Origin of the sequence: Ochrobactrum sp. XJ1 (assembly GCF_024701725.1) — a bacterium.
GTDB classification, from domain to species: Bacteria; Pseudomonadota; Alphaproteobacteria; order Rhizobiales; family Rhizobiaceae; genus Brucella; species Brucella anthropi.
On sequence record NZ_VDGD01000008.1, the window covers coordinates 172,565 to 229,987 of the forward strand.

The following is a 57,423-nucleotide window of genomic DNA, read 5'->3' on the forward strand; positions in this document are numbered from 1 at the left end:
CAGAGAAGGGCTGCACGGTTTGGATGTTTGCGACCGGCCTTCCATGTCATCACGAAGGTGAAGATGACCATGGTGAAGAACGGAGCGACTTCCAGTGTCGAGAACAGCGAACCGATCCACTGCCAGTAGCCCGGTGCACCGATCCAGTAATAGTGGTGACCTGTTCCGAGAATGCCGGAGAACAGCGCCAGACCGACGATGACATAGAGCCATTTTTCGACGACTTCGCGGTCGATGCCGTTCAGCTTGATCATCAGGAAGGCGAGGATCGACGCCATGATGAGTTCCCACACGCCTTCAACCCACAAATGGATCACATACCACCAGTAGAGCTTGTCGAGCGCGAGATTGATCGGATTGTAGAAGGCGAACAGGAAGAACAGGGCAAGGCCCCACAGACCGAACAGAAGGATGTTGGTCACGGTCGTCTTGCGGCCCTTGAGCGCCGTCAACGTGATATTGAACAGGAAGATCAGGCAGACGACGACGATGCCGACCTTGATGATGAATGGCTGTTCGAGAAATTCACGCCCCTCGTGAATATGGAACAGATAGCCGACAACGGCGACACCGGCCGCCACGAAGAACAGCCAGAACTGGATGACGGCGAGTTTGGTGCTGTAAAGCTCGGTTTCCGTTTCTTCCGGCAGAAGATAATAGGTCGAACCCATGAAGCCCATCAGCAGCCAGACGACCAGTGCATTGGTGTGGATCATGCGAACGATGTTGAAGGGCAACAGCTCTGACAGCGTATTGGGCAGAACATAGATCGTACCGGCGAGAACACCGAATGCGACCTGCGCGATGAACAGCACGAGCGCTCCATAAAAATAGAGCATCGCGACCTTTTGGCTTTCATATTTCATATCATAAAACTCCGTTCATCCCGCGCTCAGCCTGCCTCGTTGGGCGGCCAGTTCTGCGTCTTGATGCGACTGGTCCATTCGAGGAAATCAGCCAGATCGTTGAGTTCCTGTTCGCTCAGGTTGAACTGGGGCATCTGGCGACGCCCTTCTATCCCCGTGGGCTGCGCCTGCATCCAGGCTTTCATCGTCTCGCGTGCGCCTTCCGGGTCTTCTTCGCCACCCCAGCGCTTCCAGACATTGCCAAGCTCGGGTGCAAAATATGCGCCTTCGCCAAGCAGTGTGTGGCAATTGATGCAGGAGTTTTTCTCCCAGATGTGCTTGCCGCGCGCGACCGCATCGGTCAGCGTCGATTCATCCGTGGAGGTGGTTTTCATGTAGTAATGGCTGTGCGCCGTCAGCCCCACGAAGATCGCGAAAAAGAAAATAGACCCGCCGTAGAAGACGTTTCGTGCGCCGGTCTTGGTTAGGCGTTCTGCCATCCCCTTCGTCCTTTCATTGGCCGAAGGCGGAGCCTCGGCATCAAATCCCCCGTCGATAGTGCGGCTGGTCAATCCCCTCGCCAGCATCACGGGACAGGACTGTTCTATCGGTCGGAGGAAAGCCTTCTTTGCGATTTGGCAAAGACTGGAGCATTTCCGAGCCAAAAGTGCGAAGCGGCTTTGCGTCGGATAATACGTAAAAACAAAGAGATAGCGTGCTGCTCAGAGGAGGAAGCGCACTGCGACAGAACGCACCAGTGCCAGTGTGAGCAGAACGGCGGGCCAAGCCAGCAAGGCAGGCTTCAGTATGCCGTCGGTTCCGCGCATTTCCATGAAATCGAGGATGACGAACCAGCCTTTGGCAAAAGCGAGGATCAGTACAATGACGATGGCTGCGAGCACCCCGGCGCTGGTGCCTGCGATAAATGCACCGCTCAAAGCGAGAATGATCAGAACGACGAATGTACGGGTCAGGGATGAATAGTCACGATCGGACACTGCGGGCCTCAGGCAAGATAAAGGACAGGAAACATCACCAGCCAGACGAGATCAATCGCGTGCCAGAGCGTCGTGATCAGCAGAACATTGGAAGCAGATGGTCGCCATGCGACCAGCGCCAGAATGATCGATCCGAACAGCACATGCATGAGGTGAAAACCGGTCAGGAGAAAATAAAGCTCGAAGAACGAACCAGTTGCTTCATCACCAGCAAACTGGATTTCATGCGAATATTCGACGAGCTTGATTGCTACAAAAACGAGGCCGAAAAGGGCGGCATATAAAAGCGGACGGCGAGCCTGACTAGCATTGTGACGTCTGCGCACGGCAATTGCCGCCTGCCAGCCGCTCATCAGCAGCACAACGGTGTTGGCTGCAGCGAGGCCGGGGCTGAGATGCGCGCGCAACTGCGCAACGCCTTCCACATTGATGGCCGACATCACCATGAACGCAATCAGCAGGATTGCGAAGGCAACGAGTTCGCTCCACACGAGGATCCAGAGCAGAAGATCATCTTCCGCGCGATCCTCCGCGTTGATTGCAGTTATGGCCAAATCTTCGGTTCCAGACATGGAACATGCCTAGCGCCCGCAGTTCAGGCCTTCTTTGCGTTTTGGCAAAGAAGAAATGCACTGACGACGACATTGTATCCTCGCCATAGAAAAGGAAATTTCAATGACGGATGCACAGATCGGGCTCATGGTCGCAACACCGGCGATCATCGGCTTTTCACTGGTTCTTTATCGTATGGGAGCTTTACAGGGCGCGGGCACGCTCTCCGCCGTTGCGGCTTCCATCGTGATTGCAGCCGTTCTTTTCCTTGGTCAGTAGGTAGAGGGAAGAATTATGGACGCGCCGTCAGTCTTGCACGCGACCGATATCAGCCGCCTCGAGGCCCACCATCATGATCTGCTGGAACTGTGTCTGCGGTTGGAGGAAATCGCTGAGGATCTCGAGACCGGCACCTCTGTGCAGGAGTACCGGCGGATATCAACGCTCATTCCGCGTCTTGTTGGTGAAACCCATGCGCTTGAAGAAGAAGTTCTGTTTCCAGATTTCAGTCGGCAGGCTCATTCCCATTTCGCCAACGCCGTCATTGAACGCCTGAAGGCGGAACATCGTTGTGACCGGCTGGCCGCCGAAGAATTGTCACAGACATTGATGGCAGTTGCAGACGGTCGTTGCCGTCTCGCTTCCGACACCATTTCATACATGGTGCGTGGCTTTATGGAGAGCGTGCGCCGCCACATCCTGTCAGAAAAGCTGATGATAGAGGCGCTGCTGGCAGCGAAATCCGAGGAGCGGGAAGTTTTTGGATGAGGCGAAGGCGATATGCCGGGCGTCTTTCGTTCGGCATACCGTGTTTCCGGCTGTTCTACCGTTCGCCGTCGGCAAGCCGTCTCACACCTGACATATTGAGTACGGTCAGTTTCTGGCGGCCGCCCCGAACAAATCCTTGCGCTTCCCAGCCCGTGAGAATGCGTGACACTGTATGCAGTGTCGTTCCGGTCATCTCGGCGATATCCTGTTTGGTGATTGGAAAATCGATCCGGATGCCGTCATCTTCTTTCCGGCCAGCCTGACGGGCGAGGCGCAGAACGGTGTGCGCGACACGCCGTTCCACTTCTTCCGTCGACATCTCACGGATACGCGTGTGGGCTTCTTCCAGCCTTTTGCCGATTGTCTGGATCGCATTCATTGCCAGACCGGGATTCTGCTCGACAAAATAATCCCAAAGCTCGGTTGGCCAGGCCAGTACGATGCTTTCCGCCACGGCAATCGCTGTGCCGGGATAATCGCTTCTCTGCAAGGCTCGGGCAAAGCCGAAAAGGTCCCCCGGATGCACCATGCGGACGATGATCTGCTGTCCGTCCGGGGTGATCTGATTGACCTTCAACCGCCCGTGCAGGAGGAGGTAGAAAAGAACGGCATCGTCGCCTTGCTCGAAAATCGCCTCTCCCGGAGGAACGCGCTTTGTAGTTGCATACGAAACAAGCTTATCGAGTTCGCCATCACTCATTTTGGCGAACAAGGACAGTTTCCTGACTAGTCCGCGATCTATCAAGGACATTGCGTTTCTCACACTCCAAGACCCTGTATCTACCTTAGCACAGCAAGGCGGGCTTGGAATTGTTTTCGGAGCCGGGGATCGGGCATTCACAATTAATCCCTCATGCGCCGATGTTCTGGATGCGCTTCCATACCACAGCATACCAGCGGTTGTCTCGGACCAGCCGGAAACCGAGATTGTCGGGTGGAACGCCGACACTGCATCCTCCGGTTTTCGGGTTGCGAATGAACGAACTCATTGCAGCGCGGTGCTTGCCATTGACGACATAAACGCCGCACGATGGCACTTCCGCGACCTGCTTGCCGTAGGCATCGATATTGACGCGGCGGTGGCAGGTCTGCGTCCATTCCCACACATTGCCTGCGATATCGGCTACGCCCAGCTCGTTGATACCGAAAGCGCCGGCGGGGCGTCTGGTCGGGCTCCTGTCCAGCTTGCGAGCGCTTTGCTTTTCATAGTCTCTCAGCCAGCGGATTGCCGGATTGGCCGCAGCATCGTCCTCGATGCCAAGGGCGTCGTCGGGAAAGCGCGAGCCGGCAGCGAATGCCCATTGCTCGTCTGTCGGCAGATGCCAGATTTCGCCGGTTTTGCGTGAAAGCCAGTCGGCATAATTTTGCGCATCATCATAGCTGACGCCAACGATCGGACCCTCTGCATCGGATGCATCGTGATTGTGCGGCAGGGCCTCGGCGGACTGGCAGTCGCCGTCGGCGACGCAGCGCTCATAGTCAGATGTGCTGACCTGATACTTCATGATCTCGAATGCCCGCTGCAGCTTGCGGGTCGTCAATGGGGCGTCAACGGGGTAATTGTTCTTCTGAAAGTCGCCATCGGCCCGATACGTCATGGTACGAGGAGCGATAACGATCATTTCCGGACCAACGGCCGACGCGCGCGGCATTGCGCGGTCTGGACGTCCAACGACATCAACGACGATCAATCCCGCGATGACCGCCAGCAGAACCGCCGGAACGGCCACGGCAAGCTCGCGCAGGCACTTTTTTCCTTTGCCTTCGTTCATCGGATATCAGGGGACCGCATCCGTCCGGGAGGCAGATGGATGCAGCCCCGAGCCTTTCATCCTAAAGCATGGTCAGAGCATTTCCAGCGAATGTGCGAAGCGGTTTCGCGTGGATAATGCGTGCAGAGGGAGAGAGCGGTTCCGATTCCGTTTTGACTGGAGCCGCTCCAGGTTTGCCAAAGGCGCTCTGGGAGGCGAAGCGCCTTCATACATTCGCTTTACGTGCCAGATGGTGCGAGAACCGACGTCATCAGATCGTCGTTCCATTCACCCGTGACCTTGAAGTGGGCGGCAGCGCCGAGTTCAAAAGCCTCGATCAGATTGTGGTTCACATAGGCGTAGATGCCGGGCTGCTGGAACGTGTAGAAGGCTGCTCCGGCGGCACCACCCGGAATGAACCAGGTTTCCTGATCGACGTCGGGCGGCGTATTGAACTTGCCGGTCGCCCAGACATAATCCCCATGCCCCCCGATCAGATGTGGTCTCGTATCGCGGTTGGCCTGCGAGTGGACGATCAGGACTTTCTCGCCAACCGCCGCCGTCATGGCCTTGTCGCCAGTCAGTGCGCCCACAGCGCCGTTGAACACCACATGGGTCGGAGTGAGAGTGCGCATGACCTTGACGGTGTCTTCATAAGCGTCGCCGGGCGCCTCGTATTTCTTGTATTTGCCGTTCTCGTCGCGCGGTACATAGAAATCCTGTTCGCCGACATAATAAATCTTGTCGTAGGTCAGTGCTTTGCCTTTGCCGTCATGCAGACCCTCGCGCGGCAGCACCATGATCGCACCATTCATGCCCGATACGACATGCCAGGGAACCATTCCGGGAGGTGCGCAGTGGTAGACGAAGACGCCGGGCTTGGTCGCCTTGAAGCGCAGGATGGTCTTTTCTCCCGGATTGATTTCGGTCAGCCCGCCGCCGCCCAATGCACCGGTTGCCGCATGGAAATCGATATTGTGCATCAGCGTGTTGGTTTCAGGGTTGATGAGTGTCAGTTCGAGATAATCGTCCTGATGCACGACCATCAGCGGTCCTGGTACGGTGCCGTTGAATGCCATGGCGTGAACTTCGGTTCCCGCATCATCGATGACGATCTTCTTTTCCTCGATCACCATGGTGAATTCGACCACCTTGGGTCCGCCTTCTGCAACCTGACTATGGGCATGCACGAAGGGAGGGTCCACAAGCTCCACCTTCTGGCGTGGAAGTGCTGCTATTTCTGCCGCAGTTGCCTTCCGCACCGCGCCTTGTCCCCAGGCGGATGTGGTTGCCAGAACCGGCGCAAGCGCCCCAGCCAGGGCGGCTCCTGCCAATATGGTGCGGCGACTGATTTGCATCTGTTCGGCCATCGATACTCTCCTTTACGATAGGACCGAGCATTTCCTGCTCTGTCATGCCGACTATAGGAAGAGGCACTTCGATGTTCCTTGACTGCGATCAAGGTGACACAAAAAATTGGGTAATATTAGGCGTTTAATATCAATAACTTAAGCTAGCTTATTGATGTCTGTCCCGCTTTATTTGCGCTGGAACAAAGGCTCAGCCGAAGGGGTTTGGCCAAAAGTGAAACCAGCGAACAGATTGGCTCTGTTCGCTGGTTTCGATGATGCGGATATGCGTCGGGAGATTAATCTCCAAATCGCGCTTGTACTTCAGGCATCGCCATCTCCGGAATCCACTCCGGCTCGTAGGTCAGTTCGACATTGACTGCATGAACCCCTTCGACAGATTCGGCGCTCGCACGAACGGCATCAGTCAGATAACCCGCAGCCGGGCAACCGGGCGTTGTCGTCGTCATACTGATATCGACAGTTCCGCCATCACCAATGTCGATACTGTAGATCATGCCAAGGTCAACGAGGTTGAACCCAAGTTCGGGATCGAGCACCAGACGCAGATGTTCGATGATCTGCCTCTCCAGCTGGTCATGTACCGTGTGTTGCATGACGACTACCTCGCATCTCCAACACGGATCATTATACGATAGGCGGTGCCGGTCTCATCGAAATTGCCGACCCATTCGTGACCACGGTTTTCGAGTTCGGGAAAGAGGAATAAAGGTTCGCGGTGCAGCAGGGCGAACAGAACCGCGCCTGCAGGCATCTCTTCCACTTCCGCAAGAATGCGCACCATTGGTTCCGGCGGCTGCATGTCCGAACAATCGAGATAGCGTGATGGTTCAGGCCAGACATCCGGTGAACCGACATTGTCCGAGAACCGCAGTTCAGGCGCGGCGTCCATCGCCGGACTGAACAGGACTTGCCAGTCGCCATCCTCCAGCGGCTCCGCTTTTGCGGAAAAGCCTTTTCGCTCCATGACACTGAAAAGCGGTGCCGGTTTGAACGGGGCGATCAGCAGGAGGCTTTGTCCCGGCAAAAGACCGTCAACTGCTTCCATGATGGCATTGAACGGTTCCACGCCGCCCTTGATCAGAGGGCGCACGTCCAGCACATGATGCGTGATGTCCTGAACTGAGAGTGTCATTTCGATCTCCTGAGAATTGGTTCACCGGCATAGATGAGATGTGGCAGGGTTGCCCCTTTTGGCAGGCGTAGGCCGTGCGGTACATCGAGAAGCCGCCGGGCGCGGAAGAAGTGCACGATCAATGCAAGGATCGCCATGAGATTCAACGTAATGGCCAAACGAAACACGGTTGGATATTCGGCAATCAAAGCCAGCGTCGCGACGGCAACGCCAGTATAATAAAGAGAGAACCACTGACGTGTGCGGCGCTCGCTGACCATATCCTGCACACGCGGCGTCGGTGCCCTGCCCATGACAGGACCATAACATTCGAGCCAGGTCAGGAACGGCACGATCTTGTATAGCTGGGCAAGGCTGAGGCCGGTCAGCCAACCGAAGGCGAACAGATAGACGAGGGCTGCAATCATCGCATCGGTAGTGCCTGTCCAGAACAGGGCAATTGCCAGAAGAAGCGAGAGCCCTAGCGCGATGAAGGCTGGAATACTGGCGGCACTGTTCAATTCTATCGTCTTGCGCTTGCGCTGCCGGTAGATCGTCTGAATATCGACGATATAGAGCGCAATGCAGGCGATTCCGGGAATGAGAGCCGCCGTGACGGCAATTTCGACCGATCCCCTTTCCAAGGCGACAACGACAATTCCGACAGCGAGGATGGTCAGGGCAGCAGCGCCTTCCCACCAGATAATTCTGGTTGTTTGCCGCGCAGCATCAGGGGACAACATGAACATTGTCAGTAGTCTGTAACTTACACCCATAGCTGTGAAAGTCATCCAGCCACCGAGACCAAGCGCTGCGTGAACCGGCAATGCCGCTCCCGCAATATCGAGCAGAACGGCTTGCTCCGTAAAGCCGGAGAGCGCGAAGGTGAAAACACTGCCAAGCAGAGCTGTTGTCATAAGGCAGCAGATGCCTGCCGCAACAAACCGCGCGGGCAAGGCGATTGGGCGAGCGAGCCAGAGCGTCATGCCCAGTATGGCGAAAATGGTGGAAAATCCGCAGGTCAACAGGATGCCAGAGACCGGAAGCAACCATGCCGGGCTCTCCGTCAGCCCAGCCATGCCCGCAAAACCAATGAGCAGGCCGGACAAGCCTGTCACGAGCAGAAGCAAAGCCGGGAGGCTTGCCCGGCTTCCCCACAGGGATTTGTTCACGAGAACCGGCACAAATTGCAGGAGTGCGCCGCTCATGAGCAGTGCAAGCCATCCAATAGCGATGGCGTGCACAACTATCAGTGTTTCCGCAGCGCGAATTCCATGACCCGGAAAGCCGAAACCGCCTGCCATCAAGGCAAGTCCAAAGACAAGGAAAGCCAGCGAAGCGGTAAAGTAGGATAGGGTCCAACGGGAAAGCGTCGCGCCGATCATCTCAGTTCGTCCTGGACGTTGTGCCTACAAGACTTCAGTGATTGCCGCAGGTGCACTCATGGTCAGCACCATGATGGCCTTTTCGGCGACCGATTTCGACCCGCCACAATGGACCGGTTTCCTTGTAGACCCACGAGAATGCACCCGGATTGCGGGTTTCAAGCTGGTGGCGCAGTGGCACCGGATCGTGATCATTGATGATTTCCAGCGCTTCGCCGGGTTCAAGCGAATCGATCATCGAGAAGATCGTCGCATGTCGCGAAATGGGCGGTATGGTGCGAACATCAATTACGGGGGATAGTGAGACAGGTTCTGCCGACATCTGATTGTTCCGTGGCTGTCAGGCTTCGAAGCATGATGATGACAGCCGCATCATCATTCGAGCCATTCTAGAGTGACAGTCACAAACCGGATTTGTTGTATCTCAAATAAGGCGGGAATTTTCCTTGCGATCGAAAAGCGTGTGAGCCACCCGGCACGGTGGCTCAGTTGCAAAAGTTCAAGATGGGGCCGATCACCGGTTGCTTGAGAGTGCCTGCACCAGATCGGTTTCCAGATCTTCCGGATCTTCCAGGCCGATCGAGATGCGAATGAGCTGAGCGCCAATTCCCAGGTGGTTTTTCTGGTCTTCAGGCACAACCGCGTGGGTCAGGGAATATGGATGCTGAATGAGACTTTCCACGCTTCCGAGGCTGACTGCAAAGTGGAAATAACGGGTCGAAGTCAGAATACGTTCGACGCGTGTCAGGTCGCCTGCAACCTCGATAGAAATGACGCAGCCGAAGTTGACCATTTGTTCAGCGGCCAGTTTATGCTGCGGATGGCTGGCAAGGCCAGGATATACAACCTTGGTCAGTCCCAGTTCTTCAGCTCTTTGTTCGAGACTGGTCGCCAGCTTCAGTGCCGTTTCCGATTGCCTTATGCTGCGGATTTCCAGGGTTTTCAGCGAACGGTGCAGAAGAGCGCAATCTGTCGGTGACATGACCGAGCCCAGGGCGTTCTGCAGATAACCAACCCGTTCGGCAAGCTTGGCGGGTGCGTTTGCAGATACCGCGACCACGCCCCCCAAAAGATCCGAATGCCCGTTCAGCATCTTCGTTGCCGAATGTACAACCACATGAATTCCATGATCGATAGGACGCTGGCCTGCCGGCGATGAGAAGGTGCTGTCACAAACCGTAATTGCACCAGCCTGTTTGCCAAGTTCAGCAACAAGTGACAGATCGACAATGCGAAGCGTTGGATTGGACGGGGTCTCAAACCAAAGCAGAGCTGGCATATGGTCGAGGACAGCCTGGCGCAGTGCAGCTTCGTCGGAAAAATCCACGAAATTCACATTGTGCGCCGCCGTGACTGGTCTGACATCGGCCAGCAGTCGGTAGACACCACCGTAGAGATCGTTATGGGCCAATATCGACGAACCGGCCGGAAGCGCCTCCAGCAATGTTGCGGCCGCGGCAAGCCCGCTCGGGAAAACGAAAGCTGCTGCCGCGCCCTCGAGATCGGCAAGACAGCGTTCAAGACCGTTTCTGGTCGGATTGCCGCTGCGGGTATAGTCGTACCCCTTGCTCGCTCCTATGCCATCCTGCACGTAGGTCGTCGCATGATAGATCGGAGGGATCACGGCTCCGGTCAAAGGGTCAGGTTCCTGACCGACATGGATCGCACGTGTTGCAAAACCGGCCTGATTGCGAGGAGGGTTTCTGGACAATTTTTTGTCTTTCTGAAGTTGGTCTGTCGGACCCGGATTGCTTACCAGCTACTCACCGGTTTCATAATATGATTTTCCAGCTCTATCGGGCACATTTCCTTACGCTAGCCAAATTCACGGCTTCTAGCGGCTTTCGGGGTAAGTGCAGTCTCACTCGCCCGCAGGATCAGGTTTGCCCCAACCAGTATCTTTACCGGCGGTTGCGGTTCCGCTGTATTGATCAGGTCGTCGAGAACGGTAACTGCGAGATTTCCGATTTTCCGTTTGGATACGTCAACCGTTGTGAGACCCGGCTCCATGGTTGCACTTTGCGGCAGATTATCGAAGCCAATCACCGAAACATCGTCAGGAATACGAAGACCCTTGCCCCTCAGTGCGCGGATGAAGCCATAGGCGATGATATCGTTCGTGCAGAAATAGCACTCGGCCAGATCGAGTCCTGAATGCAGCATCGCACAAGTATCGCGATGGGCGCCTTCATAGGTCGATTCAACCGAAAGGATATCGCGCTCCTGAACCTTCAGGTCCAGACGCTGCATATTCTTGAAAAACGCATCGCGACGAAGACGGAAGTTTGTCGTTTCCGTATGACTGGCGACAAAACCGATCCGCGAAAAACCAAGCTGCTTGAAGCGCGACAGAACCTTGAAGACGGCGTCCTCATTGTTCATGTCGACGAAATTGGCTTCAATGACCTCATAAAAGGTATCGATGAAGACTGTGGGCAGGCCGAGCCCCTGTATCATGTGGATGTCTGCCGCCGAAAGCTCGGTCCCAAGCGCGATCACACCGCGCACTGGCGCACCGGCAAGCGATTCCGCTACTGCACTTATCGGCTGCCCGTCGAAACTTACCACTTCCAGCGTATAGTTTCGGCGCGTCGCTTCCGAGGACATGCCGTCAATATAATCCGAGACAAAAACACTGTGATCGCGGTTGACCGTCTCGCCATGCTTGGCAATCTTGAGAAAGCGGATCGTCTCCCCGGTGCTTGGCGCAGTTTTTGACGCGCGTGGAACATAGTTCAGTCTGGAAACGGCTTCGAGGACACGTGCACGCGTTTCGCCCGAAATTTCGCCCTTACCGTTGAGCACAAGCGAAACCGTAGCCGGAGAAACGCCGGCAGTCTCTGCGATGTCTCTGATCGTAAAAGACTTTTTCTTTTTCATATGCTCCGCACGATTATAGGAATTCGGTTAAGGACATAGGCTCCGGGAACGAGAATATCTGCCATTTGTATGGCATCTGCTCTCGGGAACTTCAAATCCGCAATTGGCACCAGATTCAATATGTTGCCGGTTTTGGTCTCAGATCAAGAATTAACAGGCCCCATCTTTTCAACGGCAAACGTTCGATTTTGCATCCTGATATGAATCATATGTTTAGTAAACAATATGAGCGATAATTAAACCGATTAGGGTAAAATCGATCCACAGGCAACGGAAATTTGCCGATATTGCGCTTGACAGCTGTATGCCATCTCGTCATTTATTTAGTGAATAACAGTTTTGTTTACTAAACGTGGTAGGAGGAGACCATGCAGAAGACAAGCAATCAGCTTGCTATGCTTGTTGTCATCAATCTCGGATTGCTCGCGCTTGGCGCGTATATTTCGGGAGGATCTTTCCTATCCCTGTTCAATCTGCAGTCCATGGCAGGTCAGGTGCCTGAAATCGGGCTTCTGGCAATCGGCGTCATGTTGGCCATGTGCGCTGGCAATGGCGGGATCGATCTCTCGGGCATTGCGCTAGCCAACCTTTCCGGTGTGCTCTCCGCTGTTATCGTTTCGATGTTTATCTCAAGCGCCGAAAACCAGCTTGGCTTCAGCCTCGCCTTTATCGGACTGGCACTGGTGATCGGTCTTGCGGGCGGCATCGTCAACGGAATCCTGATTGCGCGCTTCAACATCACCCCGATCCTCTGCACGCTTGGCACGCAGATGGCTTTTACGGGTCTTGCGGTTGTTGTGTCTGGTGGTCGCGCTGTCATGGTCGGCAGCCCCGATCTTCTGTCGCGCATCGGCAATGACATGTTTTTGGCTGTTCCGATCAGCTTCCTGATCTTCATAGCGGTAGCCTTGCTGATCGCAGCGGTCGTGCGCTTCACACCTTATGGCTACTGGCTGATGCTGATGGGCACCAATCCGAAAGCCGCTGTCTTTGCTGGTTTCCCGCGTAATGGCGTGTTGATTGCGACCTATGCCACGAGTGGATTTCTCGCAGCGATTGCAGGCATCATTATTGCAGCGCGCAACGTCAACGTGAAGTTCGACTATGGCAGCTCGTATCTGCTGGTCGCCATTCTCATCGCCGTCATGGCGGGCGTGAAGCCTGAAGGTGGCTATGGCCGTGTTATCTGCGTGGTGCTGAGCGCTATTGCTTTGCAGCTCATGTCTAGCCTGCTCAACTTCGGCGGCCTTTCCAACTTCGTCCGCGACTTCGCCTGGGGCCTGCTGCTGCTCGCCTTCCTTGCCGTCGGAAAATACGACATCGCGGGATTCTTTACCCTCGGCAATCGCCAAAAGGGAAACATCGGTGCTCAACCCTCAGGCACCCGAACATAGACTTTGGGGGATGGTAAGTGTGGAGGAAATGATGAAAGCAACAACGAAAAAACTGCTCACCGGAACCATCATTGGTGCAGCGATCGTCGCGGGCAGCGCGGGCACGCTCGTCGCACAGGAAAAGCCGGTCATCGCAACGGTCGTCAAGATCAGCGGTATTCCTTGGTTCGACCGCATGAACACAGGCGTTGAAGCCTATCAGAAGGCCAACCCGGATGTGGTTGCAACACAGAGCGGGCCGGCAACGGCAGACGCAGCACAGCAGCTTCAGATCGTTCAGGACCTCGTTGCCAAGGGCGTCAATGCGCTTGCAGTCGTTCCTATGGACCCAGCTGTTCTTGAAGGCACCTTCAAGCGCGCCATGGAACGCGGCATCGTTGTTGTGACCCACGAAGCCGACAACCAGGTCAACACCATGGCCGATGTCGAAGCCTTCGATAATGCCGATTACGGCACAGCGCTCAATGAGCGTCTGGCAGAATGCATGGGCAAGAGCGGCAAGTGGACCACCTTTGTTGGCTCGCTCGGCAGTCGCACGCACATGCAGTGGGTTGGTTCGGGCGAAGAAAACGCCAAGAAGTATCCTGACATGCAGCTCGTCGATCCGAACAACGAATCCTTCGACGATGCCAACGGCACCTATGAAAAGGCCAAGGAAATCCTGCGCAAGCATCCTGACCTGAAGGGCTTCCAGACCTCTGCCGGTAACGACGTTCTCGGCGTTGGCCGCGCTATCGATGAAGCTGGCCTGAGCGGCAAGGTATGCCTGGTCGGCACCGGTCTGCCAAACCCTTCAGCTGATCTGCTGGAATCCGGTGCGATCACAGCAATCGGCTTCTGGGATCCGCAGAAGGCTGGCATGGCTATGAATGCGGTTGCCAAGCTTCTGCTCGAAAAGAAGGAAGTCAAGGAAGGCACCGACCTCGGCGTTGAAGGCTATAACAAGGTCAGCGTCAAAAAGGGTGCCGGTGAAGGCCTTCTCGTGATCGGCAACGGCATGGTTATTGCTGACAAGGCGACCTACAAGGAACACCTGTTCTAAGAGCGCTGCTACAGGCTGACTGACCATCGTGTGCGGACATCGTTCAGCCGCACGCGGTGGTGTCAAAAGCCCGGATGCTTCACTGCATCCGGGCGCCTGAACCAAACGAACTATCTAAAATCAAGACATTAGCGCGTGGCGAACGAAAGCCAACGGTCCTACAGCCAGCCCAATCGCTTTGGCGAGCGGTGCGGCGACAAAGGAATTTAACGTGTCAACTACGACGAAGAATGGGACGAGCAGCGACCGGTCGCCGGATCGTTTTCTCGAACTGCGCAACATCCATAAGCGGTTTGGCGGCGTTCACGCGCTGCGCGGCATCGATCTGACAATCGATCTTGGCCAGGCCTATCACCTGTTGGGTGAAAATGGCTGCGGCAAGAGTACGGTCATCAAGATCATGTCCGGCGCACATGCACCCAGCGAAGGCGAGATCATTCTCGATGGCAAAACCTATACTTCGCTGAACCCGATCCAGTCGCTGGCAGCCGGTATCGAGACCGTCTATCAGGATCTGTCACTTATCCCCAATCTGACCGTCGCTGAAAACGTAGCGCTGAATGAGCAGCTTGTTGAAGGCAATGGCCGACTGTTCCGCAGTGTCAAGCTTTCGCAGCTTCGCGAGACTGCGGAACGGGCATTGAGCACGGTTGGCTTGCCAACCGACAAAGCCTTCCTGAACACAATCGTTTCCGAGCTGCCGCTTGCCATGCGCCAGCTGGTTGCCATCTCACGCGCAATCGCAACCCGCGCCAAGCTCGTCATCATGGATGAACCGACCACATCGCTGACCCGTCGCGAAGTGGATAATCTGATTGAAGTCGTTGAACGCCTGCGCGCAGAACGCGTCGCCGTGCTGTTCGTCACCCACAAGCTTGATGAATGCTATCGCATCGGCGGCAATGCAGTCGTCTTCCGCGATGGCCAGTGCGTGGCACAAGGCCCGATCGAAAACTATACCAAGCAGCAGCTGTCCGAGCTGATGATCGGCAGGGAAATCGACGCTGAGCGTTATCGCACGGCACAGCCTGGCGACACCGAACTGCTCAAACTCGACGGCCTTACCGCATCGGGCTTCAAGGACATTGGCTTTACCCTTCGTAAGGGTGAAATCCTCGGCATTACCGGCCTTGCAGATTCCGGACGCAACGAGCTGGCCATGGCAATCACCGGCGTTGTACCTGCTGATAGAGGTTCAATCCGCCTCGAAGGTCAAAAGACCGAAGTTAAAAGCCCGGCGGAAGCCATCGAGCGTGGCATTGGCTATGTGCCGGAAGACCGCCTTGCAGAAGGCCTTTTCCTCGATAAATCGATCTTTCAAAACGAGATCGCTCTGATCTTCAGAAAGCTCTGCAACAGCCTTGGCATCGTTGATCAGAAACAGGGCCGCAACATCGCCGCCTCGCTCATGAAAGAGATGCGGCTGAATACAACCAATCTCGACCTGCCGGTTGGCGCGCTTTCGGGCGGCAATCAGCAGCGCGTTTTGATTGGTCGCTGGCTGAGCATTGGCCCCAAGCTTCTGGTGCTGCACGGCCCGACCGTCGGCGTCGATGTGGGATCGAAAGACACAATTTACCGCGCAATTCAGGCGCTGGCCGAAGCTGGCATGGGCCTCATCATCGTCAGCGATGATCTACCGGAGCTTCTGCAGAATGCAGACCGCATTCTCGTCATGAACTCAGGCAGCATCGTTGCCGAACTGGATGCTGCACAGGCCACCGAAGATCAGCTCTATCAAGCCATGATGTCGTCGCAGAAGGAAGTTGCCTAATGAGTGCGTCGCAGTATCAACAGGATGTGGGGCGGGCTCACTCCTTCAAACTGGGTGACTTCATTCGCAGGCGCCCGGAATCGATCACTTTCTTTCTGCTCGTGGCAATCTGCACGATTGTCTCGATCATCAACCCTGCATTCCTGCAAGCCTCGACACTGATCGATATTGGCCGTGCCAGTGTGGTGATGGGCCTGTTTGCGCTTGGCGTCTTCATCATTCTCGCCGCTGGCGGCATTGATGTTTCCTTTACGGCGATTGCTGCCACGACAGTCTATTCGCTGACGCTTCTGGTGCAGGCCTATATGCCGGAACTGCCGATCGTCTTCATCATTCTGATGGCGATTGCTGGCGGTATTTTCCTCGGCGTCCTCAATGGTCTTCTGGTGCATTACCTCAATGTACCGTCACTGATCGTCACCATCGGCACACAATATCTCTTCCGTGGCTTCCTGCTGGCCTTTGTCGGCACGGTCTGGATCATGTCCCTGCCCCCGACAATGGGCGCCTTCGGTCGCCTGCCGCTGTTCCAGTTTGAATCGGCAACCGGTGCCACCATCACCATGCCATTCTACTTTCTGGTGCTGCCTGCGGCCGCAATCCTGACCTGGTGGATATTGAACCGCACTTTGATGGGCCGCGCGATTTTTGCGATGGGTGGTAACAGCCAGATCGCAAGCCGCCTCGGCTATAATCTGCGCACCATCCATATCTTCCTGTTCGGCTATGCAGGTGGTCTGGCCGGACTTGCAGGCATCATCCATGTCTGCGCCAATCGCCAGTCGAGCCCGTTCGACTTCGTCGGAACCGAAATCGCCGTTATCGCCGCTGTGGTTCTGGGTGGTGCACGCATCACCGGCGGCACCGGCACAGTCTTCGGCACCCTTCTCGGTGTGCTGCTCATCACCGTCATCAACAGTGTTCTGGTGCTCGTCGGCATCCCCAGCACATGGCAGCGTCTTGTCGTCGGCTGCTTCATTCTGCTGGCTGCCGCCTTCTTCGTCACCCGCCAACGCAAGAAATAACCCGATACTCTCAAGAGGAAATCATGAAGAAATTCCTGAACGATCCCGTCAATTTCGTGGATGAGATGCTTGAAGGCATCTATCGGGCGCATCCCGAGCTTACCTTTGTCGACAACGACAAGCGTTGCATGGTTACAGCCAATACCAAATCCGGCAAGGTCGGCATTGCAACTGGCGGTGGCTCCGGCCACCTGCCGCTGTTCTTGGGCTATATCGGCGAAGGCATGATCGATGGCGCAGCTGTCGGCGGCGTCTTCCAGTCGCCAAGCTCGGAACAGATGTATCAGGTCACCAAGGCTATCGATCAGGGCGCCGGCGTTCTTTACATCTATGGCAATTACAGTGGCGACATTATCAATTTCGATATGGCCGCAGAACTTGCCGATCTCGATGGCATCGCCGTCAAGCAGGTTGTCGGCAATGATGATGTGGCTTCCTCGGTTGTCGGTGAAGAACACAAGCGTCGCGGCGTTGCCGGTATCTTCTTTGTCTATAAGGCAGCTGGTGCCGCCGCCGCCAACGGGCTGTCGCTTGATGAAGTGACGCGTCTTGCCGATAAGGCACGTCTGCGCACCCGCACCATGGGCGTTGCACTTTCCAGCTGCGTTGTGCCGGAAATCGGTCACGCCACCTTCTCCATCGGCGAAGATGAAATGGAAATCGGCATGGGCATCCATGGCGAACCGGGCATCAGCCGCAAGAAGCTGGCCAGTGCCGACGCCGTTATCGACGAGCTGATGGAACGTATTTTTGCCGAACAGACCTATGCCAAGGGCGATGAAGTAGCCGTGCTGGTCAATGGTCTTGGCGGCACGCCGCTTGAAGAGCTTTACATCATGTTCCGCAGAGTTTCCCAGCTGTTTGATGAGCGTGGCGTCAAGGTCAAGCATGTCTGGATCGGCGAGTTTGCCACTTCCATGGAAATGGCTGGCGCGTCAGTTTCCGTGCTGCATCTCGATGACGAATTGGAACCGCTGGTTGCCGCTTCCGCCAACACCCCATTCTTCAAGCATTTTGCGGGTTGAGGTGCAGTCATGAACGTCATTACAGCATCTGATCTGATCAATCTCTTCGACAGCTGGAAGCAGCTTTTTGCAGAACAGCGCGAATTCCTTATCGCGCTGGACGGTAAGGTTGGCGATAGCGATCTCGGCATCACCATGAGCAAAGCCTTTGCAGCGGCTGCGGAAGCTGTCCATGCGGAAGGCGAAGCCGCTGGTATTTCCAAGCTGTTGCGCACGGCTGGAACCACCATGGCGCGCGTTGCGCCATCGACCATGGGTACGCTGACCGCAACGGGCTTCCTGCGTGCAAGCAAGGCCTGCGATGGTATCGACGAGTTGGGCACTGCAGAGATTGCCGCCTTCTGGCGTGCCTATCGCGATGGCATTGCCGAACGCGGCAAGGCAAAGGTTGGCGACAAGACACTTCTCGATGTGCTTGATCCAATCGCCGTAACGCTTGAAGCACAAGCTGCAGCTGGTGCATCACTTACTGATGCGCTTGCAGCTGCGGCCAAGGCCGCCGAAGATGCGCTTGAAGCGACTAAAACGATGGTTGCCCAGCACGGCAAGGCCGCAGCTTTTCAGGAAAAGACCATCGGTCTTCAGGATGCAGGCGCAACTGTCGGTATGCTGTTGATCACCAGCATGTCGGCTTTTGTTTCGGCAAACACATAAGAAGATCAGCGAATGGCTGATAAAGTTCTGCCCATGACGAAGACTCTGGTCCTCCGGCTCTTTATCAGCTGATCGGCCCTTCACAATCTGAAGGAAATGTTGGCAGAACCTGGCATCGCGCTAAACCACTTGGTTACGCATCGTCGGGTTCTGTTTTTCAGATCAAATCTGCCGGGGCGCTTATTGTGATCAACAGCTCGACAATGTTGGCCTGAAACAGTTGGGCTGGCGACGCATGGGATGGAATACTATTGATTAAGTCGGCGTCTGTTTTGCGCCTTCATTTCGAGCTCGATGGCTTTGACATTCACCCGAAAGCCGAGATCGGATAGGGAGGAACGGAGGGTTTGGGGGCGAGGCGACGTGCTTCTTGCCGAAAAGCCGACTGACACCAAGCTGGTTATGGTTCCAGCTGCCGCCGTTTCTCGACGAGGAAATCGACGAAGGCGCGTAATTTGGCCGGCATTTGCTCGCGCGATGACACATAGAGATTGAAGCCCTCGAAAGGCAGGCACCACTCCTCCATCACCCGCACCAATGCGCCTGAGGCCAGATGCTGACGGACAGCAAAGTCCAGGTGCATAACCAAACCGACACCTTGGAGTGCGGCGCTCAACATGACGTCGTCGCTATTGGTGGCAAATGTTCCGAAAGGCTGAAACAGCCGCTCTTCGCCCGAGCGGGGATCCGTCAGTTCCCAGCGGAAAACGGTCCCGCTGCTGGTTTGGCGAAAGCCGAGGCAATTATGGTCTGCCAAATCCTCGAACCGTTTCGGGGGTGGATTGGCTGCGAAATAAGCTGGCGAGCCGACGATAGCCAGCGAAACAGGAAGCGTGATCGGTACGGCAACCATCGTGTCTGTCACGCTTTCGCGCAGACGAATGCCCGCATCGCAGCCTTCCCGCACAATGTCTCCCAATCCATCGTCAACGAACAGTTCAACACGCACTTCAGGATATCTGCGCGCGAACTCACCCAGATGTGGTTCGATGAAATGATGCGCGACGACGCGCGGTGCATTCAGCCGGATCTCACCACTCGGCTTATCGCGCGCTTCGCCAACCGCGACCACCGCATGCGAGATCATTGCCAGCCCTGGCTCGACCTGAGACAGCAGCTTCCTGCCGTCATCCGTCAGTGACACCGAACGTGTCGACCGGTTGAGCAGACGCACGCCAAGCTGTTGTTCCAGGGTTCTGATTGCTTGCGACAGACCCGACGGAGAAATGCCAATCCGGCCGGCGGCGCGCGTGTAGCTTCCTTCGCGGGCGACTTCCGCGAAAGCGGCGAGGGCAGGAAGGAGATTGCGGTCCATGTGCGCTCATTATGAACTACTGCTTCAAACTCATTGAAGAGTACCCCTATTTTTCCTTGCCGTATACCGGCTTATATTTAATTCCATGCAATAAACTGTAGGGAGGATAATGTGGTCAAAATCCTGATCCTTGGTGCGAGCGGGCAGATTGCCCGGCATGTCGTCGACATGCTTGTCAGTCGCGACGATGCCGAACTGACCCTGTTCCAACGCGACGCGGGGAAGTTGAGCCGCGACGTAACCGTTAATGCCCGCATCATTGAAGGCGACGTTCACAACGCTGCCAAACTGAAGGAAGCGATGCTCGGCCAGAATGTGGTCTATGCCAACCTTGCCGGTGATGTCGACGCACAGGCTGATGCCATCATCAATGCTATGCAGGGCACCGGTGTTTGCAAGCTGATCTTCTGCACCACTCTCGGCATCTATGATGAAGTGCCGGGCAAATTTGGCGAATGGAACAAGCGGGAAATCGGTGAATACCTGCCGCCTTACCGCAAGGCTGCCGATGCCATTGAAGCTTCGGGGCTGGACTATGCCATCCTGCGGCCTGCCTGGCTGACTGATGTCGACGAGGTCGACTACGAAATTACCGAGCGAAACGAGCCGTTCAAGGGTACCGAAGTCGCCCGGAAGAGTGTGGCAGCCCTCGTCGTTGAATTGCTTCAAGCGCCGGGCGCACTCGGCGATCGTAACATCGGCGTGAATAAGCCCAACACCGATGGCGACAAGCCGGCCTTCATGTGAAAGCGCCAGCCCATCAGCAGATGAAATGCCTCATAATACCGAAATCAAGGAGAACCCATCATGGAAACCGTGAAAATCCGTAATCACGATATGTATTGGGATATTGCCGCCGATATCCATTTCCCGCCAAACTTTGACAAGTCGAAAAAATATCCGGCTATCATCAGCGCACACCCTATCGGAAGCTGCAAGGATCAAACCTCAGGCAACGTCTATGGTGTTGCTCTTGCCAAGGAGGGCTTCGTTGTCATCGCTTTCGATGCGAGCTTCCAGGGTGCCAGCGGCGGTGAGCCGCGTTTCATCGAAGACCCAACATTGCGCGTGGAGGACTTTCGCCATGTGGCCGATTATCTGGTGACGCTTCCCTATGTCGACGAGGATCGCATCGGTGTCCTCGGCATCTGCGGTGGTGGTGGTTACTCGATCAACGCTGCTATGACCGAGCGCCGCATCAAGGCAGTGGGCACTGTTACCGGCGCGAACTATGGTCGCCTGATGCGGGGCAACTTCACCGGCCTCAACCCAATAGGTGCTCTGGAGGCAATGGCCAAGCAACGGACCGCTGAGGCTCGCGGCGGATCTCTCCACGTCGACAATTTGCTGGCCAGTTCTGTCGAGGAAGCCCGTGCTGCCGGTGTTACCGACCGTGACCCGCTGGAAGCGACCGAATATTACCGCACGCCGCGTGGCCAGAAGCCGAACGGTCTGAACCGCTCGCTCCTGTCGCATCAGGCGGCGGCAGTTGGCTGGGACGCATTCCACCTCGCTGAAGTTTTGTTGACACAACCTCTCTGCATAGTGGTCGGTGATCAGGTAGGCGCTTTCGGTGCGTACCGTGATGGCTGCGAAATAATCGAACGGGCGGCCTCGAAGAAGAAGGAACTGGTCGTCGTCGAGGGTTGGTCGCACTACGATCTTTATGACAAGCCGGAACCGGTCGGAAAGGCATTGGCGAAGCTGATTCCATTCTACAAGGAAAACCTCTGAGCATGACCAAACGGCCGCCACGCATAGTGGCGGCGGCCTTGCAATTGCGAACGAGCAGCGGTTCGGGATGCATATCTGCGTCAGCAGATCGTAAACGACTGCCGCTGGACAAGCGTGAATCCGCTACCTCCTCCATCTGGGATAACTGTCTGAACCTAACTGATGGTCGAAACCTCTTTGACAAGCCAGTCGCGGAAGAGCTGCAACGCCGGGTTGGAGGCAATGTTTTCGTGGCTGCATATAAACTTGTAGGATTCCTTGGGCTCGAAATATCGCTCGGACACGATGCGGAGGCTTCCGCGCTGCACGTCGTTTTCGACCAGAGGCCGATGAGAAAAACCAATGCCCTGTCCGGAACGAGCAGCCGCCAACAATGTGTGTTGATCGTCAAAAAAGAGGTTTGAATTGGCGGTTAAATCATCAAATCCGTGGTGGGATATCCATCTTTTCCAGTCGTTTACGTCCCGATAATGCAAGCGAGGAATGTCAGGATTCACGAGAAGGTCTTCTGGATTTGTCACATTGGCCAGAAGTGAGGGGCTGCAGACAGGTACCAGTTTTTCTTTTAGAAGTTCGATGTTGTACATGCCTGCAGGAGGATGCAGACAATACTTTATCTGTGCGTCTTCTCTATCCTGAGCGATGGAATCTATATCGAGATTATTCAAGTGAAGCTGGATGCCTGGATTTTGCTTCAAGAAGCCAGCTATCCTGCTTGCGATCACTTCCATTGCGAAAAAAGGACCGGCGCGAACCCGGAGAATTTGGGTCTTGTTGTCCTGTCCGATCAGCGTCGTAACTGCGCCGATTTCATCAAATGCCCGAGCACAAACCTCCAGCAGCAGCGCACCTTCTGCGGTAACGGATACACCGCGCGAGCCGCGAATAAGCAACTGACAACCCAAAGCCTGTTCCAGAAGCTTGATTTGATGGCTCACAGCGCCCTGACTGACTGCAAGCTCTTCTGCGGCGGCAGTGAAGCTTTGGCAATGCGAAACGGCCTCAAAAGCCCTTAAGGCTCTCAAGCTTGGGAGTTTTCGCCGCTTCGCCCTTGACGTCATAACATTATGAATTTTTCTAATACCATTGAATAGATCTTTTGCATTGATCGACCCACGGCACAAGCATAATCGTCAATCAATAAAAACTGCCCCTGGGTGTTTGAGCTCTGCGGTTCCTGATCATGGATGACAGCGCGCAGGCGACGAAGCCGGTAAGGGCATATAACAGGAGAACGAAACGTGCTTAAGCAAGCTAAAATGGGAATTGTTGCCGCCTTTATCGCCGTATGTGGTGCCCTTCCAGCCCATGCCGAAGAAATCCGCATGGGAGCCGAAGGTGCCTATGCCCCTTTCAATTATCTGGATCCGAGCGGGCAGCTCAAAGGTTTTGATATCGATGTCGGCAATGCGATCTGTGAAAAACTGAAAGCTGATTGCGTATGGAGCGCCAACGAGTGGAGCGGGATTATTCCGGCGCTTCAGTCAAAGAAGTTCGACATCATGGCTTCTTCGATGGCTATTACTGAATCGCGTATGCAGCAGGTCAGCTTCTCCGATCCGTATTACTACAACACCATGCGGTTTGTCGCTTTGAAGGAGCTTGGCCTGAAGGATGTGACGCCTGAAAGTGCCAAGGGCAAGGTCATAGGCACCCAGACTGGCTCCATCGCCGTCGATGCTTTGCAGCGCTTTTTCCCGGATAATGAGGTGAAGCTATATCCGACACTGGAAGAAGCCTTCCTGGATATCGAGAACGGCCGCATTGACCTCTTGCTGGAATCCAAATTCGCGCTCAGCGACTGGATTAAGAAGGGTGCGGATTGCTGCGAATTTGTCGGCAATGAGTTCCTTCTAGATGGAACCCTGGGTGCCGGAATGGCCTTCCGCAAGGATGACGAAGAACTGCGCACGCGCGTCAACAAGGCGCTTGCGGAGATCATCCAGGACGGTAGCTACGACAAGATCAGTGCCAAGTACTTTGATTTCGACATCAGGGAAAAGCCGAAATTCGCGAGCGAAATCTTCGCGAAGTAGTTCGCTCCACCCTCACATACAGAGTGCCTGATTTGAGACACCACATCAGATCAGGTGCTCACTGCGTGTGGCATAGTCAGGCCTCAGCCATTTCGTTTCGACCAACACAGAGTGGTCTTCGCCGACAAAAGAAAGGTCGATCCGTGTCCTATCGTGTTGCGATCATCGAACTCATCAATGAAAGTAATACCTTCACGCAAAATCGCACGAGCATCAGCGATTTTCGGGCGTCGCATTATTTCAAGGGCGATGAGATTCCAGCCAATTTCCGAGGTACCGGCTCTGAGGTCGGTGGCGCGATAAAGGTCGCGGATGAAAAGGGCTGGACGCCTGTTTATATCACCGCAGCCCATGCGGAGCCGAACGGACCGGTGCTTGAAACTGCGCGTCAGGAAATCACCGGCGAGTGCTTGCGACGGCTGAAGGAAGCCGGACCTTTTGACGGTATATTTGTTGCCCTGCATGGTGCCATGGTGACGGAGACCGATCAGGATGGCGACAGCCAGTTCCTGCGGGAGATCCGGTCCGTGGTCGGATACGATGTTCCGGTCGCCATCACCCTAGACCTTCACGCGAATATTTTTGATGAACTGGCTGATCTGGCGCAGATCGCCGTTTCATTCCGGACTTATCCTCATATCGATATGAGTGAGGTCGGAGTTGAGGCCTGTTCGTTGCTGGATCAAGCGATGAAAGGGGAAATCGAACCTGCGTTGGCCATTGGGCGCCCACCAATGCTTCTCGGTTGTGATGATGGTCGCACGACAGATAACGGTCCGATGTGCCGCCTGCTCGAAAGTGCAGGCCGTGAGATGCAACAACCGGGAATCCTGAATGTGGCGGTCAATGCCGGGTTTACCGATGCTGATGTCTGGGCGGCTGGGCCGAGTGTGATCGTGACCTTCGATCGTAAATGCGTTAGCCGACAAACCGCTAGCGATGTCGCGGACAAGATGTGCGACGAAATCTGGGCCTATAAGGATCAGTGGTCGCAGCCGATGCCTCTCGACGAATGTATCCGGCAATTGAAGGAGGCCCGGGGTGCTGAAGGCACGATTGTCGTCGCTGATTTCTCCGACAATCCCGGCTCGGGGGCCTATAGCGATTGCACTGCGCTCATTGCGGCGATGCTTCAGGCGGGTGTGACCAATGCCGCCGCAGGCGCGCTTCTCGACCCTGAAGCGGTGGCAGAGATTGCAGCCAAGGCGATAGGCGAGACTGTTACGGTGACGATTGGCGGCAAATCCGATCCATCTGTTGGTGGCGGTCCTTTGACTGTGACAGGCCGTGTCATGTCGGTCAGCGACGGTACCTTCGTCTTTGAAGGGCCGATGTTTACAGGTTTGCCTGGAACGACCGGAAAAGCCGTGTGCCTGCGTGTGGAGGGGATCGATATTATGATCGTGTCGGAACGCATGCAGATGCTTGATCAGAACATTTTCCGTATCGTCGGCGTCGAGCCGAAGGAAAAATCCGTTCTGGCGGTCAAATCAATGCAGCATTTCAAAGGGGCGTTCGGCCCGATTGCAACACAGATCATTGTTACCGATGCTGGTGGTCTGAGCTCACCGGACCTGTCGAGACGGATCTACGCTCGCCTGCGGCGTCCGGTTTTCCCCCTGGACACACTGTCGGATCAGCATCAGTAAGAGTGCTGACGAAACTATTGGACTTTTGACAGCGAACAGGGAATTTAATTCGGTCGAGGGGAACAATTAGGATGACGTTTCGTCACCGTGGAACTCCTGGACCAGATTGATCATTTGTACTCACGGATGGAGTGTCCGATGCACGTAGCGCCAATCTTCGCCGGGTTAAAAATCGAGGCGGCTGAAATACGGGTCATACGTTTGCCGCTGCTCGTGCCTTTCGTGATTTCCACCGGAACAATGACCGAAAAGATCATACCGATCCTCACCTTGCGGGCTGAAGGCCTGGAAGGTTATGCCGAAGGCGTGATGGATCCGTTGCCGGATTATCTGGAGGAGACCATCTCCGGTTCGCTCTCTTTCCTGCGCGATGTGCTGTTGCCCCAGATTGTTGGCAAACGCTTTAACGGCCCCGCCGATCTTGCAGCCATTCTCGATCCATGGCGCGGACACAGAATGAGCAAGGCCATGGTTGAGATGGCGATATGGGACCTGTGGGCAAAAGCACTGAACCTACCATTGAGCGTTGCGCTTGGTGGCGTTCGCGATGCTATCGACGTGGGTGTCAGCCTTGGCATTGCCGATATTCCAACGACGATTGACCGGGTCGCTGCCTCGCTCGATGCCGGTTACAAGCGCGTTAAGCTGAAGATCAAGCGCGGTCATGATCTCGCTATGATTCAGGCGGTGCGTGAGCGCTTCCCGGAAGCCAAGCTGACGGTTGATGCCAATACAGACTACCGGCTTTCCGACTTGCCGCTTCTGAAAGCGATGGATGCTTTCGCACTCGATTACATCGAACAGCCGCTGGCTTTCGATGATATTACCGATCATGTCCATGTGCAGGAAAAGCTGCTGACTGCCATCTGCCTGGATGAGAGCATCCGGTCTTCGGTGGATGCGCGCAAGGCGCTTGTCGCAAGAGCTTGCCGTGTCATCAATATCAAGGTGGGTCGAGTCGGTGGACATAGTGCATCACGCGCAATTCACGATGTCTGCGCAGCCTTTGATGTGCCTGTATGGTGCGGTGGGATGCTTGAAGCAGGCATTGGTCGGGCGCACAATATTCACCTGTCCACACTGCCAAATTTCACCAAACCGGGGGACACATCGTCCGCCAGCCGCTACTTCCCGCGCGATATTGTCAACGAGCCGCTGGAAGCCGAAAATGGACGAATGGCCGTTCCCAAGAACGGTCCGGGTATCGGTGTGACCTTGGATCATGCATTTCTCGATACGGTCACCAGCCATCGCGAGGATTTCGTCGCATGAGCGAAATATTGGTCCGCGAGCTCGCCTCTCTCGACGAGATGAAGGATTCGGAGACTGTTCAGCGGCTGGTGTGGGGAGACGACGATCCTGTCGATGCCTCAGACCTATTGCTCGCCATCCAGCACGAAGGCGGCCTTGTCGCCGGAGCGTTCGATGGCGGGAAGATGATAGGCTTCATCTTTGGTTTCCCAAGTGCAACGCCGGGTGTTCAGCATTCTCACCGTCTGGCGGTTCTTCCGGAAGCAAGAGGCTTGAAACTTGGCGCGCGGATGAAGTGGTTCCAGCGCGATTGGTGCCTTGCGAGAGGCATTACGCATGTGCGCTGGACCTATGATCCGATCCGGGCGGTCAATGCCAGTCTGAACATTGCGAGCCTCGGGGCCACATCGTCCACTTATCATATCGACTATTACGGCCCTATGGTCGGTATCAATTCTGGGTTGCCTTCGGACCGGATCGTGGCTGACTGGCAATTGGACGATCTGCGTGTAGAAGCTCGATCTCGAGGCCAGAAACTTGAGTTTCCTGCAGATGCTCGACGCGTGAAAATACCGGGCGATATCGATCGCCTGCTTGCAATTGATCCGGCGGCGGCAATGAATGCAAGGTTGTCGCTTCGCGAACAGCTGCTGACTGCCTTCGATGAAGGTAAGCGTATTGTTGGCTTCGACCCGCAGGCCACGACGTATTTATTGGTTTAAAGCCGATAGCTGAAATTACAAGCAAGCCGGATGCGCTATCCATTCGTTGGTACAGCCGTTTGACCATCAATCGGTCATCTGTGCTGTCAGTCGGCGAGCACTGCTTCATGTTGTAGTGTGGCTGATTTCAGCCGGGGTCTTCGGTTCGCTAGACCGCAGGCCTGGTTAAGCAACCGTAAATGACCTTGACCGCGTAGACAGTGATCGTTCACAAGATGACGGATCAATAGCAGCTCCAGGAGTTTCTCCAAGAGCGTCTGGCCAAGGCTAATGGAAATAATCATGCATGAAATCATCTGCCCGCATTGCAACAAGGCATTCAAGATCGATGAGACGGGCTATGCCGATATCCTGAAGCAGGTGCGTGACAGTGATTTCGAGAAGCAGCTGCATGAGCGCTTGGAGTTGGCTGATCAGGACAAGCGTAACGCTGTTGAGCTTGCACAGGCTAAAGTTGCCAATGAATTGCAGAAGACTGCCGCAGCCAAGGATTCTGAAATCCAGGAACTGAGGGCAAGACTTGAATCCGGTGAAGTCGCGCAGAAACTCGCAGTTGCTGAGGCGCTGAGTGCTGTCGAAAAACAACGCGATACTCTTTTGCATGAGCTTGAGAAAGCAAGACGGGAGCAGGAGGCTGCATCAAAACTGGCCGAGGCGAAGCTTATTGCCGAACTACAGAAAGCAGCCACCACTAAAGACGCGGAGATCCAGAGCCTGAAGGCCAGGCTCGATGCAGGGGAGCTTTCGCAGAAGCTCGCGGTCACCGAAGCCGTCAATACGGTTGAGAAAGAGCGTGACGAACTGAAGAATGGGCTTGCTCGGATCACGCTCGAAAAACAGCTTGCTGAAACTGCACTCAGGGACAAGTACGAAACGCAGCTGAAGGATCGCAACGACGCAATCGAGCGTCTGAGGGATATGAAAGCGAAACTATCGACAAAAATGATCGGCGAGACGCTGGAACAGCACTGCTCAATCGAGTTTGACCGCATTCGTGCGACGGCTTTCCCCCGTGCGTATTTTGAGAAGGATAACGACGCGCGCAACGGTAGCAAGGGCGACTTCATCTTCCGCGACATGGACGATGCAGGTTCTGAAATCGTCTCGATCATGTTCGAGATGAAGAACGAAAATGACGAGACGGCTACCAAGAAGAAGAACGAAGACTTTCTCAAAGAATTAGACAAGGACCGGAGCGCGAAAGGCTGTGAATACGCCGTTCTGGTCTCGTTGCTTGAGCCCGAGAATGAGCTCTACAACACCGGGATCATTGACGTATCCCACCGCTATCCGAAAATGTACGTCGTCCGACCGCAGTTTTTCATCCCGATCATCACGCTGCTGCGCAATGCGGCGATGAACTCGCTCCACTACAAGAATGAGCTGGCACTGGTGAAGGCGCAAAATGTCGACATAACAAACTTCGAATCCCAGCTTGATGACTTTAAAGCCGCATTCGGGCGCAATTGGCGTCTGGCTTCAGATGGCTTTGAGGAAGCAGTCAAACGCATCGACGAGGCCATCAAGGATCTGGAGAAAACGAAGGAAGCGCTTCATAAGTCTGCCAATAACTTGCGGCTTGCAAATGACAAGGCAGAGGACCTGACAGTCAAGCGGCTCACGCGCGGTAACCCAACGATGGCTATCAAGTTTGCCGACCTCAAGCAGAACGGCATGCCCGATAATGAATGAGCAAATAAGCAGATTTTGGTGAACTTGCTGCCTATTCTCCCATAGCGTCAACCGATGTGTAACCACCATCCGGTGTCGGGAAAGTGGCAGAGTTATGCCGCTATGGCCGGGCGCGCTTCGGCGAGAAGTTCGATCGTTTTGAGCCGATGGCTTCCTTCGGAAACCGGGCAGTCGATGACAAACTCAGCGATGCCAAACTCACGGTGCAGGCGTTGAAGCTCAGTGTGAACGTGGATGGCCGTGCCACGGATCACACGTGGCGTGCGTTCTTCAATCGTGTATTGCGCGGCGCCTGCCTGCCTTACATATTCGAGCGCTTGTTCGTGGCTGCCGACGTTGACCGGCTGCAAACCTTCGGCTGCAACACGGAAGCGCCGAATATCAACTGCAAGCCTCTCTGCCTCGGCATCGCTTTCCGCAACGATTACGCCGACAGCTAAAATGGCAGGACGGTTTGTGATTGCCTGATAGGCGTCAACGGCTTCCTTTATGGCTGTCGGGTCACCCTGAATATGAGCCGCATAGACGAAGTTCCAGTTGAGACGTGCGGCAAGCTCAGCACTTTCGACGCTCGCACCCAGCAGGAAACGTTCAGGTTTTTGTGGCGGAACCGGATAAGCGGCAAGGCCGTTCCGGTCGGCGGTATTTTCCGGGCTTTGGTCGAGAAATTTATCTAACTCAATCAGTTGCTCATTGAAGGATGGTTTCCGATCAGGGTCATAGGCGCCCTGCAAGGCACGGGTTGAAAGCGGCAGCCCCCCAGGGGCTTTGCCCACACCCAGATCGACACGTCCGGGCGCAAGTGAAGACAGGAGATTGAAATTTTCTGCGACCTTGTAGGTGCTGTAATGCTGCAGCATAACGCCGCCTGAACCAATTCGAATATGTTTGGTATGTGCCAGCAAAAAGCTGATCAACACTTCCGGTGATGAACTGGCGAGCTCTGGTGAGTTGTGATGTTCAGCCACCCAGAAGCGATGAAAACCTGCGGTTTCTGCTTTCTGCGCAAGCTTTATCGTGCGGGCCAGTGCCGTTTGAGCCGCTTCGCCGTCATGAATGGGACTTTTATCGAGAAAACTGAGCGCGTAGGGCATTTCATCCTCATCAACAATTTGATGAGGAGTAATCTATGTTTTTTGTAGAATATTAATCGAGCAACGATCTTCCAATATTTGCGCGCTCATTAAACGTTCATGCCGTGCAAACCTGCAAGCAAAGAGGCACCGTTAAAGGAAGATACTGTTCGATGGCGGCTTTTTGCACCCACTCAACAAAGTCGGGCAGCATTTGTTCAGCGGAGGCTTTCCATGGTTGATATTATTGTACAGTCCTCTCTTTTGGATCCGGCAGCGCAGCCCCTTATCGATGGCCTGGCTCACGAATATGATCTTCGTTATGCCGATCTGGACCGATCCGGTGGCGCGCGCGCAGAAATTCTGCGTTACCCCACGGACGCATTTGCGCCGCCGCTTGGCGGATTCCTGTTGCTTCAACGCGATGGGGAAACCATTGCCGGTGGCGCCTATATGAGCCACGACGATGAAACCGTGGAGCTCAAACGTATCTGGACCGCGTCGCATTTGCGCAGGCAGGGGCTGGCGCGCCGCATTGTGCTGGCGCTCGAAGAAAGTGCGGGCAATCTGGGCTATACGCGCGCTTATCTGTCTACGGGCTTCCGCCAACCAGAAGCAACTGCGCTCTACATCGCACTCGGCTATCGTCCGCTTTTCGATACATCCGTCGATGTTCTGCAATATCGCTCACTGCCCTTTGAAAAGCACATTGGCACCAAATTGGGCCAGCCGATCTCCTCGCCACTTTATCCAGCATCAGCCTCCTTCGAAGAAGCAACCCAGCGTGTACAGGAGCGTAAGGTGGTGCAGGAAGCAAGCATTCTGGCGCGGCTTCAAAGCTATCGCGAAGCCGCTGCATGAGCAGGGAAACAAACCATGCCCCTTTCACACATTGGACATTTTGCCTTTCTCATTCCTGGCAGTCATCGCGAAAATGATCCCGCGCAGGGTTTAGAGGATACATTGCAGCTTTTCGAGCATGGAGAGCGGCTGGGATACGACAGTGCATGGGTGCGGCAGCGCCATCTGGAGCGCGGTATTTCATCCGCCGCCACCTTTCTCGCAGCAGCTTCGCAGCGGACAAAACGGATAGGTCTTGGCACCGCGGTTATTCAGCTTGGCTATGAAAATCCGTTTCGTCTGGCTGAGGATCTGGCGACGGTCGATCTGCTTTCGAATGGCAGGCTGAATGTTGGTGTTTCAGTCGGCGAACCGCCCTTCGCTCATCTGATCGCGGACTTCGTCGATGCTGTTCCAATTGCAGATTACAGTCATTCACGGGCTGAAAAGCTGGCGCGTGCCCTACGTTCAGAGCCACTGTCCGGCAAGACGGAGGCAGGCAATGCCGCTGGTGCCCAAATCCCGCGTTTGAGACCGTTTGCGGAAGGGCTGACCGAACGCCTGTGGTATGGCGGGGGTTCGCAAAATTCTGCCAAATGGGCGGGACAAGCCGGCTTTAATCTTTTGACTGGAAATATTGTCAGCGGTGAAAACACCGACAGTTTTCTGACTGCGCAGAAAGCATTGATTGAACGTTTCCGTCAGGAATGGGCGCATGAACGTGCGCCACGCGTCGCACTTGGGCGTGTGATATTGCCAACAGATGGCGCCAGCCCGGACGCGCGTCGTCGTTATGCGGAATTTGCGGCTGAACGTGATAAGCGGACGGGGCTTTCTCATGGTCCACGCCGCACGCTGTTCTTGCCTGATATTGTCGGGACGACGGAAGAAATTCTCGAAAAGCTCGCAGTCGACCCGGTTCTGCCGCTTGTGTCTGAATTCCGCCTGGAGCTTCCCTATGAATTCCACGCAGAGGATTATGCGCAAATCCTCACGGACTTTGGGCGGCTGCTTCCCGCATCTGGCACAAGGAAACCAGAACTCAGTGTCGTTTGGGCAGGTTAGCCCTCCGATCAATTCAATTACGATTGGAATAAAGTCATGAAACAAATCTCAAGATCTGTTTCTGATTAGTTTCGAGACGGTTCTAATGAACCAAAATTGTAAGTAATTTGGGCTTTTCAGCGTAACTGCTGCGAGCATTAATCAGTGGCACATAGTGACATTGCCGCACATCTACTTCCGTTTTAGAGGCGGGTTCTAATTTTCTACAAAATCAGTCGATTATAGAAATGGCATTCTCGGCCAATCTGCCGAGCGCTGCTACCGTATGGCAGATTGATAAATCTGGAGTAATAAACAGAGATGGGATCAACGGTAACATATCTCCGCGAGAGTATTCCGCAATATGTTGAAGAGCCTGAAGATATCGAGGTTTCTCCAGGCGAACTTAAAGTAGCCATGAGACAGCTTGCAGGTGGCGTGAGTGTTGTCACGGCGGGTTTCGATGAAGGGCGCACCGGGGCGACAGTGACGTCAGCCACAGCGCTTTCGGTTGAGCCGCCAACGATTATCGTAAATATCAATCGCGGTTCATCGGTCTGGTCGGCGATTAGTCGCCATAACCATTTCTGCGTGAATGTGCTGTCCTCCGGCCATCAGTCCATTGCCGATCGTTTTGCTGGCAAGGGTGGCATCAAGGGCGTTGAACGTTACGCGGATGCTGAATGGTATGCACTAGAAAGCGGTGCGCTGGCACTTGCTGGCGCATTGGCTTCCGTTGATTGCGCCGTGGAAGACGTGATCGAACGCCATACACATGCAATCGTGATCGGTCGCGTTCTGAAAATCGTTACGGGTTCCGGTGAACCGCTTCTGTATCACAATGGCGGCTATCGCCTTCTGGACACTATATCAGGCGCTTAACTGTGCCCAAGCGGGCGCAGAGCGGTCGTCTTCCAACCCACCGTTGCGGGTAAACTGTTCCAGCGTCATCCTATCGAGAACGCCTGCTATTGCTTCGCGCACCAGCAGCATGGATCGGCGCACCTGACAGGCGCGATGATCCGCGCAGTCGTTGCACGGCTCGTACGCTGTGCGGCTGGCGCAACGGATTGGTGCCAGTGGTCCGTCGAGAACACGGACGACCTGACCAATGGTAATTTCCGACGCAGGCTTGGAAAGGCTATAACCGCCACCGGGACCTTTCTTCGACCGCAGAATGCCGTCATTGCGCAATTCCAGCAGGATTGCGTCGAGAAATTTCTTGGAGATATTGTTCTGGGTGGCAATATCGGCGACGAACGCACTTTCTCCCGGTTCAAGTGCGGCGAGATGAGCCAGAGCCTTCAGACCGTATTTGCCCTTCTTCGTAAGCATAACCACTCCGCCGATGTTTCGCCGGAATGCTTTGCATGAAATCGAGAGAATTAATAGCTTACCGTGGCTGGCCGAGTGTCGCAGTATAGTGGCTGTTTTAACCGATTTCGCGCGATGCGGTCGGTGTATGATAATAAAGCGGGAAAATTAGACCGTAGGGAATGGTCACGATATCGGCCATCTGATCGTCGGTCGGGCGATCGTCATTCATATCCTCGGAGTCCCGGCAATCGGCTTGGATGTCGGCTTCCGACAATACGAAGATAATCGCGCTCCAAAGCAGAAACGGGAGCAGGGCGATGATGATATAGGTATAGCTCGTATCCATGTTTGAATGGTGGGCCACCAAACATTCTTCCTCAAGGAACAGACGTCTCAAAATCCACCTCTTTTCAGTCAGATTTTTCTTTTGAGCTTGTCACGGACAAGAATGAATGACGTCATAACCACGCTATCTAATTGACTCTATGGCATATTCTGTATTGTGCCGCTTTATGCTGCATTGCAATTTTAAAGTATATAAAAATTATAGAATTACTTTTCTTATCGGCAGGCCGACGGGTGCTTACGCTGCTCCCCATGGAAAACGTCTAGCTGCTCGGTGCGGATGCAGCGCGACCGGAACTGCAAGATGGACGCATGGCGTCGAACTCTTCCTTGGAGAAAAGACATGAGTGAACGAAAACAAATCACGTTTGGCGTCATGCTGCAGGGGGCCGGTGGCCATATGAACGCATGGAAGCATCCAAGTGGACCCGCCGATGCAAGCACCAATTTCGAGTTCTTCGTCAATGCCGCGCGCAAGGCAGAGGCGGCGGGGATCGCCTTCGCCTTTGTTGCTGACGGACTTTACGTCAATGAACAGTCAATACCGCATTTCCTCAATCGTTTTGAACCGATCTCGATCCTTTCGGCACTCGCTGCTTCCACCTCAAAAATTGGTTTGGTAGGTACGGTATCGACGTCCTACAGTGACCCCTTCACCATCGCGCGCCAGTTCGCTTCGCTGGATCTTATTTCTGGCGGACGCGCCGGATGGAATGCTGTTACCTCCCCGCTGGAAGGGTCAGGCCGTAATTACGGGCGCCCGCATCCGGAACACGAACTACGCTATGAAATCGCGGACGAATATCTCGACGTCATCAAAGGGCTCTGGGATTCCTGGGATGACGATGCTTTCGTCCGCGATCGCGAAAACGGCGTCTATGTCGATAAAAACAAGTTACGTCGCATTAATCACAAAGGGCGGTTTTTCAATGTCGAAGGACCGCTGAATATCAGCCGTTCCAGGCAGGGGCAGCCAGTGGTATTTCAGGCCGGATCGTCGGATTCGGGCATCCGGCTTGCCGGTAAACATGCCGATGCGGTGTTTACGAACGGTGCCAAGATTGAGGACGTGCGATCTTTCTACAGGCAGGTAAAGCAAAGTGCCGTTGCACAGGGGCGCAGTTCTTCCGATGTAGGAATTTTCCCCGGTATTGGCCCGATTGTCGGGCGGACGCAGGAGGAAGCCGACGCGAAGTATCAGGCGATCCGTAATCTGGTGTCGGTCGAAGAGGCGCTGCTTTATCTCGGTCGCTTCTTCGATCATCACGATTTCAGCATCTATCCGCTCGACGAGCCTTTCCCTGAACTCGGCGAGATCGGCAAGAACAGTTTCCGCGCCACAACAGATCGCATCAAGAAGACGGCAAGGGAAACCGGTGCCACATTACGCGAGATCGCACTCGACGTCGCGACACCCCGCACCGCCTTTATTGGAACGGCGAAAGCCATTGCCGATGAACTGATCGATTGGGTGGAAAGCGAAGCCGCCGATGGTTTCATTCTCGGCTTTCCCGTCATTGCGGAAGGTCTCGATGATTTCATCCAACATGTACTGCCGATTCTGGAAGAGCGTGGCTATTTCAACCCGGAACTGAGAGGTGAAACGCTACGCGATCATCTGGGGCTTGCGTTCCGCGAAAGCCGTTATTCGTCGGCGGTAGATCAACCGGTAAACAAGGCCGCACGGGCCTGAGGAGCCGGTTTCATGGATGTAACCTCCCGATCCCGCAACAGGCTTGATGCCGCGAGAGAAGGCATTGCCGCGCATCTCGATGAATTCATAGCGCTTCGCCATGACATTCATCAGCATCCGGAGCTTGCCTTCAACGAGCATCGCACGAGCCGCCTCATTGCTTCAAAACTCGCTTCCTGGGGCTATGACGTCACGACGGGAGTTGCGGGAACCGGCGTGGTTGCAACCTTGGTGCGAGGGGAAGGTCGGCGCCGTCTCGCGATCCGGGCAGATATGGACGCTCTACCGATAGAAGAGGCAACAGGGCTTCCCTATGCCAGCCGAAACAAAGGTGTGATGCACGCTTGCGGTCATGACGGGCACACGACGATCCTGCTTACGGCTGCGCGATATCTGGCCGAGGCGGGGAATTTCAGCGGTACGCTCGATCTTGTTTTTCAACCGGCAGAAGAAATCGGCGCCGGAGCACGCAAGATGATAAGCGAAGGGCTTTTCGAACGGTTTCCCGCCGATGCGGTGTTCGGATTGCACAACTGGCCGGGTGTCACCGCAGGACGTTTCGGGTTTGTCGCCGGACCGGCGATGGCATCTGTAGACAAGGCTGTCATCAGGATCGTCGGCAAGGGTGGTCACGGGGCTGAACCGCACAATGCTGTCGATCCTATTGTCGCCGCTGCGTCTCTCATTACCGCCTTGCAGAGCATCGTTTCGCGCAATGTCGATCCACGTGAAATGGCGGTTGTCACGGTCGGTTCCATTCATGGCGGTGAAGCTTCGAACGTCATTCCTGGTTCGGTGGAACTGCAACTGACGATCCGTTCCTACAGCGAAGAGGTGCGGCGCGGATTGCAGATACGCATCCCGGCGCTTGCTCGCGCTCAGGCTGAAAGTTTTGGTGCCGTTGCGGAGGTCGACTATAGGTTGGGCTTTCCTTCTGTCATCAATCCGGTTGAGGAGACCGCATTCGCCCGCAAGGTTGCAGTCGACGCCTTCGGCGATGACGCTCTAGACAGCGCATTTGCGCCACGCACTGCCAGCGAGGATTTTGCTTTCATGCTGCAGGCAAAGCCCGGCAGCTATCTCTTCGTCGGTAACGGCGACAGCGCGCCGCTGCACAGCGCCGAATACAACTTCAACGATCAGATCATCGCGCCAGCTGCCCTCTATTGGGTGCAGCTTGCCGAAGCCTTTCTCAACGAAAACAGACGGTGATGATGATGAGCGATATCTTTCTGTACACCAGTTCTCTTGATCCACGTGCGAAGCCGCTCATCGATGAGCTTCTGTATGAATATGACAGTCGTTACGGCACTTATTTCAACGCGGAAGGTGCGGCGGCAGAAATGAACCGCTATCCGCCCGAGGCGTTTGCACCACCCGGCGGTAATTTTGTGCTGTTGATCCGGGACGGTGAAACCATCGGCGGCGGTGCCTTTAAGGCTTTTGATGCGCGTACTGCGGAGTTCAAGCGCATCTGGACGCGGTCGGATCTGCGGCGACAGGGGCTGGCGCGCAAGCTTCTCGTGGAACTGGAAGAACAGGCGGCAAGACAGGGCTATTCCCGCATCTATCTGACGACCGGCTTCCGTCAGCCTGAAGCCGTCGGTCTCTATCTCCACAACGGCTATACGGCGCTTTTCGACACAGGTGCGGATCCTGAAATTTACAAGACGCTGCCTTTTGAAAAGGAGATCGGCCATCTGGCCGCTCCGCTCGGGCGCGGCAACGATCATCACATCACGGACCGACAACATATCGCCAGCCAGTGAACATCATCACAGGGCTGAAGGCCAAGGAATGACCAGATGGCAGTAACGACAGAATTCTCAAACGTGCAGATTGCAACCCGCCCCGTGGAGCGCAAGCAGGACTATTCGCGCTACAGGATCGTTCCGGCAAAGCATCCAGCACGCTTTGTGGGTAGTGTGTTCGCGGCCCTCGTGATCGGGCTTGTGCTCTATTCGATCTTTACCAATCCGCAGTGGGGCTGGAACGTTTTTGCTGAATGGTTCTTTGCCGAACCGGTGCTCGTCGGCCTCGGGCGGACGCTGCTGCTGACAGCACTCGCGGCTGTATCAGGTTCCATTCTCGGCACGCTGCTGGCCTTAGCCCGTGTATCGAGGTCGCCGCTGCTTTCAGGCCTTTCCTGGGGTTATATATGGTTGTTGCGTTCCATACCGCTGATCGTATTGCTGCTTATCCTGAACAATCTCGGTTACCTCTATGCGAACATCACGCTGAGTGTGCCTTTCACAGATCGCGTATTGTTCGATTACCCGACGGTACAATTGCTGACACCGTTTGCAGCTGCCTTTCTCGGCCTGACCCTCAACCAGTCAGCCTTCTTCGCCGAAATCGTACGCGGCGGCATTCTCTCCGTCGATCAGGGTCAACATGAAGCTGCTGCCGCGCTTGGCCTGCCGCGCAACCGTCAAGCCTTGCGAATTGTTCTGCCACAAGCCATGCGTTCCATCCTTCCGACGGGTTTCAACGAGATCATCGGTCTCGCCAAGGGCACTTCCATGGTCTATGTGCTCGCCTTGCCGGAGCTGTTCTACACAGTTCAGGTGATCTACCGGCGCAATTTGGAAGTCATTCCACTGCTGATGGTCGCGACGGTCTGGTATCTGGTCATCATGACCGTGCTTTCGGTGGCGCAGTATTATATCGAGCGTTATTTCGCCAAGGGTGCGGTTCGCAATCCGGTTCCCCTGCCATTCCAGGCATTCTTCAATCGCTACAAGCGCTCCTTGCCGCTGACCTCGAAGTTGTCGGGACAAGTGCACAAGAGGGTTCCGGTCGCGGGTTTCCGCGATGTCGGCACAGTGTCTGCAGGCGCACCTATTCATATCCACGATATTTCCAAGCGCTTCGGCCCGAACACGGTGCTGAACCATGTGGAATTGTCCCTTCCGGCAGGCAGTGTGACGGCAATTCTCGGCCCGTCCGGCTCCGGTAAGTCCACGCTGCTGCGCTCGATCAATCATCTGGAGCGTGTGGATGCAGGCTTCATTTCCGTTGATGGCGCGCTGGTCGGTTATCGCCAGGACGGAGACACGCTCTATGAGTTGAAGGAAAAGGACATTCTCAAACGCCGTGCCGATATTGCGATGGTGTTCCAGAACTTCAATCTCTTTCCGCACATGACGGTTCTTGAAAACATCATCGAAGCGCCGATCCAGGTACGCGGTCTTGCTCGCGATGCAGCGGTCCGATTGGCGCTCGATCTGCTGGCGCGTGTCGGCCTCAGTGACAAGGTTGAAGCCTATCCGCGTCAATTGTCCGGAGGGCAGCAGCAGCGCGTGGCGATAGCGCGGGCATTGGCGCTTCGTCCGAAGGTCATCCTGTTCGACGAACCGACTTCGGCGCTTGATCCGGAACTGGTCGGTGAGGTGCTCGACGTCATCAAGGAACTTGCCCGTACTGGCACTACCCTTGTGATCGTTACTCATGAGACCGGCTTTGCGCGTGAAGTTGCCGACACGGTTGTCTTTATGGAAGCCGGGCAGATTGTAGAGACCGGTCCGCCATCCCGCATTTTCAACGACGCGCAGCATCCGCGCACACGTGAATTTCTGGCCAAGGTTCTTTGAACCGGTGCTGGAAGAACCGACACAACAAGGAGACGGGAAATGACATTTATCAGAAAAGCGGGTTACTGGACCGCCGGAGTTATCGCTATTGGGTTGCTTGGTTCCGGTGCCGCACGCAGCGAGGGGAAATTCGATCTCAGCCCGGAACAGCCGAACCGGCTGCGCGTCGAGAAGATCGCCAAGCGTGTCGAGGAAATCAGGAACTTCAAGTTCGTCAAGGACGGCGTTCTGACTATCGGCATAAGCACCAGCGGACATCTGCCACTGCATGACTATGCGTCGGATTCCAAGACCGTCATCGGTTACGACGTCGATCTGGCGCAGATCATCGCCGATAGTCTGGGCCTCCAGCTGGAACTGGTTTCTGTCGCATGGGCTGACTGGCCGCTGGGTCTTTCCTCTGGCAAGTTCGATGCAGTGATTTCGAATGTGACGGTGACGGAAGAACGTAAGGAGAAATTCGATTTCTCCACCTATCGCAAGGATGAGCTTGGCTTCTATGTGAAATCCGACAGCGAGATCGGCGAGATCAAGTCTCCGAAAGATATTGCCGGTCTCAAGGTCATCACAGATGCGGGCACCAATCAGGAAAAAATCCTGCTGGAATGGGACCGCCAGAACGTAGCTGCCGGTCTGAAAGCCGTTGAGGTGCAGTATTACGATGATGATGCGGTCAAGGATCTCGCCGTCCAGAGCGGACGCGCCGACGCCGTTTTCAGCGTAAATGCGACGCAAGCTTACTCTGCAGGCATTAACGGCAAGACGAAGCTGGTCGGCACTGTGAGCGGGGGCTGGCCGATTACGGCTGAAATTGCCGTCACGACGCGCAAGGGAAGTGGCCTTGCCCAGCCGCTGACCGATGTCCTGAATGATTTGATCGCAAGCGGGGCATATCAGAAGGTTCTGGAAACCTGGAATCTTGGACCGGAAGCAATCACCGAAGCCAAAACCAACCCGCAGGGACTGCCGAAGAGCGGCTCGTGAGTTGAAAGGTGAGGGGCGGGTCGGTTTGAGGGGACGCGAACTGACCCGCATATTTCTGTGATACTGGAGAAAATTTACATGAGAGCAGGAGCTCTGTTGATCGCGGCCCTTGCATGGGTGGCATTTCCGGTTCTGACGGCCGTGGCAGGAGACGGTTTCGACCTTTCTCCGGAGCAACCGGGTCGTATTCATACGAAGAAGAATGAGACGGCTGCCACAGCCATTCCCGCTGACTTCAAATTCGTTGCGCCGGGTAAATTTACCGTGGCCGTGGCTCCCGGTGGCCCGCCTCTGGCGACTTATGCCACTGATGCGCGAACGGTCGTCGGCGCCGATCCGGAATATGCTTCTGCGATCGCTGAAAGTCTGGGCCTGCAGCTGGAGCTCGTTCCGGTGGCGTGGATCGACTGGCCGCTGGGGCTGGCTTCCGGCAAGTATGATGCCGTCATTTCAAACGTTGGCGTGACCGAGGAACGCAAGGAAAAGTTCGACTTTTCGACTTATCGGCAGGGTCTGCACGGGTTCTTCGTCAAGTCGGACAGTCCGGTCACCTCTATTAAGGAACCGAAGGATGCTGCGGGTTTGCGCATCATTGTAGGTGCGGGGACAAATCAGGAGCGCATTCTCGTCAAATGGAGCGAGGAAAACGTTGCCGCCGGTCTGAAACCGATTGAATTGCAATATTACGACGATGAAGCCGCAAGCCTGCTTGCGCTCCGGTCAGGACGGGCCGACGTGATTGTGCAGCCACATGCGCAGCTCGTTTTCATTGCAGCGCGTGACAAGAATATCAAGCGGGTCGGAACATTGAGCGCAGGTTGGCCGGATCGTTCCGATGTCGCGATCACAACCCGCAAGGGGAGCGGTCTGGCCGATGCACTGACGGTAGCTACCAATGGTCTGATCGAGGATGGAGCCTATGCCAGAATTCTCGAGCGCTGGCAGCTGGAGGAAGAAGCGCTTCCCCGATCCGAAACAAACCCGCCGGGACTGCCGAAGTTCAACTGAGCCGAATATTGTTTCCCTGTAACTGAAGGATCGAAAGTGCCCAAAACTGTCGAATATTTCTTCTCCATCGGATCGCCGTGGTCATATCTCGGGCTGGATACGTTGGAGGAGCTGTCCTCAAGACATCTGGTTGAAATCAAGCCTCATCTGGCGACTGTCATCGAGGAGAATGGCGGAATATTCGCCAGAAACCGTCCCGATGCGCGCCGTGCCTACGGCACGTGTGATCTGAAACGATGGGCGAAGTTTCGTGGTAAACCTTTGCTGGTGGAAAATCGCCCGGCACTCGGCGACCCGACGTCTGCTTCCTTTTTGGTGATCGCCGTCTATCTTGACGGCGAGAACTGGTTGCAGCTGGTGCGGGCGCTGCAACATGCCTTCTGGGAAGAAGCGAAGGATATAGGGCAACCGAATGTCCGCCGCGCGGTGGCTGACACCGCAGGCTTCGACGGGGCCTATCTCCTGTCACGGGAGCAGGACGAGGACGTCCAGGGAAAATGGCGAAATGATCGCGAGATTGCCGTCGAAAAGGGCGTATTCGGATTTCCAACCTACATCTATGAAGATGAAGTTTATTGGGGACAGGACAATCTGGGCTTCCTGTCGAGCCATCTGCGCGGCGAGATACCTTAGGTTCATAGCAGGATTCTAGAAAGCCGCGTTCGGATGCTTTGCCCGGCTTGGTGTCGGCAAGCCTTTAACACGTTGGATTTCTGCTTGTCGTGTTGTTGGGTGATTTCTTATTGTATTTGTTCCAAATCAATGAACTCTCTGTCTGATCCGATAGTTTCCAACCGAAAGACATGCTCGCAAATAATAGCAGAGCAAATGCAGGTTGGACGTGAAAATAGCATTATTGGGCCGTGTGGTCGCTCCAGCTTTCCGACTGCCGGAACAGGGTTTTCCAAGTGTCAGTCAGCCATTTTCATTTTTACTAGAAGCCGCCAGGGTCGTCGCGTTGGCGGCGATGGTTCTGGCGCTCTGCTGGCAGACCACAGCATCCGCCGCTGATCTGGGAAAATACCTTCCCAAGGTTGAGGCAAGCGCGCTCTTCAAAGAGGCCGATGCTATCGGCAAGCCGCAGGGTGAGCCGCCAATCGCACCACTGATGAAGCGGGGCGAGGTGATCGGTTATGTTTATTTGAATTCTGACTTCACCAGTTCCATCGGTTATTCCGGCAAACCCATCCATATCGTCGTCGGCATTGATACCAAAGGCGTCATACGCGGCATAAAACTTGTAGACCACAAAGAGCCGATCGTGCTGATCGGCATTCCCGAAGCCAAGGTTGTGGCTGCGCTGAACTCGCTGGTCGATAGTGACATGAGTGCTGTCGCGGCTGGCAAGAACAAGCCTCCGCAGGTGGAAATCGTTAGCGGCGCCACGGTTACTGTGCTCGTCATGGGAGACAGTGTCGTTCGCTCTGCCGTTGGGCTTGTCCGCAGCGGGCGTCTTGGCAACGCGCCTGTGCAGGTCGCCGCAGCCGATGCGCAGCGCACGGTTGATCTGGAGATCCGTGATGAGCAGGACTGGCAGGCACTGATCGGTGACGGTTCGGTCCGCAGCCTGAAACTGTCGGTTGGTGACGTTACACAGGCATTCCGTGACGCCAAACATGATCGTGCCGCCGAAAACCCCGAAACAACCAACCCTGAAGACGAATTCATCGAACTTTATGTTGCGCCAGTCTCGGTGCCGTCGATCGGTATCAGCCTGCTTGGCAAGGATGGCTTCGAACGCTTGCAAAAGCGGCTGAAGCCAGGACGTCAGGCGATCCTGGTTGCGGGCGACGGAGCCTATTCTTTCAAAGGCTCCGGATATGTGCGCGGCGGTATCTTTGACCGCATCGAGTTGATGCAGGACGGGCAGGGCGTACGTTTCCGCGACAAGAACCATACCCGTATCGGCGATATCATGGCCGAAGGCGCACCGCGTCTGCGCGAGATAGCACTGTTCGAGGTGCCTGACGGGTTTGCCTTCGACGTGACGGAACCGTGGGATCTGCAGCTTCTGGTACAGCGCGGTTTCGGTGCGCGGGACAAGGCCAATATCAGTTACGATCTCGGCTACAGTTTGCCGGAAAAATATCTGGCGAAGCAGCCGGAACCAGCTCCCGCGCAGCCTGCAGCAACGACTGCAGATGCACCGCGTCAGCCGCAACCGGTCGGCGAAGCCAATGCAGCCGACATTCTGGGCGAGGGCAATCCGCTCTGGGTCCGGATGTGGGAGATGAATCGTGCCAATGTGGTCATCACCGCTTTTGCCATAACGGTTCTTGTCGGCATCTTCTTCTTCCAGAACAGTCTGGTCAGGCATCCGCGCTTCTTCACCTGGCTGCGGCGCAGCTATCTTCTGTTCATCCTTGTCTGGCTCGGTTTCTACAACAATGCACAATTGTCGGTCGTCAACGTCCTGACCTTCACCAACTCCCTGATTACCCGCTTTAACTGGGAATTCTTCCTGACATCGCCGCTGATCTTCATTCTGTGGGCATCGGTGGCGGCGGGGCTGCTGTTCTGGGGGCGTGGCCCCTTCTGCGGCTGGCTGTGCCCGTTTGGCGCCCTGCAAGAACTTACCAATAATCTCGCCCAATGGCTGAAGGTGCCGCAGGTCAAGCTTCCATGGGGACTGCACGAACGCCTCTGGCCTCTCAAATACATGATCTTCCTCGGCCTGTTTGGGTTGTCGCTCTATTCGGTCGCTCTGGCGGAAGTGTTTGCAGAAGTCGAACCATTCAAGACCTCGATAATTCTCAAATTCGCACGTGAGTGGCCGTTCGTCATTTATGCGCTGACACTTCTGACTGCAGGCCTGTTCATCGAGCGCTTCTACTGCCGTTATATGTGCCCGCTCGGCGCGGCTCTCGCCATCCCCGGACGCATCCGCATGTTCGAATGGCTGAAACGTTGGCCGGAATGCGGTTCGCCCTGCCACCGTTGTGCCAAGGAATGCCCGGTCGAGGCGATCCATCCGGAGGGGCAGATCAATGTCAATGAATGCATTTACTGCATGCATTGTCAGGAACTCTATCACGACGACCAGCGCTGCCCGCACATGATCCAGGTGCGCGTGAAGCGTGAAAAATTCGCAGCCCGCAATGCCCCCCTCGCAGCGGCTGCCGAACGTGGCGGTGGACCGGCCAGACCCGTCATCTCAGTCAAAGGAAAACCGGTTGAAGGCATTGCCGATACCGGTCCTGCTGTCTGACTTTTCTAAAGGAGAGAAGCATGTCTGAAGAAACCAAAAAAACGCAGCTTAGTCGAAGACAGCTGCTCGGCTCGTCAGCCTTTGTGGCTGCTGCCGGCGCAAGTGGTCTTGGTGGCGCGCTGTTTGCAGGTTCAACCGAACCGGCAATAGCAGCTGCCGGCGGTGCTGGCCACAGTGCGGAGGTGAAGCCCGGAGAACTGGACGAATATTACGTCTTCTTTTCCAGCGGTCAGAGCGGTGAGGTCCGTATTGTCGGCTTGCCATCAATGCGCGAACTGATGCGCATTCCGGTGTTCAATCGCGATAGCGCGACCGGCTGGGGCCAGACAAATGAAAGCCTTAAGGTGCTGACCGAAGGCCTTCTGCCGCAGGACCAAGAGTTCCTCAAAGATCGCGGGGGCATTTTCCTGAATGGTGACTTGCACCACCCGCACCCGTCCTTCACGGAAGGCACCTATGACGGGCGCTATCTCTACGCCAACGACAAGGCCAATACGCGTGTCTGCCGCATCCGTCTTGATGTGATGAAATGCGACAAGATCATTCAGCTCCCGAACCAGCACACCGTGCATGGCTTGCGCGTGCAGAAATATCCGAAAACCGGATATGTCTTCTGCAACGGTGAAGATCGCGCGCCGATCCCGAACGACGGCAGCAATCTGACCGATACCAAGCAATATCACGCGATCTTCACGGCCGTTGACGGCGAGACCATGAAGGTTGCCTGGCAGATCATGGTCGATGGTAATCTGGATAATGTCGACTGCGATTATCAGGGCAAATATGCTTTTGCCACCTGCTACAATTCGGAAGAAGGTACGACGCTCGCCGAAATGATGTCGAGCGAGCAGGACTGGATCGTCATCTTCAACCTGAAGCGTATCGAAGAGGCGGTTGCCAAGGGTGATTTCAAGGAAATCAACGGTGTGCCGGTCATCGATGGACGTCACGGTTCCAAATATACGCGTTACATTCCTGTGCCGAACAGCCCGCATGGCATCAACACTGCGCCAGACGGTATCCATGTGGTTGCCAACGGCAAGTTGTCGCCGACCGTTACCGTGTTCGACGTTCGCAAGTTCGATGAGCTTTTCGACGACAAGATCAAGCCCCGCGATGCTGTGGTTGCGGAACCTGAACTCGGACTTGGGCCATTGCATACGGCTTATGATGGCAAGGGCAACGCCTATACAACGCTCTTCATCGACAGCCAGATCTGCAAATGGAATATCGAGGACGCCAAGCGAGCCTTCAAGGGTGAAAAGGTCGATCCGATCCGTCAGAAACTCGATGTGCATTATCAGCCCGGTCACAATCACACTTCCATGGGGCAAACCAAGGAAGCCGACGGTCAGTGGCTGATCTCGCTCAACAAGTTCTCCAAGGATCGCTATCTCAATGTCGGCCCACTCAAGCCGGAAAATGACCAGCTCATCGATATTTCCGGTGAGAAGATGGTGATTGTCCATGACGGACCAAGTTTTGCCGAACCGCACGATGCAACGATTGTTCATCGCTCCAAGATCAATCCCGTCAACTTCTGGAGCCGTGAGGATCCATTCTTCGCCGATGCTGTCACTCAGGCGAAAGCCGATGGCCTCGACCTGATGGACGCGAATGAGGTGATCCGGGATGGCAATAAGGTGCGCGTTTATATGACGTCTGCCGCGCCAGCCTTCGGTCTAACCGAGTTCACCGTCCAGCAGGGCGATGAGGTGACGGTGTATGTCACCAATATCGACGAGATCGAAGATCTTACGCACGGCTTCGCCATCATCAATTACGGGGTCAACATGGAGATCGGACCACAGGCGACCGCGTCTGTCACCTTCACGGCCAACAAGCCGGGCGTGTGGTGGTATTACTGCTCGTGGTTCTGCCACGCCATGCACATGGAAATGAAGGGCCGGATGCTCGTGGAACCGAAGAAGGCCTGACTGCCATGAGGTTCCCCCGCCGGTTTCAGTCCTTCAGTGCCGCAATGCTGCTGACCGTCGTTCTTTGCGACGGTTTGCAGGCACGGCAGATCGATGTCGTAGCAGGCGAAGGCGTACAGGCGGCTATCGACAAAGCGGAGCCGGGCGATGTCGTCCGGCTTCTGAAAGGCAAGCACAATGGCGCGGTTACGATCGACCGCGCCATTGAACTGACCGGCGAGCAGGGCGCCATTGTGGACGGACTTGGCTCGGGCAATGCCATAACGGTCAACGCGCCGGACGCGATTGTGCGCGGGCTGGAAGTGCGCGGTTCGGGCGATAACATGCCCGACCTCAACTCCGGAGTTTTCGTGGCCAAAACCGCCACGGGCGCACGCGTCGAGAACAATCGACTAATCGATAACCTCTACGGGATTTATTTGCATGGCGCCGCAAATTCCATCGCGAGCGGCAATGAGATCGTTGGCCGTCGAGGCGTGCGGATGGCCCAAACCGGTAGCGGCGTTTCCATCTGGAATGCGCCCGGCGCACAGGTTATCGGCAACGTCATTCGCTACGGGCGCGACGGCATCTATACCAATGCCAGCCGCAAGAATATCTTTCGCGACAATGTGATGGAGAATGTCAGGTTCGCCGTCCATTACATGTACACGGATGACAGTCAGGTCATCGGCAATGTTTCGCGCAACAATTCGGTTGGTTTCGCGATCATGTACACCAACCGTCTCAAGGTGCTGGACAACCTGTCTGACGGCGACCGGGATCATGGCTTGTTGCTCAATTATGCAAACAGTTCGGTCATTTCCGGTAATCGCGTGATCGGGCGCATGCAACCGATAGATCGCTGGCTTGATGCCGGTGTTCAGAAGGCTGAACACGGTCTTCCTGCGGACGACCAGACGGAAACCCAGACGGGCGAAACCTCGCGGCTCGGTCCGGAAAAATGCGTTTTCATTTACAACGCCAACAAGAACAAGTTCACCGAAAACAGTTTCGAGAACTGCAGCATAGGCATTCACTTTACTGCCGGTTCCGAGGGCAATGCCATGAGCGGCAACGCCTTCATCAACAACCGCAATCAGGTGAAATATGTCGGCACGCGCAACCTCGACTGGTCGGTCAATGGACGCGGCAATTATTGGAGCGACAATCCGGCCTTCGATCTCAATGGCGATGGTATCGCTGACAGCCCTTACCGGCCCAATGATCTGATCGACAAGGTTTTGTGGACTGCGCCACAGGCAAAAATTCTCATCAATAGTCCGGCAATCGAGACAATCCGCTGGGCACAGACCCAGTTCCCGGCGCTTTTGCCGGGCGGTGTCGTCGATAGCTATCCCCTTATGAAGCCGCCGCATCCGGCCGATCCGGCGAAAGGAAAACCAAATGACTGAGACTGTCATTCTTGATCAGGTCACAAAGTCCTATGGCGGGTTCAATGCTATCAGCGATGCGAGTTTCCGCCTCCACGCTGGAGAAAGCATTGCGCTGGTCGGCCATAATGGTGCTGGAAAAACGACGATGATAAAGCTCATGCTCGGTCTGATCCGCCCGACCAAGGGCGCGGTTCGCGTGTTGGGCGAGGATCCGGCGACCGGTGCCTTTGCCGCCAGATTGCGGCTTGGCTATCTGCCTGAGCACGTCTCTTTCAATCTGGCGCTGACTGGAGCGGAAACGCTCGGCTTCTATGCGCGGCTCAAGAGAATGCCGGTTGCCCAAAATGTAGAACTGCTGGAGCGCGTCGGCCTTGCCCATGCCGCAAACAGGCGGGTCGGCACCTATTCGAAGGGGATGCGCCAGCGACTGGGGCTTGCTCAGGCATTGCTCGGGCAACCATCCGTTCTGTTGCTTGACGAGCCGACGACCGGTCTCGACCCCGCCTTGCGGCAGAGCTTCTATGAAGTTCTTGAAGAATTGCGGAGCAAAGGCGCGACAATCCTCATGTCATCCCATGCCTTGACCGAACTGGAAACCAAGGTCGGGCGCGTCATCATCGCGAACAAGGGCAAGATCATTGCCGATGGCTCCATCGATGCGTTGCGCCGGATTTCACAATTACCGCTTCGCATACGGGTGCAGACGCCAGACGTCTCCCGGTTGCCTTCGACAACCGCCAATGCTGCATTGCGCTGGCATCGTCTCGGCCCGGATATCTTTGAAACGGAAGCTCCGACGGAAGGCAAGATGGCTCTTGTCCGTGAAATCGTGGCCATGAACGACAATCTCACGGAACTTGATCTCGTTCCGCCGACGCTGGACGAACTTTACGCCCACTTCCTCAATGCCGGGGAAGCGGCCCTCGCGGAGGCAGCGGAATGAACAATATTCTCATAATCGCTTCCAAGGAAATTCAGGAAGGGTTGCGCAATCGCTGGGTTCTGGCGACAACGCTATTGCTTGCGGCATTAGCCTTGAGCATGACTTTTCTCGGCAGCGCACCCACCGGGAGTTCGGTTGCCGCGAGCAAGCTGGACGTTGTGATCGTCAGCCTCTCCAGCTTGACTATCTTTCTCATCCCTCTCATTGCCCTTCTCATTTCGCATGATGCAATCGTCGGTGAAATGGAACGCGGCACGATGCTGCTGCTTCTGAGCTATCCCATAAGCCGGTTTCAGCTGGTTCTTGGCAAATTCATCGGTCAGCTTGCTATTCTGTCCTTCGCGACATTGTTCGGGTACGGCGCGGCGGCTGTGGCGCTGATCGTGACCGGGGCCGGCGTGGATGCTGGAAGCTGGCTGTCGCTGTTCAAACTTATTATCTCGTCGGTCCTGCTGGGAGCCGTGTTCATCGCCATCGGTTTTCTTGCAAGCACCTTGGTGCGGGAGCGAAGCACGGCAGCAGGTATCGCCATCGGCGTCTGGCTGTTCTTCGTGCTGATCTATGACGCAGCACTTCTTGCTCTGCTGGTTTTCGATCAGGGCCGCATTGTTGGCGGTGGCATACTCAACGGTCTGCTTCTTCTCAATCCAGCCGACTCCTACCGGCTTCTCAACTTCGGTCTCGGACAGGCCGGATCTTTAACTGGCATGGGCGGAATAGCCGGTAACGCTACACTCTCGGCTCCAGCTCTGACGCTAGCGCTCGGCCTCTGGGTCATGCTGCCACTGTCCCTTTCCATGCTGGTTTTCTCGAGGAAAGAATTATGAAACGCGCTCTGTTTCTTGCTCCCCTGTTTCTGGTTCTGCTTACAGGATGTTCTCCGGACGAAAAGAATGATGCCGTGATGGCTCCTTTCGCGCTGACGGAAAGCGCAATGGGCCGATATTGCGGAATGAATGTTCTGGAGCACCCCGGCCCCAAGGGGCAAATTATTCTAGAGCCGACAAACGAGGCAGTATGGTTCTCTTCCGCCCGTGATACGCTCGCCTTTACGATGCTGCCTGAGGAGCCAAAAGGGATCGCGGCGATCTATGTTTCAGATATGGCGAAAGCGCCAAGCTGGGAAGAGCCGGGAGCGGAAAACTGGGTCGATGCGCGCAAAGCCTTTTTCGTGATTGAAAGCGCTGCTGTCGGTGGAATGGGGGCACAGGAGGCCGTACCGTTTTCGACACGAGAAGCAGCGGAGAAGTTCGTTGCGGAAAAGGGCGGCCGTATTAGCACTTTTACCGAAATACCGGAGGATTACGTTCTCGGCGGTCAGTCGGTGCGGCCCTCCGATCTTGGAGCCGAAAGCCATGCGCATTGAAGGTGGACAGCGTGTCAGTCGTCGGCTTGTACTTGCGGGTGGTGCGGCTGGAGTAGTGTTCTGGGCCACTCCAAAACACGCAGTTTCACTCGACCTTCCTGAGCCCATCATCTGGCGTGGCCAGGCGATGGGGGCACCTGCCAAGATCATACTCTATCATCCGGATCGTTCGATTGCCGAAAGGTTGCTGCGCGAAGTTGTTCAAGAAGCGGAAAGGCTGGAGAACATCTTCAGCCTCTATCGTGAAGATTCAGAACTTGCCGAACTTAATCGCAATGGGGCGCTGGCATCGCCTTCGCCTGATCTGGTCGAGGTATTGCGTATCTGCCATGAATGCTGGCAGGCCAGCGACGGCCTTTTCGATCCGACGGTACAGCCCCTTTGGAACTGTCTGAAAAAGCATTTCTCGCAAGAACATCCTTCTCCCGACGGACCATCGCGACAGCTTTGGGATGAAGCGCTGGCGAAGGTAGGGTTCGGTCACGTTCTATTCGATGATAACCGCATTGCATTCTCCAAGCCATCTATGTCTCTGACGCTAAACGGTATTGCGCAGGGCTATGTCACCGACCGCGTGACGGCATTGTTGCAAAGGGCAGCGGCCCAACATGCACTGGTCGATATGGGGGAGTATCGCGCTCTCGGCTCAAGACCTGACGGCACGGCATGGCGCATTGGCATCGCCGATCTGGAAGCCGGAGCTGCTGCCGAAGAGTATGTTGATATCCGCAATCAGGCGCTCGCGACATCCAGCTTCACGGGCTTTCAGTTTGAGGAGTCCGGACGGTTTAACCATTTGCTCAACCCAAAAACCGGATTCTCAGCGGCACTTTATCGCCGGGTGACTGTGGTTGCCCGTGATGCAGCGCGAGCCGATACCTGGGCAACTGCGTTCAGCCTCATGGACAAGAATCAGATCGAAGCAGTTATCGGTAGCAAGCCGGATATGTCTGTGATTGCGCAGACGCGCTCTGGCGAACGAGTAGCCCTGGGCTTGTAGGATAATGGGCGGCGTTATCGTACTGATCGCAGGCGTATCCCATCCCAAGCAGATTGATGCTCAGGAGGGCGGAAAAACGATGCGGTTTTTTTGAAGAAACAGGGCGTCTTATGCGAACGTGACGATGAGATTTTTTTGATCTTTAGAATGAATGTCAGGAAACTCTGAGCAATCGGCATTTGCCGATACAAGCACCGTCGCGCAGTCATGCTTTTTTAAGTTGCCAGACTGAAAACCTGTTCTGGAACCAATGCTCAGTCGAGCCAAGTTATCGCAATAATTCCAAGGGGATCGAATGGTGGGCGTGACAGGGATTGAACCTGTGACCCCTACGATGTCAACGTAGTGCTCTCCCGCTGAGCTACACGCCCATTCGATGTGGCGCATACACCATATCGCGTTGCGCCCGTCAATGCCCTTTTATGAAGTTTTTTCGTCTTTTTGTTGATGACAAAACAAAGGGCCGCAAATCAGTGGGATCGCCTCAGGCGGCGATCAGCATTTTTTCTATTTCGTTCACCAGGTCACGCAGGTGGAACGGCTTGGAAAGCACCTTTGCGTCGCGCGGCGCGTCCGAATCGGGGTTGAGGGCGACAGCGGCGAAGCCCGTAATGAACATGATCTTCAGATCCGGGTCGATTTCTGTCGCGCGCCGCGCCAGTTCGATGCCGTCCATTTCCGGCATGACAATATCGGTCAGCAGAAGGGAGAAAGGCTCTTCCTGCAATCTTTCATAGGCACTCGCGCCGTTGTCGAAGTGCGTCACGTGATAGCCGGCTTTTTCCAACGCCTTGACGAGGAAGCGGCGCATATCATTGTCATCTTCAGCTAGAAGGATTCTCTTCATTGTTCCGTCCGAATTCTGTGTCGTGTTCATCGCCCAAAAGCTGACCCTTAACGACTCAATATCCACCGTAGAAAACGCTTCTTTGGTAAATATGGAATGAATGCTCGCGCGAATGTTAATTGTTATGGCGCGTATTTGGCAACAAGCTGTTTAGTGTGACAGGATTGTCGCATATGCACGCCATGCAAAGGCCGGAAGATTCGGCTGCCAGCCATTTGCACGCATGGGCCGCCTGACGTAATTTGTTATAATACTGACGTGGATCGTCGTCGAATGGCCTGGATGTTCTGGCCGAAAACGGGTGAAGAATGAGTTTGGAGCGCGATTTTAGTCTGATACCGCCCTTCGAGATATGCGCTCCGGCGGAACAGCGCATTCCGTTCGTCTTCAATTCACCGCATAGCGGACGCTATTACCCGCATTCTTTCGTCGAATTGTCGCGTCTCGACGCCTTGAGCATACGTCATTCGGAAGACTGTTATGTCGATGAGCTTTTTGCTTCCGCCATGCGGCTCGGTGCGCCCTTGCTCAAGGCGCATTTTCCGCGTGCGTTTCTCGATGTGAATCGCGAAGCCTATGAACTCGATCCGCGCATGTTCACCGAGCCATTGCCGCCTTTCGTCAATAGCCAGTCGGCGCGCGTTGCAGGCGGGCTTGGCACGGTGCCGCGTCTGGTCGGTGAGGGTCAGCTGATTTATCCGGGGCGCATTCCGCTCGCCGAAGCATTTTACCGTATCGAAGACCTCTACAAGCCTTACCACCAGACGCTTGATGCACTGCTTCAGTCCACCCGTCAGCGTTTCGGTTATGCGGTTCTGATTGACTGCCATTCGATGCCCGGCGGCGCGCGGCCCGGCGAAGTCCGATCGCGTCCGGATTTCATCGTTGGTGATCGTTTCGGTCGCTCGTGCAGTGAAAGGCTGACGCAGGCTGCCATCGATCTGCTGCAGGATCTGGGCTACACTGTTGCGCACAACAAGCCCTATGCTGGCGGGTTCATCACGGAGCATTACGGGCGGCCTGCCATGGCTTGCCACGCTCTCCAGATCGAGATCAATCGCAGTCTTTATGTGAACGAGCAGAACCTGCATAAGCTTGCCGGTTTCGAAACGCTCTGTGCCGATCTGCATGGGTTTCTGAGCGACCTGACATCCCTGCCGGACGATCTCTTTATCGCGCCGCCTCTGGCCGCAGAATAATCCGTTCCGACGAGCGCCTCTCGCAGATAAAAAGAACCGCGCCCGAACGATACGAGCGCGGTCAAAGACTAGGGAGGAAATGCCCCGAAAGGCATCGACAGGAAAACCTGTCTGGGATTTAAGTTACGTCCGAATGGCGGTAACGTCAAGAAAATGCGCATATTTTTTGGGCTAATTTCATTATGCTCATTATGTAGGCAAAATTAGCATGGTTTGCATAAGTATGCGCCATGTGTTGGAAACAGGAGTTCGGGGTTGCTGATCGATAAGGCATTTTTTTCCGAAGTGGCTGCAGCGGCATCTGCTCAGACGCTTCCGCGTTTTCGTCAGCTGACGGAAATCGACAACAAATATAGCGTTGGTTTCGATCCTGTGACTGAAGCGGACCGGGCGGCGGAGCGTGCGATTCGTGCTGTTATTGGCAGTGTTTTTCCCGACCATGGTATTCTTGGGGAAGAATACGGGCCGGAGAATATTGACCGCAGCCATGTCTGGGTCATCGATCCCATTGATGGGACCCGTGCTTTCATTTCCGGCCTGCCGGTCTGGGGCACGCTTTTGGGACTGACTGTCGATGGCGATGCCACGGCGGGAATGATGTCGCAGCCCTTCACCGGCGAGTTGTTCTACAGCGATGGTAATGGTGCTTATCTCGCGCGTAATGGCGGCGAAGACGCGCCTCGCCGTCTGTCGGTGCGCAAGAATGCAACCTTGGCCGATGCAACGATGTTTACGACGACGCCTGCTCTTTTCAAGGGTGAAAGCCGCAAGGGATTTGATCGGCTGGAAAGCGCGGTGCGTCTGTCCCGCTATGGGGTCGATTGCTATGCCTTCGCCATGCTGGCAAGCGGCTTTGCCGATATCGTGGTTGAAGCGGGTCTCCAGCCCTATGACATTGTCGCTCTCATTCCGCTGATTGAGCAGGCTGGCGGTGTGGTGACGCAACGCGATGGCAGCCCGGCGGAAAAGGGCGGCGATGTCGTGGCAGCTGCTTCTCCTGAACTGCACAGGGCAGCGCTTGATTTGCTGAATAGCTGATAAGAGCATTTCCAGCAAAAGTGCGAAGCGGTTCAGCGTCGGATAATGCGTAAAAACAAACATTTAGAGCGATTTCAATGCTTCTACCGCAGGCGAAATCGCTCTAAATACCGGAGGCCAGGGGCTCAATGGTCTCCGGCATGGTTTCGACCTCTGACGAGCCCGGAATGAAGGCATCGAAGGCGGCCCAGAGCTGCTCACGATAAAAGTCGGCTTCCTGAAGCATCTCATGACGTGCGCCGGTAATTGTCGTCAGTGAGACATTGCGCGTGCGGGCGACAAAACGTTCGATCACCGATGTGGAAACCACGCGGTCTGCGCCAGCGGCAACGATGAGGACCGGTACTGTGGGTCCATTATAGAAATCCGGCTGATTGATGCGCCGAGACGTTTCGAGAGCGCTCCAGAGCCACCGGGCGGTCGGACCGCCAAGCGCAAGATCCGGGTGAAGGCGTGGAATTTCCATATTACGCATGAAGCGTGCCGGGTCGCTGGTCAGCGGATTGCCTGCAAAGGGACGCGAAGCCAGTCTGCGTCCGCCGGATGCGTAAACTTGGCCGAGGCCGAGCCATCGAAAGGCGGAGGCGATGCGGCGTACATTGTCATCGCTGAGCCTTTGCCCATCAAGCCCCATGAAGGGCGCGCACAGCACCATGCGGCTGATGCGCGATGTCAGTCTGCCCATCGAAGAAAGCGCCACAAGCGCACCGGCGGAATGGCCGAGAATGTAGAAGGGCGGGGGACAGTCAGGCAAGGCGATCTGGTCAAGGATAAGGTCGAGATCGTCGGAATAGTCTTCGAAACTGCGGACATAGCCGCGCTGGCGGTCCTTCAGCAACCGGTGCGAGCCGCCTTGTCCGCGCCAGTCGAAAGTTACGACCGTGAAGCCGCGCGCGGTCAGATCGGTCATGGTTTCGAAGTATTTTTCGATGAATTCGTTACGTCCCTGAAGCAGGACCACGGTTCCCCGTATCGGTTTTGCGTCGGCTTTCAGAATGGCATAGCGCAGGGTCTTGCCGCCCTTCGCTTCAAGCAGTCCGGCTTTAATTCCGTGCGGAATCGGATTTGCATCGGTTTCGAAAAGTAGTTCCGACATCCGATTGCGAACCTTTCTGCTTCAGATTGGGATATGGGGCTCCAGCATAATGGGGCAATTGATGATAAAAAGTAACCGGAAGTTCGAGAACGAACTTCCGGCTCAAAGAACAGCCGATGCAAGGGACGTTACACCAGCTGGTCTGTAGAGAAAATTTGAAGAAGGTGCTCAGTATCCGCCAGGGCGGCGTTCACCGACAATGCGGCCTGAATAAGCATCGACCATGACGATGACGCGGCGGCCGTTCGGCCTTGTGGCGCGCACGAAATAGGTGTCGCGGTTAAGGCGCATGTCGCCGACATCATAGCCGCGGCGTTCCAGCGAGCGTGCGATACGACGCGGTCCCATGATGTCGCGACGACCATAATCGTCGCCCCAGCCCGGGCGGCGATCCGGGCCACCATCCCAATCAGGGCGTGGACCCGGATATGGACGCGGCGGACGATAGCCGTCATCATCGTAATATTGAATCTGAACGCGCAGGCCGCTATCGGCTGCAAGGGTGGGTGTCGCAATCCCTGTCGCGACGGTAGCAAGTGCGGCAAAAGCGAGAACAGCTTTTCTCATAACCGTGATCCTTTAATGAACCCGCTTTGCAGCAGGCATGGTGGGACATTAGCCCCAAGCGGCTGAACGCTCGCCAAAGATGATGTTCATTTTGGGTTCATCGTGCGGCGAATCCCCCAAAATGTAGGCCCCTATTGATCAGGAGTTATTACGCGGCGTGACAGCCCGTGTTTCGCAAGCTTCGCACGCACGCGGCCTTGAAATGAAAAAGAACCGTTCCCAAATGAGTTTTGCGGTCGCCTGGAAGGGGCCGCCGGCATCAAGGAATTCGCCATAAGGGAGTTTCGCCGCCGTGTATGGTCCCGAATGCGCTCAGCGCTCTTCGGAACAGATCATGCTGAAACAAGCATCATGTCGCTCTAAAGGAGGGCTAATACATGCGTCACGTAGATTTTTCCCCGCTCTATCGTTCCACGGTCGGTTTCGATCGGCTCTTCTCCATGCTTGATACGCTCGCTTCGCCGGAAGGTAACCAGTCCTATCCGCCGTATAATATCGAGCGCACGGGTGAGAACACCTATCGCATCACCATGGCGGTCGCGGGCTTTTCCGAAAGTGAACTCGAAATCGAAGCGCATCGCAACCTGCTGACGATCAAGGGTCAGAAGGCGGATGAAAATGCTTCCGATATCGGTGAAGTTCTCTATCGTGGTATCGCCTCACGTGCTTTCGAGCGCCGTTTCCAGCTTGCCGACTTCGTTGAAGTCGCCGGTGCGAGCCTCAAGAACGGTCTCCTGCACATCGATCTCAAGCGCGAGATTCCAGAACAGATGAAACCGCGCAAGATCGAAGTTGCCAAGGCTGGCTCCGACAGCGCTCAGCAGATCGAGGCGAAAACCGCGCATTAAGCTTGGTTGAGAATGAATAAGAAAAGGCGGTGCTTGAAGCGCCGCCTTTTTCATTTTGACAGATACGAAAGAGCGTCAGGCGATCAAGTCGGCGAACCGGTCGACATCTTCTTCCGTGTTGGCGAAGCTCGTCACAAAGCGGGCGAAAATTTCGCCGTCGCTGATGCGGTTCACTTCCGAATGCGGCGGGTTCCAGTCGTAGAAAATCGCTCCAGCATTGCTCAGACGGTCATAGACCGACTGTTTCATGATGGCGAAGACCTCATTGGCTTCCGGCTTCCAGGCAAGGCGCATCTGGCTCGACGCATTGATATGGCCGGCGAGGCGCGCGGCGAGTGCATTGGAGTGGCGTGCCAGTTCCAGCCAGAGATCGTCTCGCAGGTAAGCATCGAATTGCGCTGCCACAAAGCGTGTCTTGGAAAAGAGCTGTGCTGCGCGTTTGCGGATGAACGGTAGGTCCTTGGCGCGGGCCGGGTCCATGAAGACCAATGCTTCGGCGCACCAGCAGCCGTTTTTCGTACCACCGAAGGAAACGATGTCCACGCCCTGTTTCCAGGTCATTTCGGCTGGTGTCATGTCCAGCGAAACAAGCGCATTGGCAAAGCGTGCGCCGTCCATATGCAGTGGCAGACCGGCATCGCGGCAGATCTTGGAAATGGTGGCGATATGTTCGGGCTGGTAGAGCGTACCAACTTCGGTCGCCTGCGTGATGCTGACGGCCATGGGCTGCCCAGCATGAACGAAAGCCGGATTGAACCGCTTCAGTTCGCGCTTGAGAAGTTCGGGGTCGATGCGGCCATGCGCGCCGTCAATCGGATGCAGACGTGCGCCGCCGGTGAAATATTCAGGCGCGCCGCATTCATCCTCGATGACGTGCGCTTCGCGATGCACCAGCGAAACGCCGCCCGGACGGTTGACGCTGGCCAGCGCCAGCGAGTTGGCGGCCGTTCCGGTGCCGACGAAAAAGACGGCCACTTCGCGCTCGAACAATTCGTTGAAGCGCTGCTCGACGCGCTTGTCGAGTTCGCTTGCGCCATAGGCTGCCGCAAAACCTGCAGCATGCAACGAAAGGCTCTCGGCGATTTTCGGGTGGGCGCCTGCCCAATTGTCTGACGCAAAATACAC

Annotated in this window: 57 protein-coding genes and 1 tRNA gene (1 of these 58 running past the window's edge); 35 read left to right on the forward strand and 23 right to left on the reverse strand. The window is 55.5% G+C overall.

Features of this window, described 5'->3' with window-relative positions:
* The 4 genes from FG152_RS16010 to FG152_RS16025 form a co-directional block, all read right to left on the reverse strand.
* On the reverse strand, window positions 1-866 hold the 5' portion of the coding sequence (locus FG152_RS16010) for a nitric-oxide reductase large subunit (RefSeq protein ID WP_010660606.1). The gene continues 481 nt to the left of window position 1, outside the view; the window shows 866 of its 1,347 coding nt (coding positions 1-866); its start codon is at window positions 864-866; its stop codon lies beyond the left edge, outside the window.
* 26 nt (window positions 867-892) lie between these two features.
* The gene (locus FG152_RS16015) at window positions 893-1,345 is read right to left on the reverse strand and encodes a c-type cytochrome (protein ID WP_010660607.1); all 453 of its coding nucleotides are present in this window, start codon (window positions 1,343-1,345) and stop codon (window positions 893-895) included.
* Between the two features lie 222 nt (window positions 1,346-1,567).
* On the reverse strand, window positions 1,568-1,843 hold the full coding sequence (locus FG152_RS16020; protein ID WP_010660608.1) for a cytochrome C oxidase subunit IV family protein: 276 nt from the start codon (window positions 1,841-1,843) through the stop codon (window positions 1,568-1,570).
* Between the two features lie 8 nt (window positions 1,844-1,851).
* Entirely contained in the window at window positions 1,852-2,415 is a 564-nt protein-coding gene (locus FG152_RS16025) for a cytochrome c oxidase subunit 3 family protein (RefSeq protein WP_010660609.1), read from the reverse strand.
* 103 nt (window positions 2,416-2,518) lie between these two features.
* Here FG152_RS16025 and FG152_RS16030 point away from each other — a divergent pair, with 103 nt between their 5' ends.
* Together FG152_RS16030 and FG152_RS16035 are read left to right on the forward strand one after the other, a co-directional pair.
* Window positions 2,519-2,674, forward strand: coding sequence for a hypothetical protein (locus tag FG152_RS16030; protein WP_010660610.1), 156 nt, complete (start codon window positions 2,519-2,521; stop codon window positions 2,672-2,674).
* Window positions 2,675-2,689: 15 nt separating this feature from the next.
* The gene (locus tag FG152_RS16035) at window positions 2,690-3,163 is read left to right on the forward strand and encodes a hemerythrin domain-containing protein (protein ID WP_010660611.1); all 474 of its coding nucleotides are present in this window, start codon (window positions 2,690-2,692) and stop codon (window positions 3,161-3,163) included.
* A 55-nt stretch (window positions 3,164-3,218) separates the two neighbouring features.
* On the opposite strand, the gene FG152_RS16040 is transcribed toward FG152_RS16035, so the two are convergent.
* The 9 genes from FG152_RS16040 to FG152_RS16080 all read right to left on the reverse strand — a co-directional run bounded on the left by FG152_RS16040 (window position 3,219) and on the right by FG152_RS16080 (window position 11,663).
* Window positions 3,219-3,914, reverse strand: a complete 696-nt coding sequence (locus FG152_RS16040) for a Crp/Fnr family transcriptional regulator (protein ID WP_010660612.1) — start codon at window positions 3,912-3,914, stop codon at window positions 3,219-3,221.
* 100 nt (window positions 3,915-4,014) lie between these two features.
* Window positions 4,015-4,935, reverse strand: coding sequence for an SUMF1/EgtB/PvdO family nonheme iron enzyme (locus tag FG152_RS16045; RefSeq protein WP_010660613.1), 921 nt, complete (start codon window positions 4,933-4,935; stop codon window positions 4,015-4,017).
* Window positions 4,936-5,153: 218 nt separating this feature from the next.
* A complete protein-coding gene (gene nirK, locus FG152_RS16050) occupies window positions 5,154-6,284 on the reverse strand; it encodes a copper-containing nitrite reductase (RefSeq protein WP_010660614.1) in 1,131 nt (376 codons plus the stop codon).
* Window positions 6,285-6,562: 278 nt separating this feature from the next.
* Window positions 6,563-6,880, reverse strand: a complete 318-nt coding sequence (locus FG152_RS16055; RefSeq protein WP_010660615.1) for a metal-sulfur cluster assembly factor — start codon at window positions 6,878-6,880, stop codon at window positions 6,563-6,565.
* A gap of 5 nt (window positions 6,881-6,885) precedes the next feature.
* Window positions 6,886-7,419 carry a DUF2249 domain-containing protein gene (locus FG152_RS16060; RefSeq protein WP_010660616.1) on the reverse strand — a complete coding sequence of 178 codons (534 nt, stop codon included), beginning with the start codon at window positions 7,417-7,419 and terminating at the stop codon, window positions 6,886-6,888.
* Window positions 7,416-8,783: a hypothetical protein gene (locus FG152_RS16065; protein WP_010660617.1), complete on the reverse strand. Its 1,368-nt coding sequence runs from the start codon at window positions 8,781-8,783 to the stop codon at window positions 7,416-7,418. Before FG152_RS16065 ends, FG152_RS16060 begins: the two co-directional genes overlap by 4 nt.
* Window positions 8,784-8,817: 34 nt before the next feature.
* Window positions 8,818-9,105 (reverse strand): DUF2249 domain-containing protein, encoded by a 288-nt coding sequence (locus tag FG152_RS16070; RefSeq protein WP_010660618.1) that lies wholly within the window; start codon window positions 9,103-9,105, stop codon window positions 8,818-8,820.
* A 192-nt stretch (window positions 9,106-9,297) separates the two neighbouring features.
* A complete protein-coding gene (locus FG152_RS16075; protein ID WP_010660619.1) occupies window positions 9,298-10,494 on the reverse strand; it encodes a trans-sulfuration enzyme family protein in 1,197 nt (398 codons plus the stop codon).
* A 104-nt stretch (window positions 10,495-10,598) separates the two neighbouring features.
* Complete coding sequence (locus FG152_RS16080) at window positions 10,599-11,663, reverse strand: LacI family DNA-binding transcriptional regulator (protein ID WP_010660620.1); 1,065 nt, start codon at window positions 11,661-11,663, stop codon at window positions 10,599-10,601.
* 368 nt (window positions 11,664-12,031) lie between these two features.
* Between FG152_RS16080 and FG152_RS16085 the strand changes: the two genes are divergently transcribed.
* From FG152_RS16085 to FG152_RS16110, 6 genes are all read left to right on the forward strand, one after another.
* Window positions 12,032-13,057 (forward strand): ABC transporter permease, encoded by a 1,026-nt coding sequence (locus tag FG152_RS16085; RefSeq protein ID WP_010660621.1) that lies wholly within the window; start codon window positions 12,032-12,034, stop codon window positions 13,055-13,057.
* A 31-nt stretch (window positions 13,058-13,088) separates the two neighbouring features.
* Complete coding sequence (locus tag FG152_RS16090; RefSeq protein ID WP_010660622.1) at window positions 13,089-14,099, forward strand: substrate-binding domain-containing protein; 1,011 nt, start codon at window positions 13,089-13,091, stop codon at window positions 14,097-14,099.
* Between the two features lie 211 nt (window positions 14,100-14,310).
* Entirely contained in the window at window positions 14,311-15,873 is a 1,563-nt protein-coding gene (locus tag FG152_RS16095; RefSeq protein ID WP_010660623.1) for a sugar ABC transporter ATP-binding protein, read from the forward strand.
* The gene (locus FG152_RS16100; RefSeq protein ID WP_010660624.1) at window positions 15,873-16,898 is read left to right on the forward strand and encodes an ABC transporter permease; all 1,026 of its coding nucleotides are present in this window, start codon (window positions 15,873-15,875) and stop codon (window positions 16,896-16,898) included. The genes FG152_RS16095 and FG152_RS16100 overlap by 1 nt, the downstream gene beginning before the upstream one ends.
* A 23-nt stretch (window positions 16,899-16,921) precedes the next feature.
* Window positions 16,922-17,923, forward strand: a complete 1,002-nt coding sequence (locus FG152_RS16105) for a dihydroxyacetone kinase subunit DhaK (RefSeq protein ID WP_010660625.1) — start codon at window positions 16,922-16,924, stop codon at window positions 17,921-17,923.
* 9 nt (window positions 17,924-17,932) lie between these two features.
* Window positions 17,933-18,577, forward strand: a complete 645-nt coding sequence (locus FG152_RS16110) for a dihydroxyacetone kinase family protein (RefSeq protein ID WP_010660626.1) — start codon at window positions 17,933-17,935, stop codon at window positions 18,575-18,577.
* 400 nt (window positions 18,578-18,977) lie between these two features.
* On the opposite strand, the gene FG152_RS16115 is transcribed toward FG152_RS16110, so the two are convergent.
* The gene (locus tag FG152_RS16115) at window positions 18,978-19,892 is read right to left on the reverse strand and encodes a LysR family transcriptional regulator (RefSeq protein WP_036578729.1); all 915 of its coding nucleotides are present in this window, start codon (window positions 19,890-19,892) and stop codon (window positions 18,978-18,980) included.
* Between the two features lie 111 nt (window positions 19,893-20,003).
* Between FG152_RS16115 and FG152_RS16120 the strand changes: the two genes are divergently transcribed.
* The gene (locus FG152_RS16120) at window positions 20,004-20,639 is read left to right on the forward strand and encodes an SDR family oxidoreductase (protein ID WP_010660628.1); all 636 of its coding nucleotides are present in this window, start codon (window positions 20,004-20,006) and stop codon (window positions 20,637-20,639) included.
* 60 nt (window positions 20,640-20,699) lie between these two features.
* Window positions 20,700-21,626 carry an alpha/beta hydrolase gene (locus tag FG152_RS16125; protein ID WP_010660629.1) on the forward strand — a complete coding sequence of 309 codons (927 nt, stop codon included), beginning with the start codon at window positions 20,700-20,702 and terminating at the stop codon, window positions 21,624-21,626.
* A gap of 155 nt (window positions 21,627-21,781) precedes the next feature.
* On the opposite strand, the gene FG152_RS16130 is transcribed toward FG152_RS16125, so the two are convergent.
* Window positions 21,782-22,651 carry a LysR family transcriptional regulator gene (locus tag FG152_RS16130; RefSeq protein ID WP_235691820.1) on the reverse strand — a complete coding sequence of 290 codons (870 nt, stop codon included), beginning with the start codon at window positions 22,649-22,651 and terminating at the stop codon, window positions 21,782-21,784.
* Between the two features lie 216 nt (window positions 22,652-22,867).
* Between FG152_RS16130 and FG152_RS16135 the strand changes: the two genes are divergently transcribed.
* The 5 genes from FG152_RS16135 (at window position 22,868) to FG152_RS16155 (ending at window position 28,976) form a co-directional block, all read left to right on the forward strand.
* A complete protein-coding gene (locus tag FG152_RS16135; RefSeq protein ID WP_235691822.1) occupies window positions 22,868-23,662 on the forward strand; it encodes an ABC transporter substrate-binding protein in 795 nt (264 codons plus the stop codon).
* A 143-nt stretch (window positions 23,663-23,805) separates the two neighbouring features.
* Window positions 23,806-25,311 carry a M81 family metallopeptidase gene (locus FG152_RS16140; RefSeq protein ID WP_010660632.1) on the forward strand — a complete coding sequence of 502 codons (1,506 nt, stop codon included), beginning with the start codon at window positions 23,806-23,808 and terminating at the stop codon, window positions 25,309-25,311.
* Window positions 25,312-25,449: 138 nt separating this feature from the next.
* The gene (gene menC / locus FG152_RS16145; protein WP_010660633.1) at window positions 25,450-26,583 is read left to right on the forward strand and encodes an o-succinylbenzoate synthase; all 1,134 of its coding nucleotides are present in this window, start codon (window positions 25,450-25,452) and stop codon (window positions 26,581-26,583) included.
* Window positions 26,580-27,284 carry a GNAT family N-acetyltransferase gene (locus FG152_RS16150; protein WP_010660634.1) on the forward strand — a complete coding sequence of 235 codons (705 nt, stop codon included), beginning with the start codon at window positions 26,580-26,582 and terminating at the stop codon, window positions 27,282-27,284. The genes menC and FG152_RS16150 overlap by 4 nt, the downstream gene beginning before the upstream one ends.
* A gap of 282 nt (window positions 27,285-27,566) precedes the next feature.
* Window positions 27,567-28,976, forward strand: coding sequence for a DUF2130 domain-containing protein (locus FG152_RS16155; RefSeq protein ID WP_010660636.1), 1,410 nt, complete (start codon window positions 27,567-27,569; stop codon window positions 28,974-28,976).
* A 92-nt stretch (window positions 28,977-29,068) separates the two neighbouring features.
* Here the strand turns inward: FG152_RS16155 and FG152_RS16160 are convergent, their stop codons facing one another.
* On the reverse strand, window positions 29,069-30,070 hold the full coding sequence (locus tag FG152_RS16160; protein ID WP_036578114.1) for an LLM class flavin-dependent oxidoreductase: 1,002 nt from the start codon (window positions 30,068-30,070) through the stop codon (window positions 29,069-29,071).
* Between the two features lie 213 nt (window positions 30,071-30,283).
* Between FG152_RS16160 and FG152_RS16165 the strand changes: the two genes are divergently transcribed.
* The 3 genes from FG152_RS16165 to FG152_RS16175 all read left to right on the forward strand — a co-directional run bounded on the left by FG152_RS16165 (window position 30,284) and on the right by FG152_RS16175 (window position 32,815).
* The gene (locus FG152_RS16165; protein WP_010660638.1) at window positions 30,284-30,910 is read left to right on the forward strand and encodes a GNAT family N-acetyltransferase; all 627 of its coding nucleotides are present in this window, start codon (window positions 30,284-30,286) and stop codon (window positions 30,908-30,910) included.
* Window positions 30,911-30,925: 15 nt separating this feature from the next.
* Window positions 30,926-31,954: an LLM class flavin-dependent oxidoreductase gene (locus FG152_RS16170; RefSeq protein ID WP_010660639.1), complete on the forward strand. Its 1,029-nt coding sequence runs from the start codon at window positions 30,926-30,928 to the stop codon at window positions 31,952-31,954.
* A gap of 300 nt (window positions 31,955-32,254) precedes the next feature.
* Window positions 32,255-32,815: a flavin reductase family protein gene (locus tag FG152_RS16175; RefSeq protein ID WP_036578116.1), complete on the forward strand. Its 561-nt coding sequence runs from the start codon at window positions 32,255-32,257 to the stop codon at window positions 32,813-32,815.
* On the opposite strand, the gene FG152_RS16180 is transcribed toward FG152_RS16175, so the two are convergent.
* Both FG152_RS16180 and FG152_RS16185 read right to left on the reverse strand, forming a co-directional pair.
* A complete protein-coding gene (locus FG152_RS16180; protein WP_010660640.1) occupies window positions 32,804-33,268 on the reverse strand; it encodes an RrF2 family transcriptional regulator in 465 nt (154 codons plus the stop codon). The two genes, FG152_RS16175 and FG152_RS16180, sit on opposite strands and share 12 nt — an antisense overlap.
* Before the next feature lie 97 nt (window positions 33,269-33,365).
* Entirely contained in the window at window positions 33,366-33,614 is a 249-nt protein-coding gene (locus FG152_RS16185) for a hypothetical protein (RefSeq protein ID WP_010660641.1), read from the reverse strand.
* 324 nt (window positions 33,615-33,938) lie between these two features.
* On the opposite strand from FG152_RS16185, the gene FG152_RS16190 reads away from it, so the two are divergent.
* From FG152_RS16190 to FG152_RS16255, 14 genes are all read left to right on the forward strand, one after another.
* Window positions 33,939-35,288 (forward strand): LLM class flavin-dependent oxidoreductase, encoded by a 1,350-nt coding sequence (locus tag FG152_RS16190; protein WP_010660642.1) that lies wholly within the window; start codon window positions 33,939-33,941, stop codon window positions 35,286-35,288.
* 12 nt (window positions 35,289-35,300) lie between these two features.
* Window positions 35,301-36,500, forward strand: a complete 1,200-nt coding sequence (locus tag FG152_RS16195) for a M20 aminoacylase family protein (RefSeq protein WP_010660643.1) — start codon at window positions 35,301-35,303, stop codon at window positions 36,498-36,500.
* Between the two features lie 5 nt (window positions 36,501-36,505).
* Complete coding sequence (locus FG152_RS16200) at window positions 36,506-37,057, forward strand: GNAT family N-acetyltransferase (protein ID WP_036563904.1); 552 nt, start codon at window positions 36,506-36,508, stop codon at window positions 37,055-37,057.
* A 36-nt stretch (window positions 37,058-37,093) separates the two neighbouring features.
* A complete protein-coding gene (locus FG152_RS16205) occupies window positions 37,094-38,881 on the forward strand; it encodes an amino acid ABC transporter permease/ATP-binding protein (RefSeq protein ID WP_010660645.1) in 1,788 nt (595 codons plus the stop codon).
* A gap of 39 nt (window positions 38,882-38,920) precedes the next feature.
* Window positions 38,921-39,865, forward strand: coding sequence for an ABC transporter substrate-binding protein (locus FG152_RS16210; protein ID WP_010660646.1), 945 nt, complete (start codon window positions 38,921-38,923; stop codon window positions 39,863-39,865).
* Window positions 39,866-39,943: 78 nt separating this feature from the next.
* A complete protein-coding gene (locus FG152_RS16215) occupies window positions 39,944-40,873 on the forward strand; it encodes an ABC transporter substrate-binding protein (protein WP_010660647.1) in 930 nt (309 codons plus the stop codon).
* A gap of 36 nt (window positions 40,874-40,909) precedes the next feature.
* Window positions 40,910-41,506, forward strand: a complete 597-nt coding sequence (locus tag FG152_RS16220) for a 2-hydroxychromene-2-carboxylate isomerase (RefSeq protein WP_010660648.1) — start codon at window positions 40,910-40,912, stop codon at window positions 41,504-41,506.
* A gap of 334 nt (window positions 41,507-41,840) precedes the next feature.
* Window positions 41,841-44,081 (forward strand): regulatory protein NosR, encoded by a 2,241-nt coding sequence (locus FG152_RS16225; protein ID WP_036563909.1) that lies wholly within the window; start codon window positions 41,841-41,843, stop codon window positions 44,079-44,081.
* Between the two features lie 20 nt (window positions 44,082-44,101).
* Window positions 44,102-46,018, forward strand: a complete 1,917-nt coding sequence (gene nosZ / locus FG152_RS16230; RefSeq protein WP_010660650.1) for a TAT-dependent nitrous-oxide reductase — start codon at window positions 44,102-44,104, stop codon at window positions 46,016-46,018.
* A 5-nt stretch (window positions 46,019-46,023) separates the two neighbouring features.
* Entirely contained in the window at window positions 46,024-47,412 is a 1,389-nt protein-coding gene (locus tag FG152_RS16235) for a nitrous oxide reductase family maturation protein NosD (protein ID WP_010660651.1), read from the forward strand.
* A complete protein-coding gene (locus tag FG152_RS16240) occupies window positions 47,405-48,337 on the forward strand; it encodes an ABC transporter ATP-binding protein (protein WP_010660652.1) in 933 nt (310 codons plus the stop codon). Before FG152_RS16235 ends, FG152_RS16240 begins: the two co-directional genes overlap by 8 nt.
* On the forward strand, window positions 48,334-49,164 hold the full coding sequence (locus FG152_RS16245) for a DUF2705 family protein (protein ID WP_010660653.1): 831 nt from the start codon (window positions 48,334-48,336) through the stop codon (window positions 49,162-49,164). Before FG152_RS16240 ends, FG152_RS16245 begins: the two co-directional genes overlap by 4 nt.
* Window positions 49,161-49,703, forward strand: coding sequence for a nitrous oxide reductase accessory protein NosL (locus tag FG152_RS16250; protein WP_010660654.1), 543 nt, complete (start codon window positions 49,161-49,163; stop codon window positions 49,701-49,703). The genes FG152_RS16245 and FG152_RS16250 overlap by 4 nt, the downstream gene beginning before the upstream one ends.
* Entirely contained in the window at window positions 49,693-50,703 is a 1,011-nt protein-coding gene (locus tag FG152_RS16255) for an FAD:protein FMN transferase (protein WP_010660655.1), read from the forward strand. Before FG152_RS16250 ends, FG152_RS16255 begins: the two co-directional genes overlap by 11 nt.
* Before the next feature lie 296 nt (window positions 50,704-50,999).
* Here FG152_RS16255 and FG152_RS16260 read toward each other — a convergent pair.
* Window positions 51,000-51,074, reverse strand: a tRNA-Val gene (locus tag FG152_RS16260).
* 113 nt (window positions 51,075-51,187) lie between these two features.
* Window positions 51,188-51,550, reverse strand: coding sequence for a cell cycle two-component system response regulator CpdR (gene cpdR / locus FG152_RS16265; RefSeq protein ID WP_002966536.1), 363 nt, complete (start codon window positions 51,548-51,550; stop codon window positions 51,188-51,190).
* A gap of 308 nt (window positions 51,551-51,858) precedes the next feature.
* On the opposite strand from cpdR, the gene FG152_RS16270 reads away from it, so the two are divergent.
* Both FG152_RS16270 and hisN read left to right on the forward strand, forming a co-directional pair.
* The gene (locus FG152_RS16270; RefSeq protein WP_010660656.1) at window positions 51,859-52,749 is read left to right on the forward strand and encodes an N-formylglutamate amidohydrolase; all 891 of its coding nucleotides are present in this window, start codon (window positions 51,859-51,861) and stop codon (window positions 52,747-52,749) included.
* A 255-nt stretch (window positions 52,750-53,004) separates the two neighbouring features.
* Window positions 53,005-53,787, forward strand: coding sequence for a histidinol-phosphatase (hisN, locus tag FG152_RS16275; RefSeq protein ID WP_010660657.1), 783 nt, complete (start codon window positions 53,005-53,007; stop codon window positions 53,785-53,787).
* Between the two features lie 103 nt (window positions 53,788-53,890).
* Here hisN and FG152_RS16280 read toward each other — a convergent pair whose 3' ends face one another.
* Complete coding sequence (locus tag FG152_RS16280) at window positions 53,891-54,883, reverse strand: alpha/beta fold hydrolase (protein WP_012093569.1); 993 nt, start codon at window positions 54,881-54,883, stop codon at window positions 53,891-53,893.
* A 168-nt stretch (window positions 54,884-55,051) separates the two neighbouring features.
* Window positions 55,052-55,450 carry a hypothetical protein gene (locus tag FG152_RS16285; protein ID WP_010660659.1) on the reverse strand — a complete coding sequence of 133 codons (399 nt, stop codon included), beginning with the start codon at window positions 55,448-55,450 and terminating at the stop codon, window positions 55,052-55,054.
* 377 nt (window positions 55,451-55,827) lie between these two features.
* Between FG152_RS16285 and FG152_RS16290 the strand changes: the two genes are divergently transcribed.
* Window positions 55,828-56,298: an Hsp20 family protein gene (locus tag FG152_RS16290; RefSeq protein WP_010660660.1), complete on the forward strand. Its 471-nt coding sequence runs from the start codon at window positions 55,828-55,830 to the stop codon at window positions 56,296-56,298.
* Window positions 56,299-56,373: 75 nt separating this feature from the next.
* On the opposite strand, the gene FG152_RS16295 is transcribed toward FG152_RS16290, so the two are convergent.
* Window positions 56,374-57,423 (reverse strand): threonine aldolase family protein, encoded by a 1,050-nt coding sequence (locus FG152_RS16295; RefSeq protein WP_010660661.1) that lies wholly within the window; start codon window positions 57,421-57,423, stop codon window positions 56,374-56,376.

Coding starts and splice junctions, on each gene's coding strand:
- FG152_RS16015 (WP_010660607.1), bottom strand. CDS start 1,345: ATGGCAGAACGCCTAACCAAGACCGGCGCACGAAACGTCTTCTACGGC.
- FG152_RS16025 (WP_010660609.1), bottom strand. CDS start 2,415: ATGTCTGGAACCGAAGATTTGGCCATAACTGCAATCAACGCGGAGGAT.
- FG152_RS16030 (WP_010660610.1), top strand. CDS start 2,519: ATGACGGATGCACAGATCGGGCTCATGGTCGCAACACCGGCGATCATC.
- FG152_RS16035 (WP_010660611.1), top strand. CDS start 2,690: ATGGACGCGCCGTCAGTCTTGCACGCGACCGATATCAGCCGCCTCGAG.
- FG152_RS16040 (WP_010660612.1), bottom strand. CDS start 3,914: ATGTCCTTGATAGATCGCGGACTAGTCAGGAAACTGTCCTTGTTCGCC.
- FG152_RS16045 (WP_010660613.1), bottom strand. CDS start 4,935: ATGAACGAAGGCAAAGGAAAAAAGTGCCTGCGCGAGCTTGCCGTGGCC.
- nirK (WP_010660614.1), bottom strand. CDS start 6,284: ATGGCCGAACAGATGCAAATCAGTCGCCGCACCATATTGGCAGGAGCC.
- FG152_RS16055 (WP_010660615.1), bottom strand. CDS start 6,880: ATGCAACACACGGTACATGACCAGCTGGAGAGGCAGATCATCGAACAT.
- FG152_RS16060 (WP_010660616.1), bottom strand. CDS start 7,419: ATGACACTCTCAGTTCAGGACATCACGCATCATGTGCTGGACGTGCGC.
- FG152_RS16065 (WP_010660617.1), bottom strand. CDS start 8,783: ATGATCGGCGCGACGCTTTCCCGTTGGACCCTATCCTACTTTACCGCT.
- FG152_RS16070 (WP_010660618.1), bottom strand. CDS start 9,105: ATGTCGGCAGAACCTGTCTCACTATCCCCCGTAATTGATGTTCGCACC.
- FG152_RS16080 (WP_010660620.1), bottom strand. CDS start 11,663: ATGAAAAAGAAAAAGTCTTTTACGATCAGAGACATCGCAGAGACTGCC.
- FG152_RS16085 (WP_010660621.1), top strand. CDS start 12,032: ATGCAGAAGACAAGCAATCAGCTTGCTATGCTTGTTGTCATCAATCTC.
- FG152_RS16090 (WP_010660622.1), top strand. CDS start 13,089: ATGAAAGCAACAACGAAAAAACTGCTCACCGGAACCATCATTGGTGCA.
- FG152_RS16100 (WP_010660624.1), top strand. CDS start 15,873: ATGAGTGCGTCGCAGTATCAACAGGATGTGGGGCGGGCTCACTCCTTC.
- FG152_RS16105 (WP_010660625.1), top strand. CDS start 16,922: ATGAAGAAATTCCTGAACGATCCCGTCAATTTCGTGGATGAGATGCTT.
- FG152_RS16110 (WP_010660626.1), top strand. CDS start 17,933: ATGAACGTCATTACAGCATCTGATCTGATCAATCTCTTCGACAGCTGG.
- FG152_RS16115 (WP_036578729.1), bottom strand. CDS start 19,892: ATGGACCGCAATCTCCTTCCTGCCCTCGCCGCTTTCGCGGAAGTCGCC.
- FG152_RS16125 (WP_010660629.1), top strand. CDS start 20,700: ATGGAAACCGTGAAAATCCGTAATCACGATATGTATTGGGATATTGCC.
- menC (WP_010660633.1), top strand. CDS start 25,450: ATGCACGTAGCGCCAATCTTCGCCGGGTTAAAAATCGAGGCGGCTGAA.
- FG152_RS16150 (WP_010660634.1), top strand. CDS start 26,580: ATGAGCGAAATATTGGTCCGCGAGCTCGCCTCTCTCGACGAGATGAAG.
- FG152_RS16155 (WP_010660636.1), top strand. CDS start 27,567: ATGCATGAAATCATCTGCCCGCATTGCAACAAGGCATTCAAGATCGAT.
- FG152_RS16160 (WP_036578114.1), bottom strand. CDS start 30,070: ATGCCCTACGCGCTCAGTTTTCTCGATAAAAGTCCCATTCATGACGGC.
- FG152_RS16165 (WP_010660638.1), top strand. CDS start 30,284: ATGGTTGATATTATTGTACAGTCCTCTCTTTTGGATCCGGCAGCGCAG.
- FG152_RS16170 (WP_010660639.1), top strand. CDS start 30,926: ATGCCCCTTTCACACATTGGACATTTTGCCTTTCTCATTCCTGGCAGT.
- FG152_RS16175 (WP_036578116.1), top strand. CDS start 32,255: ATGGGATCAACGGTAACATATCTCCGCGAGAGTATTCCGCAATATGTT.
- FG152_RS16180 (WP_010660640.1), bottom strand. CDS start 33,268: ATGCTTACGAAGAAGGGCAAATACGGTCTGAAGGCTCTGGCTCATCTC.
- FG152_RS16190 (WP_010660642.1), top strand. CDS start 33,939: ATGAGTGAACGAAAACAAATCACGTTTGGCGTCATGCTGCAGGGGGCC.
- FG152_RS16195 (WP_010660643.1), top strand. CDS start 35,301: ATGGATGTAACCTCCCGATCCCGCAACAGGCTTGATGCCGCGAGAGAA.
- FG152_RS16200 (WP_036563904.1), top strand. CDS start 36,506: ATGAGCGATATCTTTCTGTACACCAGTTCTCTTGATCCACGTGCGAAG.
- FG152_RS16205 (WP_010660645.1), top strand. CDS start 37,094: ATGGCAGTAACGACAGAATTCTCAAACGTGCAGATTGCAACCCGCCCC.
- FG152_RS16210 (WP_010660646.1), top strand. CDS start 38,921: ATGACATTTATCAGAAAAGCGGGTTACTGGACCGCCGGAGTTATCGCT.
- FG152_RS16215 (WP_010660647.1), top strand. CDS start 39,944: ATGAGAGCAGGAGCTCTGTTGATCGCGGCCCTTGCATGGGTGGCATTT.
- FG152_RS16225 (WP_036563909.1), top strand. CDS start 41,841: ATGGTTCTGGCGCTCTGCTGGCAGACCACAGCATCCGCCGCTGATCTG.
- nosZ (WP_010660650.1), top strand. CDS start 44,102: ATGTCTGAAGAAACCAAAAAAACGCAGCTTAGTCGAAGACAGCTGCTC.
- FG152_RS16235 (WP_010660651.1), top strand. CDS start 46,024: ATGAGGTTCCCCCGCCGGTTTCAGTCCTTCAGTGCCGCAATGCTGCTG.
- FG152_RS16240 (WP_010660652.1), top strand. CDS start 47,405: ATGACTGAGACTGTCATTCTTGATCAGGTCACAAAGTCCTATGGCGGG.
- FG152_RS16245 (WP_010660653.1), top strand. CDS start 48,334: ATGAACAATATTCTCATAATCGCTTCCAAGGAAATTCAGGAAGGGTTG.
- FG152_RS16250 (WP_010660654.1), top strand. CDS start 49,161: ATGAAACGCGCTCTGTTTCTTGCTCCCCTGTTTCTGGTTCTGCTTACA.
- FG152_RS16255 (WP_010660655.1), top strand. CDS start 49,693: ATGCGCATTGAAGGTGGACAGCGTGTCAGTCGTCGGCTTGTACTTGCG.
- cpdR (WP_002966536.1), bottom strand. CDS start 51,550: ATGAAGAGAATCCTTCTAGCTGAAGATGACAATGATATGCGCCGCTTC.
- FG152_RS16270 (WP_010660656.1), top strand. CDS start 51,859: ATGAGTTTGGAGCGCGATTTTAGTCTGATACCGCCCTTCGAGATATGC.
- FG152_RS16280 (WP_012093569.1), bottom strand. CDS start 54,883: ATGTCGGAACTACTTTTCGAAACCGATGCAAATCCGATTCCGCACGGA.
- FG152_RS16285 (WP_010660659.1), bottom strand. CDS start 55,450: ATGAGAAAAGCTGTTCTCGCTTTTGCCGCACTTGCTACCGTCGCGACA.
- FG152_RS16290 (WP_010660660.1), top strand. CDS start 55,828: ATGCGTCACGTAGATTTTTCCCCGCTCTATCGTTCCACGGTCGGTTTC.